The organism is Streptomyces sp. NRRL F-5650, from assembly GCF_000721365.1.
GTDB classification, from domain to species: Bacteria; Actinomycetota; Actinomycetes; order Streptomycetales; family Streptomycetaceae; genus Streptomyces; species Streptomyces ardesiacus.
Window position 1 is genome coordinate 1 of record NZ_JOGV01000053.1, and the last position, 54,308, is coordinate 54,308.

At 68.3% G+C, this 54,308-nt stretch carries 42 protein-coding genes, 13 pseudogenes and 1 riboswitch; of the genes and pseudogenes, 28 read left to right on the top strand and 27 right to left on the bottom strand.

Translation table 11 applies throughout. The annotated features are described in order from the left end of the window. Positions 1 to 120, bottom strand: a riboswitch (cobalamin riboswitch). This riboswitch is flagged as partial in the annotation. Between the two features lie 35 nt (positions 121 to 155). The 6 genes and pseudogenes from IG88_RS0132815 to IG88_RS39360 all read right to left on the bottom strand — a co-directional run. After that, positions 156 to 905 carry a class I SAM-dependent methyltransferase gene (locus tag IG88_RS0132815; protein WP_031049204.1) on the bottom strand — a complete coding sequence of 250 codons (750 nt, stop codon included), beginning with the start codon at positions 903 to 905 and terminating at the stop codon, positions 156 to 158. After that, positions 874 to 2,142: an MFS transporter gene (locus IG88_RS0132820; protein ID WP_037837220.1), complete on the bottom strand. Its 1,269-nt coding sequence runs from the start codon at positions 2,140 to 2,142 to the stop codon at positions 874 to 876. Before IG88_RS0132820 ends, IG88_RS0132815 begins: the two co-directional genes overlap by 32 nt. Then, complete coding sequence (locus IG88_RS0132825; RefSeq protein ID WP_031049208.1) at positions 2,135 to 3,376, bottom strand: ATP-grasp domain-containing protein; 1,242 nt, start codon at positions 3,374 to 3,376, stop codon at positions 2,135 to 2,137. The genes IG88_RS0132820 and IG88_RS0132825 overlap by 8 nt, the downstream gene beginning before the upstream one ends. Next, on the bottom strand, positions 3,373 to 4,395 hold the full coding sequence (locus tag IG88_RS0132830) for a cysteine synthase family protein (protein WP_031049209.1): 1,023 nt from the start codon (positions 4,393 to 4,395) through the stop codon (positions 3,373 to 3,375). Before IG88_RS0132830 ends, IG88_RS0132825 begins: the two co-directional genes overlap by 4 nt. Continuing rightward, complete coding sequence (locus IG88_RS0132835; protein WP_031049211.1) at positions 4,392 to 4,589, bottom strand: hypothetical protein; 198 nt, start codon at positions 4,587 to 4,589, stop codon at positions 4,392 to 4,394. Before IG88_RS0132835 ends, IG88_RS0132830 begins: the two co-directional genes overlap by 4 nt. Before the next feature lie 116 nt (positions 4,590 to 4,705). Further along, positions 4,706 to 4,927, bottom strand: a pseudogene (locus IG88_RS39360) (helix-turn-helix domain-containing protein); the annotation flags it as partial. A 719-nt stretch (positions 4,928 to 5,646) separates the two neighbouring features. Between IG88_RS39360 and IG88_RS0132845 the strand changes: the two are divergent. From IG88_RS0132845 to IG88_RS41965, 3 genes and pseudogenes are all read left to right on the top strand, one after another. Next, the gene (locus IG88_RS0132845; protein ID WP_031049216.1) at positions 5,647 to 5,970 is read left to right on the top strand and encodes a putative quinol monooxygenase; all 324 of its coding nucleotides are present in this window, start codon (positions 5,647 to 5,649) and stop codon (positions 5,968 to 5,970) included. 657 nt (positions 5,971 to 6,627) lie between these two features. Next, positions 6,628 to 6,825 (top strand): annotated as a pseudogene (locus tag IG88_RS44650) (ArsR family transcriptional regulator); the annotation flags it as partial. Then, positions 6,821 to 7,039: pseudogene (locus IG88_RS41965) on the top strand (M23 family metallopeptidase); the annotation flags it as partial. The pseudogenes IG88_RS44650 and IG88_RS41965, both read left to right, overlap by 5 nt. Before the next feature lie 388 nt (positions 7,040 to 7,427). On the opposite strand, the gene IG88_RS41975 reads toward IG88_RS41965, so the two are convergent. From IG88_RS41975 to IG88_RS0132880, 6 genes and pseudogenes are all read right to left on the bottom strand, one after another. Beyond that, positions 7,428 to 7,901: a GNAT family N-acetyltransferase gene (locus tag IG88_RS41975; protein ID WP_037837221.1), complete on the bottom strand. Its 474-nt coding sequence runs from the start codon at positions 7,899 to 7,901 to the stop codon at positions 7,428 to 7,430. Between the two features lie 386 nt (positions 7,902 to 8,287). Continuing rightward, entirely contained in the window at positions 8,288 to 8,944 is a 657-nt protein-coding gene (locus tag IG88_RS0132860; RefSeq protein WP_031049218.1) for a hypothetical protein, read from the bottom strand. Continuing rightward, positions 8,941 to 9,762, bottom strand: a complete 822-nt coding sequence (locus IG88_RS0132865; RefSeq protein ID WP_031049219.1) for an ABC transporter ATP-binding protein — start codon at positions 9,760 to 9,762, stop codon at positions 8,941 to 8,943. Before IG88_RS0132865 ends, IG88_RS0132860 begins: the two co-directional genes overlap by 4 nt. Positions 9,763 to 9,996: 234 nt before the next feature. After that, positions 9,997 to 10,357, bottom strand: a pseudogene (locus IG88_RS44660) (transposase); the annotation flags it as partial. A gap of 715 nt (positions 10,358 to 11,072) precedes the next feature. Continuing rightward, the gene (locus tag IG88_RS0132875) at positions 11,073 to 11,396 is read right to left on the bottom strand and encodes a winged helix-turn-helix domain-containing protein (RefSeq protein WP_031049223.1); all 324 of its coding nucleotides are present in this window, start codon (positions 11,394 to 11,396) and stop codon (positions 11,073 to 11,075) included. Then, positions 11,396 to 11,824, bottom strand: coding sequence for a hypothetical protein (locus IG88_RS0132880; protein ID WP_037837227.1), 429 nt, complete (start codon positions 11,822 to 11,824; stop codon positions 11,396 to 11,398). The genes IG88_RS0132875 and IG88_RS0132880 overlap by 1 nt, the downstream gene beginning before the upstream one ends. A gap of 191 nt (positions 11,825 to 12,015) precedes the next feature. On the opposite strand from IG88_RS0132880, the gene IG88_RS0132885 reads away from it, so the two are divergent. The 9 genes and pseudogenes from IG88_RS0132885 (at position 12,016) to IG88_RS0132930 (ending at position 18,636) form a co-directional block, all read left to right on the top strand. Continuing rightward, the gene (locus IG88_RS0132885) at positions 12,016 to 12,618 is read left to right on the top strand and encodes a signal peptidase II (RefSeq protein ID WP_078861684.1); all 603 of its coding nucleotides are present in this window, start codon (positions 12,016 to 12,018) and stop codon (positions 12,616 to 12,618) included. A gap of 75 nt (positions 12,619 to 12,693) precedes the next feature. Further along, positions 12,694 to 13,776 (top strand): annotated as a pseudogene (locus IG88_RS45370) (IS630 family transposase). Between the two features lie 61 nt (positions 13,777 to 13,837). After that, positions 13,838 to 14,654 (top strand): annotated as a pseudogene (locus tag IG88_RS41990) (IS5 family transposase). 167 nt (positions 14,655 to 14,821) lie between these two features. Next, entirely contained in the window at positions 14,822 to 15,571 is a 750-nt protein-coding gene (locus tag IG88_RS0132905) for an SDR family oxidoreductase (RefSeq protein WP_031049233.1), read from the top strand. A 90-nt stretch (positions 15,572 to 15,661) separates the two neighbouring features. Beyond that, entirely contained in the window at positions 15,662 to 15,976 is a 315-nt protein-coding gene (locus IG88_RS0132910) for a hypothetical protein (RefSeq protein ID WP_031049235.1), read from the top strand. Between the two features lie 340 nt (positions 15,977 to 16,316). Further along, a pseudogene (locus IG88_RS43925) lies at positions 16,317 to 16,406 on the top strand (hypothetical protein); the annotation flags it as partial. 37 nt (positions 16,407 to 16,443) lie between these two features. Next, complete coding sequence (locus IG88_RS43930) at positions 16,444 to 16,686, top strand: hypothetical protein (protein WP_031049237.1); 243 nt, start codon at positions 16,444 to 16,446, stop codon at positions 16,684 to 16,686. Position 16,687: 1 nt separating this feature from the next. Next, on the top strand, positions 16,688 to 17,563 hold the full coding sequence (locus IG88_RS0132925; protein ID WP_031049238.1) for a LysR substrate-binding domain-containing protein: 876 nt from the start codon (positions 16,688 to 16,690) through the stop codon (positions 17,561 to 17,563). Between the two features lie 383 nt (positions 17,564 to 17,946). Further along, complete coding sequence (locus tag IG88_RS0132930) at positions 17,947 to 18,636, top strand: sulfite exporter TauE/SafE family protein (protein WP_037837242.1); 690 nt, start codon at positions 17,947 to 17,949, stop codon at positions 18,634 to 18,636. A 376-nt stretch (positions 18,637 to 19,012) separates the two neighbouring features. Here the strand turns inward: IG88_RS0132930 and IG88_RS0132935 are convergent, their stop codons facing one another. Beyond that, on the bottom strand, positions 19,013 to 21,223 hold the full coding sequence (locus IG88_RS0132935; protein WP_234332413.1) for an MMPL family transporter: 2,211 nt from the start codon (positions 21,221 to 21,223) through the stop codon (positions 19,013 to 19,015). 107 nt (positions 21,224 to 21,330) lie between these two features. Between IG88_RS0132935 and IG88_RS0132940 the strand changes: the two genes are divergently transcribed. The 3 genes and pseudogenes from IG88_RS0132940 to IG88_RS44670 all read left to right on the top strand — a co-directional run. Continuing rightward, a complete protein-coding gene (locus tag IG88_RS0132940; protein ID WP_031049243.1) occupies positions 21,331 to 21,936 on the top strand; it encodes a TetR/AcrR family transcriptional regulator in 606 nt (201 codons plus the stop codon). A gap of 848 nt (positions 21,937 to 22,784) precedes the next feature. After that, a pseudogene (locus IG88_RS44665) lies at positions 22,785 to 23,399 on the top strand (ISL3 family transposase); the annotation flags it as partial. A gap of 249 nt (positions 23,400 to 23,648) precedes the next feature. Next, positions 23,649 to 23,810: pseudogene (locus tag IG88_RS44670) on the top strand (ISL3 family transposase); the annotation flags it as partial. 8 nt (positions 23,811 to 23,818) lie between these two features. Here the strand turns inward: IG88_RS44670 and IG88_RS44675 are convergent. Beyond that, a complete protein-coding gene (locus IG88_RS44675) occupies positions 23,819 to 24,064 on the bottom strand; it encodes a hypothetical protein (protein WP_234332414.1) in 246 nt (81 codons plus the stop codon). Between the two features lie 669 nt (positions 24,065 to 24,733). On the opposite strand from IG88_RS44675, the gene IG88_RS0132955 reads away from it, so the two are divergent. Continuing rightward, positions 24,734 to 25,507: an IclR family transcriptional regulator gene (locus tag IG88_RS0132955; RefSeq protein WP_031049245.1), complete on the top strand. Its 774-nt coding sequence runs from the start codon at positions 24,734 to 24,736 to the stop codon at positions 25,505 to 25,507. 18 nt (positions 25,508 to 25,525) lie between these two features. On the opposite strand, the gene IG88_RS0132960 is transcribed toward IG88_RS0132955, so the two are convergent. The 4 genes from IG88_RS0132960 to IG88_RS44685 are packed head-to-tail and all read right to left on the bottom strand — an operon-like array spanning position 25,526 to position 28,371. Further along, positions 25,526 to 26,401 carry a citryl-CoA lyase gene (locus tag IG88_RS0132960; RefSeq protein WP_031049247.1) on the bottom strand — a complete coding sequence of 292 codons (876 nt, stop codon included), beginning with the start codon at positions 26,399 to 26,401 and terminating at the stop codon, positions 25,526 to 25,528. After that, entirely contained in the window at positions 26,398 to 27,627 is a 1,230-nt protein-coding gene (locus IG88_RS0132965; RefSeq protein WP_031049249.1) for a CaiB/BaiF CoA transferase family protein, read from the bottom strand. The genes IG88_RS0132960 and IG88_RS0132965 overlap by 4 nt, the downstream gene beginning before the upstream one ends. Further along, complete coding sequence (locus tag IG88_RS44680; RefSeq protein WP_051852163.1) at positions 27,624 to 28,118, bottom strand: IclR family transcriptional regulator; 495 nt, start codon at positions 28,116 to 28,118, stop codon at positions 27,624 to 27,626. Before IG88_RS44680 ends, IG88_RS0132965 begins: the two co-directional genes overlap by 4 nt. After that, the gene (locus IG88_RS44685) at positions 28,078 to 28,371 is read right to left on the bottom strand and encodes a helix-turn-helix domain-containing protein (RefSeq protein WP_051852164.1); all 294 of its coding nucleotides are present in this window, start codon (positions 28,369 to 28,371) and stop codon (positions 28,078 to 28,080) included. The genes IG88_RS44680 and IG88_RS44685 overlap by 41 nt, the downstream gene beginning before the upstream one ends. Positions 28,372 to 28,645: 274 nt before the next feature. Between IG88_RS44685 and IG88_RS0132975 the strand changes: the two genes are divergently transcribed. Next, positions 28,646 to 30,022 carry an MFS transporter gene (locus IG88_RS0132975; RefSeq protein WP_063760664.1) on the top strand — a complete coding sequence of 459 codons (1,377 nt, stop codon included), beginning with the start codon at positions 28,646 to 28,648 and terminating at the stop codon, positions 30,020 to 30,022. Positions 30,023 to 31,426: 1,404 nt separating this feature from the next. Here IG88_RS0132975 and IG88_RS42010 read toward each other — a convergent pair. Next, positions 31,427 to 32,337: pseudogene (locus IG88_RS42010) on the bottom strand (IS5 family transposase). Between the two features lie 37 nt (positions 32,338 to 32,374). Here IG88_RS42010 and IG88_RS0132990 point away from each other — a divergent pair. Beyond that, complete coding sequence (locus IG88_RS0132990; protein ID WP_031049254.1) at positions 32,375 to 33,004, top strand: class I SAM-dependent methyltransferase; 630 nt, start codon at positions 32,375 to 32,377, stop codon at positions 33,002 to 33,004. A 212-nt stretch (positions 33,005 to 33,216) separates the two neighbouring features. Further along, positions 33,217 to 33,636 (top strand): hypothetical protein, encoded by a 420-nt coding sequence (locus tag IG88_RS0132995; protein ID WP_031049255.1) that lies wholly within the window; start codon positions 33,217 to 33,219, stop codon positions 33,634 to 33,636. Positions 33,637 to 33,745: 109 nt separating this feature from the next. Here IG88_RS0132995 and tpg read toward each other — a convergent pair whose 3' ends face one another. After that, positions 33,746 to 34,303, bottom strand: coding sequence for a telomere-protecting terminal protein Tpg (gene tpg, locus IG88_RS0133000; protein ID WP_031049256.1), 558 nt, complete (start codon positions 34,301 to 34,303; stop codon positions 33,746 to 33,748). 15 nt (positions 34,304 to 34,318) lie between these two features. Beyond that, complete coding sequence (gene tap, locus IG88_RS0133005) at positions 34,319 to 36,586, bottom strand: telomere-associated protein Tap (protein ID WP_031049258.1); 2,268 nt, start codon at positions 36,584 to 36,586, stop codon at positions 34,319 to 34,321. A gap of 208 nt (positions 36,587 to 36,794) precedes the next feature. On the opposite strand from tap, the gene IG88_RS0133010 reads away from it, so the two are divergent. The 5 genes and pseudogenes from IG88_RS0133010 (at position 36,795) to IG88_RS0133030 (ending at position 41,639) form a co-directional block, all read left to right on the top strand. Next, the gene (locus tag IG88_RS0133010) at positions 36,795 to 37,757 is read left to right on the top strand and encodes an ankyrin repeat domain-containing protein (protein ID WP_031049260.1); all 963 of its coding nucleotides are present in this window, start codon (positions 36,795 to 36,797) and stop codon (positions 37,755 to 37,757) included. An 18-nt stretch (positions 37,758 to 37,775) separates the two neighbouring features. Next, positions 37,776 to 40,217 (top strand): DEAD/DEAH box helicase, encoded by a 2,442-nt coding sequence (locus IG88_RS0133015; protein ID WP_031049263.1) that lies wholly within the window; start codon positions 37,776 to 37,778, stop codon positions 40,215 to 40,217. Between the two features lie 88 nt (positions 40,218 to 40,305). Beyond that, positions 40,306 to 40,491, top strand: coding sequence for a hypothetical protein (locus IG88_RS0133020; protein ID WP_031049265.1), 186 nt, complete (start codon positions 40,306 to 40,308; stop codon positions 40,489 to 40,491). A gap of 309 nt (positions 40,492 to 40,800) precedes the next feature. Beyond that, positions 40,801 to 41,241, top strand: a pseudogene (locus IG88_RS0133025) (primase-like DNA-binding domain-containing protein); the annotation flags it as partial. Beyond that, a complete protein-coding gene (locus tag IG88_RS0133030; protein WP_031049269.1) occupies positions 41,238 to 41,639 on the top strand; it encodes a DUF6009 family protein in 402 nt (133 codons plus the stop codon). The pseudogene IG88_RS0133025 and the gene IG88_RS0133030, both read left to right, overlap by 4 nt. Before the next feature lie 1,118 nt (positions 41,640 to 42,757). Here IG88_RS0133030 and IG88_RS0133040 read toward each other — a convergent pair. Together IG88_RS0133040 and IG88_RS0133045 are read right to left on the bottom strand one after the other, a co-directional pair. Further along, on the bottom strand, positions 42,758 to 44,275 hold the full coding sequence (locus IG88_RS0133040; protein WP_031049271.1) for a trypsin-like serine protease: 1,518 nt from the start codon (positions 44,273 to 44,275) through the stop codon (positions 42,758 to 42,760). A gap of 381 nt (positions 44,276 to 44,656) precedes the next feature. Next, on the bottom strand, positions 44,657 to 45,127 hold the full coding sequence (locus IG88_RS0133045; RefSeq protein ID WP_031049273.1) for a hypothetical protein: 471 nt from the start codon (positions 45,125 to 45,127) through the stop codon (positions 44,657 to 44,659). 638 nt (positions 45,128 to 45,765) lie between these two features. Between IG88_RS0133045 and IG88_RS0133050 the strand changes: the two genes are divergently transcribed. Then, positions 45,766 to 49,776, top strand: a complete 4,011-nt coding sequence (locus IG88_RS0133050; RefSeq protein WP_037837236.1) for a DddA-like double-stranded DNA deaminase toxin — start codon at positions 45,766 to 45,768, stop codon at positions 49,774 to 49,776. Positions 49,777 to 49,784: 8 nt separating this feature from the next. Then, positions 49,785 to 50,288 (top strand): Imm1 family immunity protein, encoded by a 504-nt coding sequence (locus IG88_RS39410; RefSeq protein WP_037837238.1) that lies wholly within the window; start codon positions 49,785 to 49,787, stop codon positions 50,286 to 50,288. A gap of 122 nt (positions 50,289 to 50,410) precedes the next feature. On the opposite strand, the gene IG88_RS43590 is transcribed toward IG88_RS39410, so the two are convergent. Continuing rightward, on the bottom strand, positions 50,411 to 50,839 hold the full coding sequence (locus IG88_RS43590; RefSeq protein ID WP_158854155.1) for a hypothetical protein: 429 nt from the start codon (positions 50,837 to 50,839) through the stop codon (positions 50,411 to 50,413). Positions 50,840 to 51,022: 183 nt separating this feature from the next. Here IG88_RS43590 and IG88_RS0133055 point away from each other — a divergent pair, with 183 nt between their 5' ends. Next, complete coding sequence (locus tag IG88_RS0133055; protein WP_031049277.1) at positions 51,023 to 51,394, top strand: hypothetical protein; 372 nt, start codon at positions 51,023 to 51,025, stop codon at positions 51,392 to 51,394. Between the two features lie 2 nt (positions 51,395 to 51,396). On the opposite strand, the pseudogene IG88_RS0133060 reads toward IG88_RS0133055, so the two are convergent. Next, positions 51,397 to 51,912: pseudogene (locus IG88_RS0133060) on the bottom strand (IS5/IS1182 family transposase); the annotation flags it as partial. A gap of 206 nt (positions 51,913 to 52,118) precedes the next feature. On the opposite strand from IG88_RS0133060, the gene IG88_RS44695 reads away from it, so the two are divergent. Beyond that, the gene (locus IG88_RS44695) at positions 52,119 to 52,295 is read left to right on the top strand and encodes a hypothetical protein (protein WP_234332417.1); all 177 of its coding nucleotides are present in this window, start codon (positions 52,119 to 52,121) and stop codon (positions 52,293 to 52,295) included. Between the two features lie 94 nt (positions 52,296 to 52,389). Here the strand turns inward: IG88_RS44695 and IG88_RS40455 are convergent, their stop codons facing one another. Then, the gene (locus IG88_RS40455) at positions 52,390 to 53,379 is read right to left on the bottom strand and encodes a hypothetical protein (RefSeq protein ID WP_158854158.1); all 990 of its coding nucleotides are present in this window, start codon (positions 53,377 to 53,379) and stop codon (positions 52,390 to 52,392) included. Positions 53,380 to 54,112: 733 nt separating this feature from the next. Beyond that, positions 54,113 to 54,308 (bottom strand): annotated as a pseudogene (locus tag IG88_RS0133075) (hypothetical protein); the annotation flags it as partial.

Here is a 54,308-nt window from a genome sequence, read left to right on the forward strand (position 1 = left end):
GCATGTCGGAGGGGCGCTCCCCGGTCACAGTGGCGGGACCGTGCCGGATTCGCACCGGCTTCCTGTCTCCCGTCGCGGCGATGACCAGATGATCCTACGACCCCTTGAGTCGGAGGTGAAAGGGCGTGCGGACCCGGCCGCACGCCCCGCCTTCCTCACGCTTCGCGGACCGCCCGGAGGACGAGCCGCTCGGCGTTCTCGTCGTAGGGGCGTCCGTCGAACCCGCCGAAGACCTCCACGCGGCCGAATCCGGCCTCCTCGGCCATCCGCCGCAGCTCCACCGCGCTGTACACGAACCACGTCAAGGTGGCCCGCGTCACCCGCTCGCCCCGGACCAGCACCCACTCGCTGCGCAGCCGCGCCCACTCGTCCAGCACGGTGTCGGTCTGCACCATCAGGTCGTCGCCCCGCCGCACGACCTTGGGCGGGGTGACCCTGCGGGCCAGAAGCTCCTTCCCGGCGAGGTCCAGGACGAGCGTGCCGCCGGGCGCCAGACAGGCGTACATGGTGCGCAGTACACGCGCGTTGTCTGCGGGATCCTCGAAGTACCCGAAGGAGGTGAACATGTTGAGGACGACGTCGAAGCCGCCCGGTGCCTCGTACTCGCGGGCGTCGGCCCGCACGTACGTCACCTCGGCACCGGCGTCGGCCGACCGCTTGCGTGCCCGGTCCAGCATGGCCGGGCTCAGGTCCACTCCGGTCACGCGGTGGCCGCGGCGGGCGAGCGGCACGGTGAACACTCCCGGCCCGCAGCACAGGTCCAGCACGCGCGACCCCTGCGGGAAGGCCAGTAGGGGAGAGGTGTCCAGCAGCTCCTCGGCCTGCTCGTGGCGCTGCTCGGAGAAGAGGAAGTCGTGGAACTCGGTCCAGAAGTCATCGTCCTGGAATCCGCCCGTCCGTGTCATCGCGCGTCAGTGCTCCTTCGTGGTCGCCGTCGGGGACAGGGCGCCGCGCCGTGCGACGGCGCAGCGTGAGCAGAAGCGGGGGAAGCAGCAGACACTGGGCGGCGGCCAGCAGCCAGAACCAGCCGGTGTGCCCGGCCCGTTCGCCGAGGCCGTACACCTGCCCGCCCAGCACGCCGCTCGCGCAGGCGCCCAGGCCCGCCGCCAGCCGCTGCTGGCCGAAGACCACGGCGTCGGAGCGGGGGCTGCGGCGCAGCGCCTCCAGGTCGTTCTTCAGGAACAGCACGATGTCGCCCAGGGTGATCAGCGCGCCGCCCGTCAGCAGTGCTGCCCGGGTACCGGCCGCCAGTACGGCCAGGCCCGCCGCCAGGCCCGCGAAGCCGACCGCGAGGCCGAGGGCGTACGGCATGCGCCGGATCAGGCCGGACGCCAGTGGCTGTACGACGATGACCAGCGTGAAGCAGAGCAGCAGCACCACGCTGTAGAACGCGCTGGAGGCGCGCTCGACGGCGTACACCGCCAGGAAGTGCTGGAAGTGGAAGTAGAGGTAGAAGGCCAGGGCGTTGGCGGCGAACGGCAGGAGTGCCACGCCGGCCAGGAGACCCGAGGAAACCGTCTCCTGTGATCCGGTGGGGAGTTCCGCGGGGGTCCCCGGCAGCCGTGCGTGTCCCGCCGTGACCGCGAGGAACAGCGCCGTGACGGCCGCGAACAGCCAGCCGGGCGACGACAGGACGAACGGTCCGGCGATCAACGGGCCCACGGCCATGCCCGCGTTGAGTGCCGCGTTGCCCGCCGACAAGAACGCCGGGCGGCGCTCGTCGTCGACGCCGTGCACCAGGTACGCCTTGTTCGCGGGCAGGTAGAGCGCGGCACCGCAGCACGTCAGGACCAGCGCCCAGATCGCGAGGGGCGGCCAGCGCAGGGCCAGCAGGAGCCCGGCGAAACCGGCGGTGCGTACGACCAGGGCCCACAGCATCGTGCGGCGCAGCCCGATCCGGTCCGCGAGGGCTCCGCCGACGATGCCGCCGGAGAACTGCACGAGCGACGCCACGGCCAGGACGACGCCGACCGTGCCGAGCCCCATCCCGAGCCGTTCGTGCAGGAACACCGACATGAACGGCAGGACCATGAAGCTGCCGAGCGGAATGAGGAACGAGCTGAGCAGGAGGAACCGCAGCGGGCCGGTGAGCGGGAGCAGCGAGGCCCGCAGACTCGCTCCTCGGGTGGTTCGCTCACCCACCGGGCGCCTCCCGGCCGGCCGGGTCGGTGAGTACCCGCAGGGCGCCCGCGGCGGCCACCGCGCGGTGGGTGGCGAGTTCGGCGGTCTCCGCCTCGGCGTACACGATGCCCGCGTAGCCGCGGCTGTCCTCCAGGTGCTCGATGAGGTCACCGGCCTGCTTGACCGGGTACCAGGCGGGCGTCCCCGGCATGTCGGTGAGCCGGTCGAGCCCGGCGACCCCGGAGAAGACGCCGGGCGCGGCCGGATAGCCCAGGACGAAGGCGACGGCCGGACCACCGGGCAGGTCCCCCTCCATGAGACGGGGGCGGCGGCCGAGCGCGGCCTCGATCATCGCCTCGTAGACGTTGACGCCAAGCGCCCGGCACATGCCCTCTCCGACCAGGGCGCCCCCGATCCGGGGGTTGGCCTCCACCACCTCCGGGCCGTCGGCGGTCAGCACGAACTCCACGTGGGCGAACCGGTCGGTGTAGCCGATGGCGGCGAGCACCCGGTCGAGCCGGCGCTCCAGCGACGTCCGCTGCGGGGCCGGGAAGGCGACGGGGAACGCGGTGATCTCCTCCCGGAAGTGCGGCTCCGGGGACATGAGCCGACTGGAGACGCCCAGCAGCCTGGTGCGACCGTCCCAGGTGAGCGTCTCGGCGCTGTACACCGGACCGCTGAAGTACGGCTCGGCGAACAACCGCCCCTTCAGGTCCCGACCGGACGCCTCCGCCAGCGCCGCGTCGAGTTCGCCCGTGTCACGGACCAGCCACACGTTCTGACTCCCGGTGCCCGCTGTGTCCTTGAGTACGAGCGGCAGTCCCGCCTCCTTGAGCAGCAGCCCGCGTGCCTCACGGTCCGGCTCGGCGACGTCGACGGCCCTTCCGCGGGTGAGGCCCGCGTCGTGCAGTCTGTTGCGGACGGCGGCCTTGTCCCGGGTCAGTCGCAGGACGGCCGGATCGAGACCGGGCAGGCCGAGGCGTTCGGTGAGGGCGGCGCCGGCCAGGGTCCAGGTGTCGGTGGAACTGATCAGACCGCGCAGCCCCGGGACGCGCCGGAGCAGATCGGCGGTTCGTTCCACGTCGAAGGTGTCGGTCACGACCACGTCGAGGGCGTCGTCGGGCAGCCGGTCCAGCTCGTAGGCGTAGTAGGCGGGGTCCCGGGTGAGGAGCAGCAGGCGCTCGCCGAGCCGGCCGGCGGCGCGGACCAGATGGCCGAGGCCGAAGGTCAGTGACTCCAGGCAGGCCACGGTCATGCCGCCCGCTCCTTCCAGGGGGCCGGACAGGGTGTGCGCTGCCACGTCATCCTCGACCAGGGCATGGTCATCTCCTCCGGAGTGCGGACCTCGAGGGGTTTCAGCGCGGCCGGGTCCAGGGCCTCGGCGTGCCGGGCGAACACGCGCTCCACGTAGCGGTGTCCGGTGTCGGCCCCTATCACCAGGTGCAGCCGGTCGGGGTGGCGACGGGCCTCGTACGTCGCCGTCAGGTAGCCGGCACCGGTGGACAGCCCGGCGAACACCGCGTGTTCGCGCAGCAGGCTGACCGCACCGGACATGGCGTGGGTGAAGTCCAGCCAGTGCACGGTGTCGTAGAGGTGGTGACGGACGTTGTCGAAGACGATCGATGAGCCGATGCCGGCGATGATCGCTTCGGGATCGTGATGGTCCTGGCTGCCGAAGGTGACGCTCCCGAAGGGCTGGACGCCGACCAGACGTACCGAGGGGTCGGTGACGCGCAGGCGTTCCACGATGCCTCCGGTCGAGGCTCCGGAACCCACCCCGCCGACGACGGTCAGCGGTACGGCCGGGAATTCCGCCGTGATCCGGTCGGCGACTTCCTGGTAGCCGAGGTAGTGGACGTCGTCGTGGTACTGGCGCATCCAGTGGTGCCCGGGATGCTCGGCGAGTATCTCGCGCACCCGCCGCACCCTCAGTTCCTGGTCGAGTTCGAGAGTGCGCGAGGGTCTCACCTGTTCCACCGTGGCGCCGAGGATCTCCAGTTGGGCGAGGGTGGTGGCATCGACGGTGGTGGACGCGACGATGTGGCACCGCATGCTGTACCGGTGGCAGGCCAGGGCGAGGGCGTAGGCGTAGATGCCGCTGGAGCTGTCGATCAGGGTCTGACCCGGACGGACCGTGCCCCGCTCCAGCAGATGACGGACGGCGGCAAGGGCCGAGTAGATCTTCATCGACTCGAACCGCAACAGGACCAGGCCGTCGGTGAGCCGGACGAGGTCCGGGACCTTCAGGGCGTCGGCGATGTGGGGGTGGATCACCCGTAGCCTCCTTGGGCGAAGGTGCACTGGTGGCCGAGCGAGTGGAAGAACGCGGAGAGCTCGGACTTGGCCCCGGCCCCTGGGCGCGAGGCGAAGAGATAGCCGGCCAGGCAGCCGGTGTGGGCGACGAAGACGCCGTCGGCGCCGAACCGCTCACGATGGGCGCGCAGGCTGGCGAAGGTCGCCTTGGGCAACACCTCCTGGGACAACGCGGCGCGGAGGCATCCTAGCCGTGTTTCCATCACCCGGTTGTACAGTTAAGTTGTACATATAGTTGTCAGTGAAGACGGAAGGACGTCGCGGTCGTGGACGGGTCGGTCTCACGTAAGACCTTCAGCAGTCCCGGGGCATGCTCGGCGAGCAGGCCGATGACCGCGGTGGTGCAGGCGTGTGCGGTACCGACGGAGATCCCGAAGGCGGCGGTGATCTGGGACAGGGGTTCGTTCTTACGCAGGTACACCAAGGGGACCGGGGCACGCTGGTGCGGAGGGAGCTTGCAGGGGCGGTCACCCTCACGGGTGACGATGAGCATGGTGACCCACTCGACCAGTGCATGCGGGAGGTCGAGTACGACAGGATGGCGAATCAACGAGGCACCCGCGCTGACTAGTTGAGACTTCGAACACCTCCCTCAACGGCGCGGGTGCCTCGTGCGTTGTGACCTCGACGCCGTCACTCCATCGGTGGCCACTCTGAAACAGCTCACTGACTAACCGACCCACGGCTCACGGCTGACAGTGAGGCCCCGGAGGAAGCCCTTCGGTTCGTAGAACCTGGAAGCGAGGAAGAGAGAAAGGCAGCCCCGCCCCTCGTGGGCGCGGGGCTGCCCCGGCACGCACCCGAACTCCCGGCTCACCCTGAGGACCCCGTCGGCCCGTCGCGTTGCGCACCGCACCGCACCGCTGCGCCGAGGCCGACATGTGACTCGTTGCAAGGTAGGGAAACCGCCCTTGAACTCCAAAATCGCAGGCAGGGAGCCGCCATACAGGACCTACATCGCAGCGTTGACCTGTTGGACTCGGCCACATCCAGTACCCAGCCACCTCATAGACGGCTGCTTCACCGAGACAGGACTGACCATCAGCCCCTGATCACCGAAGACGACATCACGAGTTGAAAGGTGCAGCCGCGACTCTGGCGGCGAAGTGGCTTTCATCGCTTGCCTACTGTAGGTACGATTTGCATCGTACCTTGGTCTACTAGCGTGCTGAAAGTACGATCTTCTTCATACCTAGCCGAGAGGCGAGCTCCATGCCCCAGCCGTTCACGCTCGTAGGTACTGCCCGACCCAAGCCGGAGCGCACCGAAGAGCTGAAACAGCTCCTGCTCTCATTCGTCGAGCCGACCCGGCAGGAACCCGGATGCCTGGAGTACCACTTCCACGAAGACCAGGGTGAACCCGGTGTCTTCGTCTTCTACGAGGCGTGGCGCTCCCAGGCCGATCTCGATGCTCACCTGGCCCTCCCTCACATGCGGGCCTTCTGGGAGTCGCGTATGGACTACCTCGAGACCGACCTCGACATCCATTTCCTCACCATGCACAGCTCCTACCCCTACGCCCGCAAGGCGGTCTGAGGGTCGTCTCTGAAGGCGCCGCGTCTCCGCCAGTCGGGCCCGGCAGGAGCGGAGGCGGGGCTGCACGCGGAACGCCGCAGTTCGGAGCATGGGGCAGGATGTGGGCAGGCCGCAGCTGCGGGACCTCTGCGATCCCGGTGAGTCGCTTGACCTCTTCGAGTTGGATGACTACCAGCTCGAGGCGCTTCATCGCCATCCGCCTTCCGTGTTCTGCTCGGTTACCGGCTGTAGACGGTCGTCCGTCAATGTCGCTCTCGGTGAGCAAGGACATGGCCGGCTTCGGGTGCCGTCACAGCGGTCGGACGGCCGGCCGGGTGATGAGGTTGAAGAACGCTGCGGTGAGCGCGCGTGGCGTCGTATGGAGTTCGGGGGTAGGCGACCACGGCCTTGGTCCCGGCGGTGGTGGCGTGTGTGCGGCGCCCGGGTGTCGATCTTTTCAATCTTCGCGTTCGGGAGGTTGTGTGCGGGGGTGCCCAAGAAGCCCGGAGGGTCACGAGGGGACGATCCCGGGGCTGCTCGGGTAGCAGCGGTACGACGTACGTGGGGGGGGGCGTCCGGAGCGTTCCGGACGGCCCTTTCGCGTGTCCGGCGGGAACGCGCTTGCGTGGAATTACGAACTTACGTAATCTCAAAGGCGTGGAGCACCTGGAACAACGCGTGGCCGACCTCGAACGGCGCCTCGCCGCCCTGGAGGCCGCCGACCGGCCCGCCCCCGGGCCCCAGGAGGGCGACTTCTGGGCCCTGGAAGGACTGAGGGAGCAGCTCACCGGGATGGGGGCGGCGACCGGAGGCGTCCTGTTCACCGGCGCGGTGCGGCTGCCGACCGGGGAGCGGTACGAGTGGCAGCACGGCGCTCACCGTCCGCGAGGGCGAGCGCGTCCGCGCCGGGCAGGTGGTCGCCCGGTGCGGGAACTCCGGCAACTCCACCGAGCCGCACGTGCACTTCCAGCTGATGGACGGCCCCGACCCGGACACGGCCCGGGGCGTCCCCTTCACCTGGCGCGGCATCGGCGTCCCGCGCAACGGCGAGATCGTCGAGACGCCCTCGCCGGCCACCTCGCCCGCATAGGCTCAACGCGGGACAAGCGCCTGGGCCAACTCGTCCGGTTCGACGTCCTCCTCTTCGACGAGTTCGCCATGGGGCAGCTGAACGCCGGCCAGGCCGACGGCCTCTACCCACTCGTCTCCGCGCGTCAGGGCCGATTCTGATCATCAGCAGCAACCGCGCGCCCAGCGACTGGTATCCCCTCTTCCCAAATCCCGTCGTCGCCGTGTCGCTTCTTGTCCGCGTCATCAACACCAGCAACAGCCACCATGAAGGGGCCGAGCTATCGGCCCAGCAAGCGGCTGTAGGCGACAGCTGGCAAGCCGACTGAGCCGGCACTCAAGTAGTCTCGCTGAGAGCCAGGCTGGGAAGTTACGTGACTCAGCCCCGGGCAGATCGTGGCATACCAAGGTCACGTTGTTCTGGAGACGGGCCGACGATAGATCTGCCGTGACCCGCCTTCCGGCCCTGGTTCTGCCGCCTCAGCGGGAGTGAAGCCCAGCGACTCATAGAAGACGCGAGCCCCGCTGGAAGCAGCACCTGGATGGTCGGCTCCGAAGGTGACCACTTCGATGGTGCCAGGCCCCCGCACGAACCTGCATGCCGCCTCATCCATCAGCGCGCGCCCGACGCCGCTGCCGCGGCCCTCTTCCGAAACCACCAACCAATTGACGTGAAAGACAGGCGCCTTCGCGCCGAACAACAACCCGCCGAGGACGCCTGATCCTGCAGAGACGGCAACGAGCGCCGTCGAGCGACGAATATGATCTTTCACGGCGTCATGGAAGCCAGGTTCCTCGACCATTGGGCCGAACCAGTGCTCGACCTGGGCAGCCAGGGCAAGAAAGCTCGGGAAGTCACGCTCCTGCGCGGGTCTGACGATCATCCAAGCAGTCTGACAGACGTGGCCAGGGCCGGGTCAACTCAGGGTCCCTGGGGTATTACGTGACGCCAACGAGCTCGTGAACCTTTCCCAACCTGACTCATGGGCAGTTCAGTAGGCCCCGCTTACGCGTGCGCTGACGGTCGATCGGAAGTCCGCTGGAGGCGCCTGAGAGCTGGCCGGCAACCCCTGCTCACCCTCCTCCACCCGTGCAATGGATTCGCGGCCGGGTTCGGCATCGGCCCATTGCCGACCGCTACCTCACCGAGGCGTCGAGCTCCTGGCAGCTTTCGCCCCCATGCTCACCGAAGCGGCCAGGACGGCGGGGCATGCGTTCTGCTGGACGGCGCTGCGTAGCCGGCGCTGGGGCGGGCGCCCCGCCGCAGAGTTCATGCCTTTCTTCGGGTGATCGCCTGTGTCATGGCAACTGCGGCCGCCAAGAAGCCCGCGGTGATGGCGAGCAGGGACCCCGTGGGCGCCAGGGCGTCCGCCGAGTCCGATGCGTTCTGCAGGTGGGTGAGCAGGATGTTGACCGGGGAAACGCCCTTGCCCAGCAGCACGGCCAGCAGGAGCGCCAAGGCGAGGACGAGCGCGTAGCCCTGGCGTCGGAACACCAGCCGCGAGCAGACCAGTCCGATGGCCATGCCGGTGAAGGCGCAGGTGAGTTGGGCCGCGGTCCCCAGCGCCAGATCCGCGAGGCCGGGGGTGTGGTTTCCGAACAGCAGCGGCAGCACCAGGCCGGCAGCCGTCAGCAGCAGGCACCACAGGGCGGCCGTCCCGGCCGTCGCGAGCAGGACGCGTAGAGGGCCGCCGGCAGTGACGACGACGATCGAGCGGTGCGCCTGGTCCTCGAGACCGGTCAGTGTCATGGTCAGCCAGACCGAGCACGGCAGCATGGCCCCGGCCACCGAGGCGTAGGTCGCGGTGAGCGGGCCGGTGTCGCTGCTGGTCAGCACGGCCACCAGGCCGAGGAACAGCAGCAGCGGCGCGAGGTAGCGCTGGGAGAGCAGCAGCACCGTGGACATGTAGCGGACCAGGGCGATCACAGGGTGGTCCCCCGCGCATCGGCCCGGGAACGGTGTTCGTCCGCGGCCTCCGTCAGGCTGGCCACCGACCATCGGTGCTGCAGTGCCGTCAGCAGTACGGCGTCCGAGTGCTCCCGCGCCACCCGCAGGACGACCTCCCCGCCGCGCCGGGCGGTGTCCGTCACCCCCGGCAGCACGGACCAGTTCACCTCGATCGGCATGACGCCGGTGGGCGGCACGGTCAGGACCAGCTCGGCCATCGAGGTGCGCCTCCTGGCGTGTCGGCCGCCGTGCAAGGTGACCCGGCCGTCGCTGATGGTGTACGCGCCGCGGGCGTGCGTCTCGGTGATCGCCTCGCGGTGGTCGGTGAAGACCACCGCCCCGCCCTGTACGGCCACTTCGTCGATGAACTCGGCGAGGACACCGTGGGCCGAGGCATCCAGACCCGACCAGGGTTCGTCGAGGACCAGCAGGTCGGGCGGGATGAGGAGGGCCTGGGCGAGCGCCACCTTCTGCGCGTTGCCCTTCGACAGCGTGCGCAGCGGTGCGTTCAGCCCGCCCATCAGGGACAGCCGCTCCAGCAGGTGATGGCCTCGAGCACGGGCGGCGGAGGCCGACAGGCCACGGATACGCCCCATGTGAGTGAGATAGGAGATCGCCGAGATGCGATCGTGGACGGTGAAGCGGTCCGGTACGTAACCGATATGCGGTGGTCGGCCCGACACGCTCCCGGTGGTGGGTTGCGACAGCCCGACGAGGATCCTCAGCAGGGTCGACTTCCCCGAACCATTGCCGCCGACCACCGCGAGGACGTCACCGGTCGCGACCTCCATGTCCACCTCACGGAGGATCCATCGTCCTCTGCCGCATTGTTTGCCGACCGCCTCACAACGTAACAACTCAACTCCCTGCTGTGGCCTACACGCTGGTCCTTCAGTCTGGCGGACGGGCTTGGTGGTTAAGCTGACAGGCAAGTAGAGCGCCTGGTAGATGGGTTCTCGACCAAGAGAACCGTCAGACAGGAGCATCTTCCACGTTCCATCCGCTGACCAGCGGCGATGCCGCTTATAGATTTCGAGGACCTCGTCGGCGGTCTTCGTCCGGGTGAAGAGTCTGGGGTGTTCGTTCCAGTCGGCGAGCCAGGACCTGATGTGGTGTTCGAGGGCCTGGACGGAGCGGTGGACACGGCGTTTGAGCCTCTTCTGTGTGAGTTCGGCGAACCGCCGCTCGACCAGGTTCAGCCAGGACGCGCTGGTCGGCGTGAAGTGCCGGTGGAACCGTGGATGCGCCCAGCAGCCACTTCTTGATGTCCGGCGTCTTGTGGGGCGCGTAGTTGTCGAGGATCAGTTGGACCTGGAGGTCGGCGGGGACCTGGTTGTCGAGTTCGGCGAGGAACTCCTCGAACTCCGCGGCCCGGTGGCGACGATGGAGGGAGCGATGACCTTGCGCCCTCTCAGGAGAACAGGCTACCCACCAACACCGCGCCGTAGTGGACGCATTGGTGCCATCGCTTGCAGTAGCGCTTCGCCCGCCACACCGAACGCCGCGCGAACTGCTTCTCGCACCAGACACACTTACGAGTCTTCCCGCCCTCCATGGCCACGACCTTACCGAGCGAGCCCGCAAAGCGCCTCTCTGGTATCCGGCAGGTGTCATGCCGCCACACAGTCTGGCGCACCCTCTGTACGGCGGGCTGCACGGGCCGGTGACAGGAGCGTCACGAGCGGGGAACCCCCTGGGTAGCGGATTTCGGCGGCCGGGACAGTCCTGGACAGTCCAGTCCTTCGAATCCCCTGGTCGACGGCCTGGGCCGGGGTAATCCTGCTCGGGTGCCAGAAAGGTACACCAGGCTGTCAGAGCCAGCGGCGGCCGAGGCGAGGAGCGCGAGAGCTGTGAGGGTGAAGTCGGCGCCAACGTCTCTCCCACACCACAACGACCGGACAGAAGGCGTCAACACCAGCAGCAAACGGATCATGAGGCAGATGCGCGGCCTCGCGGGCTTCGACCTCGTTCGGCACCCCGTTCTCCTGCACTGACCGTCACCCTATGTTGCCGCCGATTGCAGGACAGAGCCCCGGAGAGGACGTACGCCGTGCATTCAGTGTCTGTGTTTCAGTCTGCGGGGCTTTTGATCAAGGGCTCGCGGTGGTCAGTTTGGGGGGTGGGCGGTGTGCGGCTCGGGTGCGCGGGCCGCGGCGGCGATGCGTTCGAGTGCCAGGGCGTGCCTGCGGAACGCGTCGCGTCCCTCGGGGGTGAGACGGACCAGGGTGCGCTGGGCGCGGTGGGTCTTTTGTTTGCGGAGCTCGACGTAGCCCTTGGTGGCGAGCGTGGACAGCTGTTTGGAGAGCGCGGAGTCGCTGGTTCCGACCGAGTCCCGGACGAATGGGAAGTCGGCCCAGCTGATCGGCGCCAGCAGTGCGACGACAGCCAGCCGTGCCGGTACGTGCAGGAACTCGTCGAAGGAGGCGTCCATTATGGTCGGCCTCGGCGACCGGCCAGGATCAGGCAGGCGGCTCCGGCCGTGCAGAGCAGGGCTGCTGCGGCCGTGTGCGGGGCGGGGACACCGCCCACTCGCGCCGCGGTCGCCAGTCCTTTGAAGGCAGTCATGAGAGCGATGCCGGCCGCCGCACCGAGGGCTGCTTCGCGGGTGGTGATGGATCGGCGTACCGGCGCGTGACGCAGGTATGCCACCAGCATGATCAAGACGAGTGCCACCTCCGGGAGGACCACTGCCCCTCCCCAGGGGTTGGGCAGGTCGAAGGAGGCGAAGGGCAGGAAGACGGACAGAGCCAGCAGTTGCACAGTGGTGCGGGAGTGTCCGAACCGGAAGTACGCGTCACGGGACTGCTCACCGCGACGGTGGATGTCGTCCAGTGCGTTCTGTGCGTCGACGGGGTCCACGGAACTGTCTCGCTTTCGGGCGCGTGGCCGCTGATGGCCTGGTTCTCGTATGACTCAAGGGGATGGGCAGGGATCGCTCCAGGTGCTTTCCTCCAAGGAAAATACTAGGTACTTTCCTTGGAGGAAAGCACCGCCTGCGGTGCGGCTGGGCCAGGACGGCGAGGAGACCGAGCGTGACGACGAGCGACGTGATGAGGGGCACTGCGTTGCCTGCGTCCGGGCGCGTATGGGTGCTGTGGGTGGTCGCGGCCACTGTGTACGCTGTTGATCTGGCAAGCAAAGTCGCAGTGGTCATGAGGCTCGAGGGGCATACGCCCGTGCCGCTGATCGGGACCTGGTTGGTCCTGCGGGCGCAGCGCAACCCCGGCGCGGCTTTCGGCCTCGGCCCTGAGGCGACCATCGTCTTCACTCTGATCGCCGCGGCCGTCGTCTTCGCCGTCGCTCGGATGTCGCGCAGCCTGGCCAGCACGCCGTGGGCGATCTCCCTGGGACTGCTGTTGGGTGGAGCGCTCGGAAATCTGACGGACCGACTCTTCCGTTCCCCTGGCGGCATGCAGGGAGCAGTGGTCGACTTCATCGCGGTCCGTGGCTTCAGTGTCATGAACCTCGCCGACTGGGCGATCACCTGCGGATGCGCGCTCGCACTCCTGCTCTCCTTCCGCAGGACGCAGCCAGGCGTCGAGGGCGGCTCGTCCGGCGAGGCAGACGACAGTGGCCCGTCTCGGGGCCTGTATGCCTGCCGTGACGAACCTGGATCAAGGGCACCGGGTCCTGAGAAGCCACCCAACGGATGAGTAGGCTTATTACTGACCTGGAGGCGGGTTGTCGTAGGGGCTGACGATTGGTGATCGTCGCGGTGTGCCGGGTGTATGAGGAATCCGCAGGGTGGGGGTCTGACCGCGGAGGGGCGCGTTCCGCGAGCGGGTCCGGATGGAAGCAGCGGCGATGTTCACTGAGGGGCGGGGCAGCACGGACATCGCGGAGGAGTTACGGGTCAGTGTTCGGTCAGTCCAGCGGTGGCGGTAGGCCTGGAACGCGGCCAGCTGGGACGGGGTTCGCTTTTGTGGCCCGGCGCCCAGGCCCAAGCCGAGCGACGCACTGCTCGCCGCGCTCGAGGAGGAGCTGTCGAAGGGGCCGGTCGCGCATGGCTGGCCCGACCAGAGATGGACACTGGCCAGGATCAAGACCCTGATCGGTCGGCGGTTTCACAAGTCGATGACGCTGTCGGGGATGTCGCAGATGCTGCGGCGTCATGGGTGGAGTCATCAGGTTCCGGCCCGTCGTGCGGCCGAGCGCGACGAAGCCGCGGTGGCCGGCTGGGTGAAGGATGTATGGCCGCACGTGGAAACACCGCGGCGGCGCTCGGGGCCTGGATCGTCTTCGAGGACGAAGCCGGGTTCTCGATGACGCCGCCTACCTCACGCACCTGGAGCCGACGCGGGACCACACCGGTCATCCGGGTCCGCGGCCGTTCCCAGCGCCGCTTCTCCATTGCCGCCCTGTGCTGCTACAAACCCGGTGAGCGCTCCCGCCTCATCTACCGGCCCAGACGGCATGCAGATCACACGAGCGCAGGCCGCAAGAGCTTCGCGCGGACCGAATACCGCGACCTGCTCATCGCCGCCCACCAGCAACTCGACGCACCCATCGTCCTCATCTGGGACAACTTGAACGTCCACAAAGACCGCCGCATGCGGGCCTTCATCGACGCGCAGGACTGGCTCAACGTCTACCACCTGCCGTCTTGCGCACCCGACCTCAACCCTGTGGAAGGGATCTGGTCGGTCCTCCGCCGAACCACCCAGGCCAACACGGCCTTCACCGACCCGAGCCACCTCATACGCCGGCTCCGACACGGCCTCCGCCAGATCCAATACCGCAGCGACATCATCGACGGATGCCTCACCGGAACCGGACTCACACCAACGACACCACGACTACAACCTCAGTAACTGGCTCTAACAAAAGCTGCTGATCATGAGGCTGTCGGCCTCTCTGCTCGTAGGTCTGGGTATGGGAAACCGTCAGTCGCGGCCGTGGGTCGTGTCGGATGAACTGTGGTCGCTGATCGAGCCGTTGTTGCCGAAGCCGGGTCCGAAGAAGGTCGAGGGCAGACTGCGGGTGCCGGACCGCCAGGCCCTGTCGGGGATCCTCTTCGTCCTGCACACCGGCATCCAGTGGGAGTACCTGCCCCAGGAGCTCGGCTTCGGCTCGGGGATGACCTGCTGGCGGCGTCTTGCGGCCTGGAACGAGACCGCGTCTGGGACCAGCTCCACCGGCTGCTGCTGAACGAGCTGCGGTCGAAGAACCAGCTGGACTGGGAACGGGCGGTGATCGACTCCTCGCACGTGCGGGCCGCCCGACGGGGCCCAAAAGCGGGCCCAGCCCGGTCGACCGCGCACGTCCGGGCAGCGAGCACCGCCTCATCGTCGACGGACAGGGCGTCCCGCTCGCGGTGTCGCTGACCGGCGGAAACCGCAACGACGTCACCCAGCTCGAGCCGCTGCTCGACAAGATTCCCGCCGTCGCGGGCCGGGTCGGCAGACCCCGCCGTCGCCCCGACGCACTGCTGGCCGACCGCGGCTACGACCACGACAAGTACCGCCGTTTGCTCTGGCAGCGCGGGATCCGCCCCGTGATCGCGAGACGGGGCGAGCCGCACGGCACTGGCCTGGGCATCTTCCGCTACGTCGTCGAGCGCACCATCGCCTGGCTGCACGGCTTCCGCCGCCTGCGCATCCGCTGGGAAGGACGCGACGACATCCACGAAGCATTCCTCGGCCTCGCCGTCTGCCTGATCACCCACCGCCACGTTCGACGCCTTTGTTAGGACCTCTTAGCCGCTCTCCGGTGCACCGATCCGCTGACTGGGGGTACCGATGATGCTTGTGGAGCGACCCAGAACTTCTGTTACCCGATGCCCGGAATATCCGCCTAGGGTCGTCTGTGGAACGTGATCAAGACGATCGCCGACAAGGACGTGAGGGAGTGCGGAGCATGACCGAGAACACGCTGCGGGACAAGGTCGCCGTCGTCGGCGGTGGAGAGAAGAACCTGGGCGGGCTGATCAGCAGGACATTCACGGAGGCCGGGGCGAAGGTGGTCGTGCACTACCACAGCTCCGACAGCGATGCCCAGCAGACGGTCAAGGCGATCCAGCAGGCCGGAGGGCAGGCCGTCTCCGTCCAGGGGGACCTGACGAAGGTCGCCGACGTGAGGCGGCTCTTCGACACGGCCGTGGACACCTACGGCGGCGCCGACATCGCGGTCAACACCACCGGGATGGTACTGCGCAAGCCGATCCTGGACACCACCGAGGAAGAGTACGACCGCATGTTCGGCGTCAACGCCAAGGCGGCGTACTTCTTCATTCAGGAGGCCGGACGCCGGCTGAACGACCACGGCAAGATCATCAGTGTCGGCACGTCGCTGCTGGCTGCCTTCACCGACGGTTACTCCACCTACGCTGGCGGCAAGGCGCCGCTGGAGCACTTCACCCGGGCGGCGGCCAAGGAGTTCGCGGACCGCGGGATTTCGGTGAACATGGTGGCCCCGGGGCCGATGGACACGCCGTTCTTCTACGGTCAGGAGACCCCGGAGCGGGTGGAGTTCCACAAGTCGCAGGCGATGGGCAATCAACTCACCCACATTGAGGACATCGTCCCGATCATCCGGTTCCTGGCCACCGAAGGCTGGTGGTTCACCGGTCAGACGATGTTCCCCAACGGCGGCTACACCACCCGCTGAATGGCCTCCCGACGCGGGTGTCCCGGCCGGCCCCGGGCACGGCCGGGTTCGCCCGCGTCGGCGCCTCGCGCGAAACACTAGGAGGCCGTGATGACTGCACATCCGCGTGACCCCGCGGTGGCCGCCTTCGTCGCAGCCGTCAACGCCGGCAACAAGGACGCCTTCTTCGCCGCGCTGACCGACGACGCCACCATGTCCGACGACGGCACCGACCGTGACCTCACGGCGTGGGCGGAGCGTGAGATCTTCTCCTCCAGCGGCCGCATGGACATCGAGGACGTCTCCGCCCACGGCCGGACCCTGACGGCCACGTATACCAACGCCACCTGGGGCAGTATGCGCACGCGGTGGGCCTGCACCGTCACGGATGAACGGGTCAGCCGCTTCGAGACCGGCCAAGCCTGACGCGGTCTTCTTCTGCCATGGGGGTACGGGGCTCCCATGGGAGCCCCCGCCCGGGAGCATGGCTCGCTCACCGGCTCAGCTCGCGGCCGGCGGGTGGGCCGGCCGGCGGTACCCGGGGGGTACGTGCAGCACAACGTCAGTGCCATCCAGGCCGTCGATCCCGCGCTGGGCGCTGGGCGCTGGGCGCTGGGCGCTGGGCGCTGGGCGCTCGGCGCCTGTGCCTGTGGCGTCACGACCGGGCAGGAAGGAGGGGGCGATCAGTGACGTCGACCGACTGCGGAAGGAGGACGTGATGAGCGGTGAGGCTAATGCTGCCCCGACCGGACCGCTGCGGCGGGTGATGCGTGGACGGGATCCGAGAGAGGGGCACCGGGCGTCGACGCCGCTGGAGCTGTTGTTCGACCTGACCTTCGTGGTCGCCGTCTCCCAGGCCGCGGCCCAGCTTCATCACGCCCTCGCCGCAGACCATGTCGGTCGCCGTCCCCGTGGTGCTCGTGCTCCTGATGCTGGGGGCGCTGCACCGGGCCACCCGTACCGGAGCGGTGGGACACGCCCTGCTGGTCCTCGCCGGTGCACTCGTGGTGCTGGCTCTGGGCTTCAGCGCACCCGCCCTGGGAATCGGTGGCGCCGTTCTGGGCATGGGCCTGGCGGTGGCCGTCACGCTGGCAGCCAACCTCTTTACCGTCCGCCATCGAGCCGAAGGGCGTTGAGGTGCGCCTCGACCTGAACAAACTCGACCACCTGATCGCCGTCGCCGAGGAAGGCAGCCTCACCCGCGCTGCCGCTCGGCTTCACCTGTCCCAGCAGGCCCTGTCCACCTCCATCCGGGTCCTCGAACGCGAAGTCGGGGTTCCGCTGCTGGAGCGCGGCAGCGCGGGCGTCACCGTATTGCCCGCCGGAGCGGCCCTGATCGAGGACGCCCGGGTCCTCAACGGCGTGGCACGCGCGGCCCTGCACCGCGCCCGGCAGATCGGGCGCGGCGAGACCCAGGCCCTGCGTATCGGCTACACTCCCGCCGTCACCGGCGACGAACTCGTCACTCTGCTCGCACCGGTGACCGAAGCCCACCTCGACCTCGCCCCCGAGATCCACCAGCGCTACCCTTCCGAGCTGACCGACGCGCTGCTCGCCGGTGACCTCGACATCGGCCTGTGCCGCGCCATGAAGCCCACGCACGGTCTGACCCGCACCACCCTCGGCCACCATCGCCTGCACATCGCCGTCGCCTGCGACCACCCCCTGGCTGCCCGCACATCCGTAACCCTGCCCGAACTCGCCCACGAGACCTTCCTCATCTGGGGCGCTCCCGGCCGCTCCGGCTACACCGACCTCCTCATCGACCACTGCCGCAACGGCGGCTTCGAACCGAACACAGAACGCACCGCCCGCCAAGGCACACCCCCCATCACAGCCGTCATCGGCACCCGCCACCTCGCCTTCGTCACCACACCACCGGGCCCCGCAGCGGGCGGCAGAGCGCACGTCCTCATCCTCGAACCCCCCATCCACGCGCCCCTCCACGCGCTCTACCTCCCGCACACCACCTGCTCCAGCCGCACCACCTTCCTCACCCACGTGAAGCTCTGAGCGGGAAACTTCCGGCGCATGACGGCTGCGTCTCAGTTCTTGGCCTTCGCTAGCACTCTGTGGGGCTTTTGACGGTGCTGTTGTCGGTGGCGCTGGCCCATCCTGAATCCCTAGTCAGGGTGTGTGCCGAACGGCTCCTAGCAATCCTCTTCCGGGTGGGCCTGGTAGGGAGCATCCGGCGATCCGGGTGGCCGGATGCGCGGCACCTCCGATATGAGGTCTGCAGGTATAGACCGGGCTTCTGCCCGAGGGTGTCGTCCGGCCCGGCTGTCCCTTCCCCAGGGGAGGAAGAGAAGCATCTCAAGCCGTGGTGGTCGTAGATGTTTGGGTGACGGCCGGGAGTGCACCAGGCATGCCAGGGCGACATTTTCCTGGCAGGCGCCATGCTGCTCGGGGCCTGTGTGCAGTGGCTGACGGGGATGGGTTTCGCGCTGGTCGCCGTGCCCGCGCTCGTGCTGCTGCTCGGGCCGTCGGACGGCGTAGCTCTCGCCAATTGTGCCTCCGGGGTGATCTGCCTTATCGGGCTGGTGGAGGGGTGGCGGAGCGTGCGGGTGGCGGCAATGGTGCCGTTGTGTGCCGCTGCCGTGTGCACGGTGCCGGCAGGGACCTGGCTGACCCGGCACCTTGCGGAACCGGTGCTGCTCACCGTGATGGGGGCGCTGGTCGCACTTGCCGTGCTGCTCGTCATGTGCGGCGCGCGGATGCGAGCGTTGCGCGGTACGAAGGGTACGGTCGCGGCGGACGCGCTGGGAGGCATGATGAACTCCGCCGCCGGAGCCGGCGGCCCGCCGATGTCCCTCTATGCGGTCAACGCCGGCTGGTTGGTGCAGGAGTTCGTACCGAACGCCTTCTTCTACGGCGTCGTCGTCAACGTCTTCTCCGTCGCCACGCACGGAGCGCCCCAGCTCACCACCGCGCAATGGGGGTGGAGTGCGCTCGCCCTGATCGTCGGCATGCTGGTCGGCCGCGGCCTCACCGGGCGCCTTTCCGAACAGCGAGCGCGGTGGCTGGTACTCGGGCTGGCGATGGCCGGTGGATTGACAACCCTCGCGAAAGGAGCGGCGGGCCTGTAGAGCGATCGCATACGCACGCTCGCCTGTCAGACCAGAAGTGCCATGCCGCGATACACGGCCGCAGTGGGCTCCGGCGCTCGGGGCGGACCCTGCCGTCGCGGCATCTGCGACACGACCTGGGTGCTCACCGGCCCGATCAGAACGGCGAGTTCGCGCGCCTTCACCGTCCCGACGCGTGACAAGCACGCTCTGAGCCGCCGCACGGCATTCGGTAACGATCAGTCAGCATCGCGTCGAGCAGCGCGGTCGGCCTGGCGGCGAGGCGTTGTCGCTGAGGATGCCGAGGGCGAGGACGCGGAGCCAGGCCGAACGGGGGGCCCACCGAGAGCGTGGGCTCGACGGGGCCCCCGGGGCTTGTCGTGGTTGCGGCGTGGGGTCAGGCGTCGGCGGGGGCGGGTTGTTCGGGGCGGTGGGTGCTGGGGCGGCCGAGGCGCTCTTCGAGCTTTTCGCCTTCGATGTCGGGGTCGGGTACGAGGCGGCCGTACCACTCGGGGTGGTGCCAGATCCTGCTGCCCACGAGCGCCATGAAGGCGGGGACCAGGGCGAGGCGGACGACGAAGGCGTCGAGGAAGACGCCGATGGCGAAGCTGAAGCCGAGGGCCTTGACGACCGGGTCGGTCTCGGCCATGACGGCGACGAAGATGGACACCATGATCAGGGCGGCGGCGGTGACCACGCGGGTGGACAGTCCGGTGCCGGTCACGGCGGCGGCGCGGGCGTCGCCGTGCCGGGTGTAGTGCTCCTTGACGCGGGAGACCACGAAGATCTCGTAGTCACTGGACAGGCCGAACATGATGGCCAGCAGGATGATCGGCAGGAAGCACAGGGTCTGGGAAGGGGTGATGCCGAGCGCGTCCTGGAACCATCCCCACTGGAAGACGGCGACCTGGGCGCCGAAGGCGGCGCCGGTGGAGAGCAGGAAACCCACGATCGACTTCAGCGGCACGAGGATGGTGCGGAAGGCGAACGTCAGCAGGACGAAGGCGAATCCGACGACGACGAGCAGGAAGACCGGAAGGGCGTCGCCCAGCTTGGTCGCGATGTCGATGTGGCTGGCGGTGGCGCCGCCGACCAGGAGGTGGGCGCCGGTTCCCGCGGCCAGCTCGGTGCGGCGGTCGCGGATGTCGTGGACCAGGTCGGAGGTGGCGGAGTCGCTGGGGCCGGTGGTGGGCACGACGTTGATCACCGCGATGCCGTTGACGACAGCGGCCGGGTCGGCCGATGCGACGCCGTCGAGCTTCTTCAGGGCGGAGCTGATGGCCTGCGCCTGGGCGGGCTGACCGACGTTCTCGGCAACGATGGTCAGGGTGCCGTTGTAGCCGGGGCCGAAGTGCTCCGTCGTCAGGTCGTACGCCTGGCGGGAGGTGTCGGAGGTGGGGCGGGCGTCCGCGCCGGGCAGCCCGAGGTCCATGCTCGCGGCCGGGACGGCCATCAGTCCCAGGCCCAGAACGCCGACGACCAGGACGGGGCCGCGACGGCGTACGACCCACTTCGCCCAGCGGGTACCGGTCAGTTTCTCGGGCGCGTGGACAGCGGTCTCGGTCGCCGGGCGGGCACGGCGCAGGCCGGGGAGGCGGGAGAAGCGGCCCATCCGCTCACCGGCGAAGCCGAGGAAGGCGGGCAGCAGGGTCAGCGCGATCAGCAGGCCGATGGCGACCGTGCCGGCGGCAGCCAGGCCCATCACGTTCAGGAACGGGATACCGACGACCGTCAGGCCGCACAGGGCGATGATGACGCTCAGGCCCGCGAACAGCACCGAGCTTCCGGCGGTGCCCGCGGCTCGGCCGGCCGCCTCTTCAGGACTGTGGCCCGCCTGCAGGTTGGCACGGTGGCGCGAGACGATGAACAGGGCGTAGTCGATGCCACAGGACAGGCCGAGCATGGTGGCCACCGAGGTGGCGGCCGAGGCGATGTCGAAGACGGCGGCGAGCATGGTGAGGCTCATCATCGAGATGACCACGGCGAACAGGGCGGTGACGAGGGGCATACCGCCCGCCACGAGCGAGCCGAAGGTGACCAGCAGGACGAGGAGGGCGACGACCATGCCGACCGCCTCGGAGTTCACGCCCGGCTCGTCGTGGGGGTAGACGTCGCCGGAGAACGCCACCTTCACGTCGGCGTCTTCGGCCGCGGCGGTGGCCGGCTCCAGCTTGTCGACGGTGGCCTCCTCGACGTCCCCGGCGGATGTGTCGTAGGTGACGGTGGCCAGTGCGATCCGCTTGTCCGGTGAGACGAGGTTCGTCTCGAACGGGTTGCCGACCCGCGTCACCTGGGGCAGGGCGCCCAGGTCCCTGACGGCCTGGGTGATCGCCTTCTGACGGGTCGCGTCGGTGATGTCCTGCCCGTCGGGGGCGGCGAAGACGACCTGGGTGGAGGCGCCGGAGGCGGCCGGGAGCTTGTCCTTCAGCACGCTCACGGCCTGCTGGGACTCGGTGCCGGGGATGGAGAAATTGTCGTCGGTCCTGCCGCCGGCGGCCTGAGCGCCCAGGACGGCCACGGTGACGATCAGGATCCAGGACGCCAGGGTCGCCCAGCGGTGCCGGAAGCACCATCGGGACAGTCGGTACAGGTAGGTGGACACAGCCACGAACTCCTTGGAACAGGTCGGATCGGCGAGCGGATCCCCGAGATTCCTGCTAACCGTAGCATTTTTGCGCCTGAGCGCAGTTTCGCGCCCCATGTTACTGTTCCGGTATGACCGCACCTGGGCCGACATCGGGGTCGCACCGTGAACGCGTCAAGGCGAAGCGCCGTGAAGCGATCCGCCGCTCCGGCATGCGCCTGTTCGCCGAGCACGGCTACGACGGCACGACCATCGCCGACATCGCACGTGCCGCCGACGTCGCACCGCGCACTGTGCAGCAGTACTTCCCGTCCAAGCACGACATCGCGCTGAGCGTGGCCAACGAGGTCGCCTCCCGGCTCACCGACGCCGTCGAACAGCACCCCGAGGCCGGCTTCCTCGACGTGGTGGACATCTGGCTCGCAGCGGAAGCGGAGTTCAACGACGCGGAACTCATGGCACTCACCAAGGCCATGAACGAAGCCAACCCCGGCCTTCAGGCACTCAGCAGCAGCCAGCTGACCGACGTCGTCCAAGTCGCCTCGACCCGACTCAGCGCGGAAACCGGCCTGGCAGTCGACGAACCCCTCAGCGCCGTCCTCGCCGCCGCCGTCGGCGCCGCACTCGCCCAGTACATCGGCATCGCCCACCAGTTCCGCGACACACCAGAGCTGCACCACCACGTGATTGCCTGCCTGCGCGCCCTCATCGACGCGGCCAGAGCCACCCACGACTGAGGCCGACGGCCGAGCCCACCACCGCCCGGCGGACCATGTCCACCGCCGTGGTGTCCGCGCTGGTCAACAATGCCCCGGCCGCGCGAGGTCGGGCGGCCGGAGGCGAGTCGTTCACAGCGGCGGAGCCCGGACTGCTCGTCGAGGTGCCGGCGGGGACGACGAGGCATGCCATGGTCACCGTGACGCGCGTGCGGGGAGCTGCCGCGGACCGGTCAGGAGGAACAACTGGCCTTCAGCTCGGCGAGGGACCGTGGGTCCCAGCGGGGTTTCTGCGCACGAACTCCTCGCTTCGGCGTAGGCGCGGCATGCCAGCCCTGAGCTGGGGCTCCGCTATTCACGAACACACCTCGTTACGCTGCGGCCGTGATCGAGCCCTCCCCGCTGCCAGGCGACCCCTCCGAGCTACGGGTCGTATCGCACGGATGGTGCGGAAGACCGTCGCCGTCGAGTGGCTTTGCTGTTGAAGGGTCTCGTGACTTGTGACCGCAGCCACACTGAACCTTTTCCAAACTGAACCATGGGCAGTCCAATAGGACCCGTTTGCGCGCGCACTGTCGGTCGATTGGCAGTTGCTGGAGGCGCCTGTGTGCTGGCTGGCAGGACCTCATCACCCTCGGGTACCTGCGCAATGGTTGCTCCCACGCGAAGTTCTCGGCCGGGTTCTGGGCCAACTTCTGTGGAGCTCTCACACGCTGTGACCGTGGGTCTTGCCGGCAGGTCTCGCGAGATCGTCTAGAAACCGCCGGTGCCAACCGCGGTCGGCCTGATGGTGTTGGGCTGTGGGCGAGGTACTGCTCCGGCTGGAAGAGCTGCTCTTCCTCGCGGATCCGGGGATCAGGGTGGAGTCGGTGCAGGATGATGGTGAGGTAATCCGTGTCGGTGTCAGATGCCGGACGGCCGGGGCTCGGTGTCCAGGCTGCGCAAGCTGGTCGGGGCGGGTGCACGGCTCTTACCTGCGGTTTCCTGCTGACCTCCCCGTATCGGGACGGCGGGTGGTGCTGCGGCTTCGTGTCCGGCGCTTCACGTGCGAAGACATCTCCTGCGGGCGGCGGACGTTCGTCGAGCAGGTCGCGGGCCTGACCCGGCGACACAGCCAGCGGACCGAACGAATGCGGGCAGTCTTGGCCGAGGTCGGCCTCGCCCTGGCCGGTCGCGCCGGTGCCCGGCTGGCCGATGTCTTCGGGGCGCAGGCCAGCCGGGACACGATCCTGCGGCTGGTCGACGCTCTCCCGGAGCCCCAGTCTCAGTCCCCGCGTGTGGTCGGCATCGACGAGTACGCCATGCGCAAGGGCCGCGTCTACGGGACTGTGCTGGTCGACGTCGATACCCGCAGGCCGGTGGATCTGCTGCCGGATCGCGAGGTGGGCACTGTCGCGGCCTGGCTGACCGAGCACCCGGGGATCGAGGTCGTCTGCAGCGATCGCGCCCCGTTCTTCGCCGAGGGCGCCAGCATCGGGGCGCCCACCGCGGCTCAGTCGCCGACCGGTTCCATCTCTGGCGCAACCTCGGCGAAGCAGCCGAGCGGTGCGTCTCCCGCCACCGCCCGTGCCTCCGTGCGACCTTCGCCGGGTCGGCGCCGGAGAAGGCTCCGGTACTGGAACCGGCCGAGAGCGGGTCGCCATGGCCCACCGGGCTCCGGTTCGCCGACCGCACCCGTGCAGATCAAGGCGGTCCGCGCTGACGACCTGCCCAGCCTCCATACCTTCGTCAACGGCCTCGAACGCGATCTCGCCGCCGTCACCGCCGGCCTCACACTGCCGTGGAGCTCCGGCATCGTCGAAGGCCACGTCAACCGGATCAAAATGATCAAACGCCAGATGTACGGCCGGGCCGGCCTTGGTCTCCTGCGGAAACGAGTCCTGCTGGCATCCTGACGGGACAGTCACGAGCTCTGCTGGAGTCGCTCCGCAGCCTGAGCAGGGATGTCGTAGTAGCCAGCCCGTGCCAGCAGGACCGAGCTGAAGTAGTAGCCCTGTTCTTCTTCCGGCTCATCGTCGGCTGCGAACGGACGCCAGAAGCTCAGCAGCAAGTCCGGGGCAATGAATGAAGCATCGTCGTCAGGATCTTCCTCGATCGAGGTGAGCTCACCGACGCGCAGGACAACCTCGCGGGCCGGAAGCGCGAACACGTCCACACCCTGGAACAACACTCGATCCGCTTGGGACGAGGGCCTTCCCAGCTCGAGCTTCGAGCATGTCGCGCATACAGTGGATGCTGATCATCAACCCGGTGGGGCGGAAGATGTGCTGCCCCTGCCGGTCGGACTCCGAGATCGCAGAAGGATCGCGGAGCGAGTCCAACGCGGTATTGGCCGCGTGTCGAGTCATACCGATCCGCAACGGGCCAACGCCGGTTGGTGGGGCGAGGTCGAAGTCCATGCGGGCATGATCCCAAACAGGTCTGTCAACGAGTCAAGAAGGGCCATCCAGTCCCGGCAGGTTACAGAGCGTGAGAGCTCCACAGAAGTTGGACCAGAACTGCTACCCCCGTGAACAAAGCCACGCGTGCGCCCACCGGGTCCTGTGCTGGCCGGCTCTGCTGCTCACCCGGCTCGTCGACGCCTGAGACCGCCGTCTCCTCCGTCCGCCGCACAGGCATCACCGGCGGGGAAACCGCCGGTAGTCTCCGGGGCTTGCGCTGTGGGGCGACATGATCGGATGTGGGCCCGTACCCTGGCGGACGCGAACGTGGGCGCGGACGGAAGACCGTGGTCGGATGATGCCTACCGGCGGCTTGTACTGTTGTTCCGCCCGTCGGGCGGTGGAGAAGGCGATGCGATGTACGAGGTGCCCCGTTGATGCAGAAGGCGGCCGGTGACGGCACGGACGGTGTGCGCAGTGTGCTGCGTGCGCTGGATCTCCTAGCTCTGTTCGACGAGTCCCATCGCTCGTGGACGGTTCGGGAGTTGGTCGACGCGTCGGGGCTGGCGAAGACGACGGTGGTCCGGCTCGTGGCCACGTTGGAGCAGCGGGGGCTGCTGTGGAACCGTGGCGACGGCCGGCTGGTGCCTGGTGCGGGGCTGCTGCGCTGGTCCGCGCTGGCGCAGGATGCCTGGCGTCTGCCGCCGGAGGCGGTGGAGTGTCTGCGCGAGGTGTCCGTGCGGTCGGCGGGTGAGTCGGCGCGGATTTACGTACGTCAAGGGCTCACCCGGGTGTGCGTGGCGCAGCACGAGGGGACGCAGCAGTTGCGGCACGTGGTGCGTGTCGGCGAGGCGATGCCGTTGGGGGTCGGGGCCTCCGGGCACGTGCTCCTGATCGGCAGCGCGCCGGATTTCCTGCGGTCCGTGGCTGAGGCGGCAAGGAAGGGAGCGGACTTCGTCGAAGTCCTGGCCACGCGGGTGCGCAAGGCGCAGGAACGCGGCTGGGCGTCGAGTGACGGTGAGCGCGAGGACGGGGTCGCCGCCGTGGCGGCGCCCGTCATCGATGAGCAGGGGAGGGTCGTGGCGGCCCTGGGCCTGGGGGGTCCCAGTACCCGGTTCACCGAGAACCGGGTGTCCGTGTTCGCCGACGTGCTGACAGAGGCCGCCGAGCGTTTGTCGGCGCTGCGTTTTCCGGGCGCCGACGAGGGCTGAATTCGTGTCGTTCGGCGTTCACGCGGATTCCTGCTGCGGCAGGTCGCGCGGCTCGGGCCCGTGGTACGACGGCAACAGGCGGCGTGGGATGGGGCCCTTGATCCGGATGCCGGAGGACTTCTCCTCCCAGCCGTGGGCGAGGATGCCGACGCTGCGCGAGAGGACGAACAGGCCACGGCCGAGCTCCGGAGGGAATCCCAGCTCGCTGTAGATGATGGCGGTGGCTCCGTCGATGTTCATGGGCACAGGGCGGCTGCGACCCTTGGCCAGGGCGTGTTCCAGCGCGAGCCCCGCTGCTAGGGCGCGTCCGGGCACGGCTCCGTTCGCTGCCGCCTCGGCGACCAGTTCCAGGAGCGGGTCGCGCCGGGGGTCGTGCGGGTGGAAGCGGTGCCCGAAGCCCGGGACGTGGCGCCGCTCGGTGCGGTACGCGGCCACCAGCCGGTCGGCCGCCTCGTCGAGGCCTGCTCCTGAGCCGTCCGCGGAAGCGCCTGCCTTCTGGTCGAGTTCGGCCAGCACTTCCATGCACTGCTGTCCGGCTCCGCCGTGCACGTCGCCGAGCAGGTTGACTCCGCTGGCGATGACATTGTTGAGGCCGAGGCCACAGGTGGCGGCCATGCGGGCGGCGGCGATCGACGGAGCTTGCGGGCCGTGGTCCACGCCGGCGACGAGGGCGGCGTCGAGCAGCCGCGCCTGGGCAGAGGTGGGCAGTTCTCCGCGGATCATGAGCCAGACCGACTCGGCGAAGCCGACGTGCCCGATCAGCTGCTCCACTGGGTAGCCGCGAAGCAGGATCTCACCGGGGCGTATGCGGCTGACGGCGGTGGTCCACCAGTCGCTGACCTCGGGCAGCGGGCCGGGGTGCGGAGTGCTGGGTGCGGGGGAGGGGGTGTTCATACGGTTCCTCGTTCCTTCATGGCGTCGATCTCGTCGCGGCTGTAGCCGAGTTCGGTCAGCACCTGTGTGGTGTGCTCGCCGAGCAGAGGGGGCGGTGTGGAGTCCTCGACGGCCCGGCCGTCGATCCGGAACGGGCTGCCGAGGACGTGCAGGGGCCGCGGACGACCGTCGGGGAAGGGCAACGTGCGCACGAACTGTCGTTCGGCCAGGTGCTCGAGGCCGAGCGCGTCGGGCACGGACAGCACACGTGCGGCGGGCACCCCGGCGTCGGAGAGAATCTCCTCCCATTCCTTCGCGGTGCGCAGGCTCAGCCCCTTCTCGATCTCGTGACGCAGCGCCTCCCGGTGGGTCTTGCGGTCGGCGGGGTGCGCGAAGCGTTCGTCCTCGACGAGTTCCTCGCGGCCGATGAGCCGGCAGAGCGTCGTGAACTGCTGTTGCCGGTTGGCGGCGATGTTGAGGTGCCCGTCGGCGGTGGTGAAGGTGCCCGAGGGCGCGGCGGTGAAGTTCTCGTTGCCCATGGGCTGCGGCGGCTGCCCGGTGATCAGGTAGTTGGACGTCACCCAGCCCATGGCTGTCAGTGCGGACTCCAGCATCGACACGTCGAGGCAGGTGCCGGAGCCGGTACGGGCGCGGCGCACCAGGGCCGCGGCGACTGCGTACGCGGCGGCCATTCCGCCGAGGGTGTCGGCGACCGGGAAACCGGCGCGCAGCGGGCTGACGTCGGGGGTGCCGGTGACGCTCATCATGCCGGACAGCCCCTGCACGATCTGGTCGTACGCTGGCCGGGCGCGCAGCGGGCCGGTCTGCCCGAAGCCGGAGATCGCGCAGTAGACGAGGCCCGGGTTCTCCCGCTTCAGGACCTCCCAGCCGAGGCCCAGGCGGTCCATGACACCGGGTCGGAAGTTCTCGATCAGCACGTCGTACTCGCGTACGGCGCGCAGCAGTGCCTCCCGGCCCCGCGGGTCTTTGAGGTTGAGGGTGAGGGAGCGCTTTCCGGCGTTCTGGGCGAGGAACGACGCGCCAAGCAGGTCCTCGCTCAGCCCGCGGTCGGCACCCAGCTGCCGGGCCAGATCCCCGGAGTCGGGCATCTCCACCTTGAGTACGTCCGCGCCGTGGAGGGCGAGCTGGTAGCTGGCGAAGGGCCCGGCCAGGACGTTGGTGAGGTCGAGGACGCGCACGCCGTCCAGGAGCGCGGGCGGTGTCGGTGTGTCGTCGTCGGGGGTCAACGGAGTGCGCCTCCAATGCAGTTCTGGGTGGTCAGGGTCCGTGCCGCGGCAAGCAGGGCGGGTACGAAACTGTCGATGGCTTCGTCGGTGAAGCGGACGGTCGGCCCGCCGAGGGCGAGCGCGGCCACCAGTCGCTGGGAGGTGTCGAAGACGGGAGCGGCGACACCGCACACCCCGGCCTCTCGTTCCCCGCGGCTGACCGACCAGCCTCGGGAGGCGGCCTCCCGGGCGCGGGTGCGCAGGACCGATGACCAATCGGGATGCGGGGCCTGCGCTGCCACGGCCTCGATGTCGTCCGGATCGGCCCGTGAGAGCAGCACATGACTGGCGGCTCCGGACCACAGCGGCATCGCTTCGCCCAACCGCACCACGTGTCGCAGACTGCGCGTCCCTTCGTGTCGGGCGACGCACATGCGGGCCTGCTGCTGTCGTACATAGAGGTGGACGGCCTCACCGCCGCTGGCCGCGGACAACTCCTCGACGGCGGCCACGGCCTCCTTCGGCAGTTCCGGCCCCGGCCATGCCCGCCCAGCGCAGCAGCGCGGGCCCCGGCACGGTACGGCCGTCGCCGCGTTGCCACAGCAGTCCGCACTCCTCCAGCGTTCGCACGAGGCGCACGACGGTCGTCTTGGCCAGACCCGAGCCGTCGATGAGGTCGCGCACGGTGCGGCTGTCCCGCTCGTAGCCCTCCTGCGCGGCGGCGTGGAGGTTGAGCAGTTCCACGGCACGCAAGACGCTGCGCACGCTCGTCTCTTCCGTTTCCGGCACGGCCCCTCCAAGCACGCGTAAGCACTTGCGCCTCGTCGGCGGAGGCAGCTCCCCCATCAGAACATCGAACCGTTCTGCGGCACAAGTGTTCCATCTGGCGGTACGGAGCGCGTGTCATCCTGGCGCGGCGACCCGTATGCACGTCGTCGTATCCGGTCTATTGCCACGAGGTGAAGCCCTCCGTACGCCGCACCATCCAGCGGAACGCCCGTACCGCCTAGCGGTACGCAGTCCTGGCAAAGGAGCCGCAGTGACGACACCCAAGCAACCCCGAGCCGGCCGGCCACTCGTCCAACCGCGCGTCGCCGTAGCCGCGATCTTCGGGACCACCGTCGAGTGGTACGACTTCGCGCTCTACGGGATCGCCGCCGGCCTCGTCTTCAACAAGCTCTACTTCCCCGGCAGCAGTCCGCTGGTCGGCACGATCCTGGCCTTCGGCACCTTCGCCATCGGCTTCCTCGCCCGCCCTCTCGGCGGCGCGTACTTCGGCGAGCGCGGGGACACCAAGGGGCGCAAGGGAGTGCTCGTCACGACACTTCTGCTCATGGGTGCGGCCACGACATGTATCGGACTACTGCCCACGTACAGCACGATCGGCATCGCCGCGCCGATCCTGCTCACCCTGCTCCGCTTCGTACAGGGCTTCGCGGCAGGCGGTGAGAAGACCGGGGCGTTGATCATTCTCTTCGAGAACGCGCCGCCGAAGTGGCGCGGTCTGCTCACTTCGCTGCCCGCGATCGGAACGGGAACCGGCACCCTGCTGTCCACCGGCGCCTTCGCTCTCATCACCGGGGTTCTGTCTGAGGAGGCGTTCCTCTCCTGGGGCTGGCGTATCCCGTTCCTGCTCAGCGCCGTACTGACCTTCTTCGGCCTGTGGATACGCCGCGCCCTTCCCGAGACCGCAGACTTCCAGCGCGAGGGAACGCCTGAGGTTCCCGAGCCACAGGCGCGCCCGTTGGGCAAGAGGATCGCTGAGAGCCGATGCGTGTCGGCATGGCGCCGCTACCCCAAGGAGATGCTCATCGTCATCGGCGCGGGTGCCGCCGAGAACGCCGGTTACTACGTCTACGGCACCTTCTCCGTGACCTACGCCGACGACCGCGGCCTCGCGACAGCCGGCCTGCTCGGCGGCATCACCGCCATCGCCGCGGTCAAACTCCTCACCGTCCCGCTCTTCGGAGCGCTGTCGGACCGGATCGGGCGCCGCCCTGTCTCGATCATGGGAGCCGCGCTGCTCCTGGCTTCCGCGTGGCCGTTCTTCCAGATCGTCGACACAGGTGAGACGTGGGCCATCTGGGCCGCCCTGTTCGTCACCCTCGGAGCCGGCCAGTCCGCCATCCTCGGCTCACAGCCGGCCTTCTTCGCCGAACTCTTCGACATCAGCGTCCGGTTCAGCGCGGTCGGCATCGCCAACAACATCGGCACCGTACTCACCGGCGGCCTCGCCCCCATGCTGTGCTCGGCACTCCTGCTCTGGTTCGACCACAGCATCACCGGCGTGGTCATCTTCATCGCTCTGATGAGTGTGGTGACCATCGTCACCGTCGGTCTCGCCCGCGAGACCCGGCACACCGGGGCCGACGACGAGCCCGCCGCTGCTCCGCGCGATCTCCAGCAGGCTCTCTGATCGTCAGGGCGGCTGCCGGGGCCGGCAGCCGCCGACAGGAAACATGAATGAGGCGCACGACTTTCGCGCCGCCTGACCCGGCCACCGCGTACCAGCCACCAGCCGTGCAATTGCACGGCTGACCCTACGCATCGGCGTAGCGTTCTCCGTGGGGATCAACTGGCGCGGGGAGCGTGGGCATGGACATCGACTTCGGCGCCTACCGGTACGGCGCCCCCTACAACGCCTATCTGGAGCACCTCCTTCGGCACCGAGTGCGGCCCCACACGCTGCCCCACGGGCGCGGATCTGTGCGCCCGCTACCTCGCCGCCGCCCGCGCCAGCGCCGCGGCGAGCGCTGCGCTGACCGGGCAGACAGGCACACACCCGCTGCTCGGGGTGGAAGGCCTCAGACATGACGTGGATGCTGCCCGCTCCGATGCTTACCGCCCCCGTGCCCGGCTCCGACCTTCCGCCCGGTTCCGCTGCGGAGCCGAAGTGGGACGGTCTCCAGACACGCAGGTGTGTCTCAGGGGAGCGAGTGGATTTGCCATCCCGCTTGTCCTGTTCTGCGAGAGCTCATCCGTGGTCTTCCCATTCTGCTTGGCAGAACCGGGCCTCACTGACCACGCTGTCTCCCGCCCTGACGGCCCGTACGTACATTTGAGGCCGTCCGGCCCGAGATCGAAGTTGCAGCCGACGAGTAACTGATCGTTTCAGAATGCCGTCCTGCGGAGACGCTGGCGGTCCGTGGAACAATCCCTTCAGCCACGGGCTCAGGGGGTGACGCCGTATGGAACGGGTTGGGGCTGCGCGAGACTCTTACTCGGTTACGTCCGTGCTCTGAACGCGATTGATGAGGCCATGCGGGTGGCCATCCCCTCGCTTGAGCGACTGGCAGATGTCCTTGGCCTGGCGCGCTCGCGCCGGATCTGGCCGGCTGCGAGGTTGCCGCGGTTGGGTGCCAGGTGGTCGGTGGTCAGGGTCTGGTCGGTGCGGGCGTCCGGCTTGTGGGGGAGTTCGACAGAGGTGGACCGGAGCGGTTCCAGCGTGACGTTCAGCGGGACAGGGGTGCCCTCGGTACCGGGCTTGCCCGCCGTCAGGCCGTGGCCGCGTGCCCGGTGGACGATCCACCAGGTCCGTGCCCTGCTACCGCGGGCCGCTTCCGACCCTGCCGCCGCCGGTCCCGCTCCAGCCGGTCAACGCCCGTGCAGCAGGACATAGAGACCGAAAGGAGGGTGCCGTTCCTCGCGGGCCGGGACATCCTCGTGACCGGGCAGGGACATTGATCGAGTCGGGCAGACCACTCAGCGCCAGGCCTCATACGAGCCCGTCGCCCCCGACGCGGCTCGTGGGTCTCGATGACCGACACGGCGGCCGCGTCCGCCGCCGCGACAGCCGCGTACCGCCACTGGGCAGCGGCGACTAGGGCCTGTCTGACAAATGATCACCTGGCCGCTTCGCGGAGCCAGAGGATCCGGGAGGCCAGGATGACTCCTGCGCGGTAGCGGTCGCCGAGTTTGTCGAACCGGGTGGCGATTGCGCGGAACTGCTTGAGGCGGGCGAAGCATCGTTCGACCACGTTGCGGTCGCGGTAGGTGACCTTGTCGAAGGTCGGCGGCCGGCCGCCGAGGGTTCCGCGTCGGTGGCGGTTCGCCGCCTGGTCGCGGCGCTCGGGGATCGTGGCAGCGATGCCCCGGCGCCTCAGCAGATGGCGGATGGTCCTGCTGGAATACGCCTTGTCACCCAGCACACGGTCCGGTGTCGTGCGCGGGCGGCCCGTGCCGAGGCGCGGGGTGCGGATGCCGTCGAGGACCTGGCCGAACGCCGTCGTGTCGTTGACGTTGCCGGGCGTGAGCACAATCGACAGGGGCAGGCCCCGGCCGTCGACGGCGAGGTGGATCTTGCTGGATAGCCCGCCGCGGGACCGGCCGAGGGCCTGACGCGCCTGCGAGTGGCCCGGATCATCCAGTTCGTCCCCGGCCGCGTCCCCCTTTACGGGCGCCCGCGGCGTGCTGGTGGGCCCGGTTGACCGTGGAGTCAACGGCGACGGTCCACTCCACCCGGCCCACCGCGTCGTCACGGACCTGGACGTACTCCAGCAACTTCGCCCACGTGCCGTCGGCCTCTCAGCGGGCGAACCGCTCGTAGACGGTCTGCCACGGCCCGAACCGCTCCGGCAGGTCGCGCCAAGGAGCCCCGGTCCGCAGTCGCCACAGCACCCCGTTGACCACCTGCCGGTGATCACGCCACGGACGGCCGCGCCCGTCCAACTGCGGCAACAGGGGCTCTATCCGCCTCCATGCCGCATCCGTCAACTCACCTCGACCTGCCACAAGATCAATTATCAGACCGCCATATAGAGTCCTGCCCGTGGCGAATCATCAGGACGAGACCAGGGCGGCCTACGACGGAGTCGTCGAGCTGTACGCATCGCTGTTCGCAAACCGGCTGGAGGAACAGCCATTCTCCCGGACCATGATCGGCACCTGCACCGAGCTGGTGCGCGCTACGGGCAACCCGCGGGCAGCCGACGTCGGGTGTGGACCGGGACATCTGACAGCCATGCTGCACGAACTGGGCCTGGACGCCTTCGGGCTAGACCTCGCCCCCGGCATGATCGACCACGCCCGGCAGGCCCATCCGACGCTGCGCTTCCAGGAGGCGCGGATGGAATCCCTGCCGATCGAGGACGCCTCGCTCGGCGGCGTGCTGGCCCATTACTCGATGATCCACACCCCTCCGGGAGAACTGCCGGAGCTGCTCGCCGAGCAGGCACGCGTCCTGGCGCCAGATGGTCTGCTCCTGGTCTCCTTCTTCGGGACCGACGGACAGGAACCGGTCCAGTTCGACCACAAGGTGGCGTCTGCCTACAGCTGGCCGACGGATCGCCTCGCTGAACTACTGGCCGATGCCGGGCTCGTTCCCTTCGCCCGGCTGCTCCATGATCCGGCCTCCGAGCGGGGCTTCCTCGACGCTCATCTGTTGGCCCGCCGCGCGTAGGTCCTGCCCGGAAATACCTGCCGGACTGCCAGCGCAACTCGGGACTGCCAACTCGGCAGAGGTTGGCTGATCTAACGCGAATTGTCAGACAGGCTCTAGACCGGGCATCGGATCTGCACACCGGCCTCGGCAACTAGAGCTCTTCAAGGGCAGGGGCGTTGGGGACTTGCGGTGGGTCCTTCGCGGGCGCGGGGTTCGCGGAGAATAGGTGCATGCATGAGCAGTCGGAAGTCTTCGCTGGTCGCGGCATGGACCACCCCGTGTGGTGCTCTCCCGCGTACTGCACCGCGCCAGCCCGCTACGCCGTCGATGAGTGGGCGTACGAGGAGTTCGTGGGATCGGATGCGTATCGCGGCAGTGGATACGAGCATGCCTCCGAGCCGTGGCAGATCCCTGCCTATGCCGGCTTCCATCCGCTCCTCGAGCAGCTCGTTCACGAGACCATGCTGACTGCGCAGCTCACCCAGTTCGCAGCGACGCCCTGGCTCAACGACGCCTACGTCAGCCTGTATGCAGGCGAGGAGCGGCTCTTGTTCATCAGCGAAGTATGGGTGCAGAGAATTTTGGGAGGGGTCACGTCACGGCTGCAGAGCCTTGAAGGGAACAGCGCCATCAACAACAAGAGCGTCTAGCTCGGCGTGCTACGGTCCGCCTGCTCTGGTGACAGCACGCCTGCCTCGGTGACATCTATCGTGCTTCGGCTCACGCTCTTTCTGCTTGCTGCCCCGGCGCATTGACCGCCTACAGCTCGAACTGCAGGTCGACGATGTCCTTGAGCTCGACTTCGAGGCCGTGGGCGCGGCGCCCGTTGTCGCGGAAGTAGACCTCGCCCAGGGCCTCGGCCGCGACCTGACGCAGATGGTCTTCGTCGACGCCGGCTTCCTGGGCCTGGAGGAGGCTGGCGGCGTGGTGGGGCGGCAGGGCGAGGGTGAGGTGGCGTACGCGGGCCTGGTCGGTGCTGCCGGCGGCGGCGGTGTAGCCGAATCTCGCCTGTACATCGATCATGATGCCGCTCGTGGTGGCCGCAGCCTGCTTCGCCCGGGCGCGGATCTGCGGCTGCCAGCGTGACCGGACCTCACGCTCCAGCCGTTCGGCGAGCTGTGGCCGGGGCCTTTTGATCTGGTTGTTCACATAGCGCTCCACCGTGCGCTGACTGATGCCGAGCAGCTCGGCGACGCGCCGGGTGCTGCGCTGGTGCTGCCGGACCAGATAACGCATCTGTGCCCCCGCCGACTTGGGGACCGGACGCGTGAACGCGCCCTGCACCGCCCTGTCGAGTTCTTCCCCGACCGTGACCATCGTGTGCAACGCTCCCTATTCTCCGGTGTCCTTGGCGGTGACCTCGCCGGTCTTGATGTAGCGGGCGAGGTTGGCGACATGGCCGTCGGCGCCGAGCCGCTCGAGCACGTCCGCGCCCCACAGCACGCTCTGGGTGCCCTCGTGCTTGACCATCCCCGGCGAGACCCCCAGCCGGAACGAGCCGGGCACGGTCTTGCCGTCGGCGCCGTAGGGCAGCACGTCCAGGGGGCTGGGGCCGTCGGCCGCGTACACGGCGCAGTCGGACAGGACCGCCACCGGGTAGCGGCCGGTGGCCGCTGCCAGGGCGAGCATCTTGCGGTGCATGTTCACCCGCGCGCGGGAGATGACGGTCGCGCGGATGTCCGGCCGCCACGTCGGCCGCGCGAGGGCGGGCCAGGCCTGCCCCGGCTTCCAGCCGCCCCCGCGTGCCTTCTCCTGCAGCTTGCCGATGCCGCCCTTGACGGTCATCTTGACTGCGTCCACCACGATCCCCAGCTCCGGATCGCGGCTCTTGTAGCCGTCCATCGCCTGAAGGAACTCGGCCGGGGACAGCTTCTCGGCGACGCCGAGGTCGGCCATGGTGGCGACGTAGGCATCGCGCAGCCGCTTGTACCAGCCGTCCAGGAACCGGCCGCTCTCCCGGCGCACCCACGCCTCCAGCGGGGCGACGTCGTAGCCGAGCTCGACGGCGTAGGCCACGGTGGGCGTGGCGTACCAGGCCGGGCCCTCGGGTTGCTTGCCGGTCGGCGTGAACGGGCTGGGCAGCAGGTGGCCCTCCAGTCGGCGCCACTGCTTGGCGACCTTCACCCGGGACAGGTCGACGTGGGAGAGGTCGACCAGCCAGGAACCGGGCACCGCTGGGTCGAAGACCGGATCGGTGACGTGCTCGGGCGGCGAGGCCAGGCCGACGACGGCGCCGTTGGCGGCGGCCCCGAAGGCGAGGTTCACGTCCAGGCCGACCAGGTAGCGCTGCATGCACTCGGTATCGGTCAGGTCCCGTGCCCAGTCGTAGGCCTCCTCGAACAGCCTTTCGTCGGGGCCGCGCACGTGGAAGCGGGGCAGATGGGCCAGGACGGGGTGTCCGTCGGTCGCCTCGCACGGCGCCGGGTCCACCGGCTGCGTGCCCAGTGACCCGGGCCGGTGCTCGCGGTGCCGCTTGCCGGAGGCGTCCGGCTCGCTCGCGCGGGTCGGGGGGTTGAGCGCGGTCATCAGATGCAGCCCCGTCACGGCGGTGGAGCCGACAGGCGTCATCACCCGGGCCGCGTACACGCCCAGCACGCGAGCCAGCTCTGCCGGCTCCAGCCGGGCGGCATGGCCCCAGGCGCGGTCGTCGAGGGCGCGCCAGGAGGGGATGCACAGCTGTACGCACTGGCGGCGGTTGCCGTGGGTGGGCCGGTAGATCCGCGCCCACGGCCCCAGCCCGCGCTTGGTGAGCTGCCAGTCGGCGCGCTCAAGCTGCTTGATGACCTTGTGTCCTTCCGGCAGCCGCCCGGCAAGCTGCTCGGCCTCGGACAAGACGGCGGGCAGGCCGTAGCGCGCGCACGCTGCCTCGGTGAGCACCAGCAGCGGGTCGCCGTCCTTGCCCGAGCCGTGCAGCTTCTCCGACCCGAGCCGGGCTTCGGTCAGTGTCCATTCCACCAGCGCGGGCAGGGACGTGGCGGGCACGTCCAGGATCAGACCGCCGACGCCGTAGCCGGTCACCTGCCGCTCGGTGTCGGCGTCGAGGATGAGCAGCGGACCGTGCGCGTACACGCCGCCGGGCGCGGGGATGTCCGCCGGGGCGTCCTTCCTCGCAGTGGGGCGCCGCGAGCTCTGCGGCGCCCGCTCGGCACGCGGAGCCGGCCGCCGTGTCGCTGCCGCGTGCGGAACGGGCGCTGGAGGAGCGGTCGCTGGGGGAGCGGCCGACGGCTCCTCGGCCTCCGCCGTGGCGGCAGCTTCAGCCGCTCCGCCCGTGGGCCCAGCCTGCGCTGCCGGTGCTGCGGCGGTGGATGTCTGCGGCGCCGCGGTGCCCGTGTCCTCCTGCGGGGCGCCGGTGTTTTCGGGGGCGGGGTAGAGCGCGGCAAGCTGCTTCAGCAGGCGCGCGTACGCCTCCCGCTCCGGCGGCCGGGGCTCGGCCTTGCCCGACTCCCAGCCGCCGACGGTCGCCCGCCGCACGCCCAGAGCGGCGGCCACTTCGTCCAGGGTGAGCGCGTGCGCCTGGCGCAGCCGCCTGCGCTCGGCCGGAGGCGGCAGCGGGGAGCGGGACGCGACCAGCGCGTCGACCGCGTCGAACAACTCGGACATGGGACACCTCCGTCCCTGACCCTACCCCTGAAACGCACGTATCACGTACTAACGACGTATGGATCGCGTACACGGAGCGTACGCGCGGTGTTCGGGGTGATAGCGTCCGGTCAATGGACCGGGATGGAGCTGGCGGCCCGTAGCGCACGTGTACTAGGGGGCTGGGTCGAAGTGGCACGAGTGCATGCGACGTGTGCGAGGGGGAGCGGTGGCGGCAGCAAGTGACGGCTGGGCGGGCATGGGCTGGGACTGGACGGATGCCGACGACATCCGCCGGCGCGTGGACCAAGGAGCCGATCCGGAGAGCTGGAACCGGAGGATGAGGCCCCTGCATCGGGCAGCGGTGTTCGGCTCCCCGGAGGCTGTTACGGAACTGGCCCGCCGGGTTGCTGACGTGGACGCGCTGGAGAACGGGGTGACGGCACTGTGGGAAGCCGTCCTGTCCCGCAAGCCGGCCAACGCACGGGCGCTCGCCGCCGCCGGGGCCGATCCCTGGCGGCCGTCACTCGGCGGCTGGTCGCCGGGGCGGCTGAGCCTGGCCGGACCGACGCCCGAGCTGTTCCCGGTACCGGAAGGGGTGTCCTTGAGCGACACCGAGCGTGCGGCAGCGCAGGAGGCCCATCGGCTCACCACGGCATTGGGCGAGTTCTACTACGACGGCACGGGCCTGGCCTGCGTGGCGGGCATCGACGCGGCCGCGGCGGTGCGCCGTCTGCAGGCGACGCCGGTGGTGGACGGCGAACTCCTCGGCGAGCTGCTGGAGGCTCCCTACGCGTACGACATGGACGAGAGCCTGCACATCGTCGGCGTGACGTCCGTGCCGGGCGGCTGCGTCGTCACCCAGCCCTGGGGATACGCGCCGCAGATGCCGGGCGTGCTGGCCCAGTTGTCCGCCGGTACCCTCTGCTACGGCCTCTATGCCAATCCCAAGAGCGGCAACCAGGGCAGTATCGCCCGGCATGGAACGATCGAGGGCTGGGACCTGCACCCCGGCGGAGGACCGGGCGAGAACGACACCTCCGAGCAGGTGCTGGCCTCCTACCTGTACCACCTCAACGCCGTCGCCTACGCCTGCGCCTTCGCAGGCCTGCGCCTGACCGACAGGCGCGCCGTGACCGGACCGCCCGATGTGTGGGTCGAACTGCCCCGCCGCGACTACTGGAGTCTCTGAGATCAGAGAGGAGCTGTCATGACGGTGGTGGAATGGCCGCGCCCGGGCCGCCCTGAGCGCGCGCGGCTCTTTCCTGACCAGGCCGAGGCGGTCACGCGGCTGGCACGGCACCTGCGGCGTGCCGGGACGCGGGCGCTGTTCGTGTCGGCGACGGGCACCGGCAAAACATTGGTGTCGATCCGGGTGGCGGACGAACTCCTCGCGCGGCTGGTGCTGTTCGTGGTCCCTACCCTGGACCTGGCCGCGCAGACGGCGCTGGCCTGGCGCCGCGATCACCACCTGGAGCACATGGTGATCGTCTCCTCCCTGGACACCAGCGGCCGCGACGACCTGGTCGCCGCCCGCGTCATGTCGACCACGAACCCGCACGCGCTGGGCGGACTGATGTCGGTCGTGGGGGAGGGGGAGGACCAGATCCGTGCGCTCACGGTGATCTGCACCTACGACTCCCTGGACAAGATCGAGCAGACCCAGCGCACGGGGTACGCGGTGCCGCCGTTCGACCTCGCCGTCATGGACGAAGCCCACCGGATCGCCGGCCGCGCCGACAAGAAATGGGCGATCGCCAACGACGCGCAACGCATTCGCGCGGACCGCCGCCTCTACATGACAGCCACCCCGCGGATCTTCGCCGCCCCCGAGCTGGCCGAGTCCGCCGACCTGACCCGCCCGCGCCGCCGCGCCGCCGCCGCTGCCGGGCCGGACGCGGGCGCGTTCGCCAACTCCATGGACAACCAGGCCGTCTACGGCAAAAGGATCTTCGAATACCCCCTCGCGCAGGCGGTGGCCGACGGCCGCGCAGCCGACTACCGCATCGTGGTGCCCACCCTCACCGACACCGACCTGCGCCGCCGCCTGAACCTCCCCACCCCCACCTCCGACGGCAACGGCGACAGTGAGGGCGACGGGCCGGACAGCGCGCTGCGCACCACCGCACTGCACCTGTCCGTCCTGCGTGCGATGACCGAGCACGGCCTGAAGAAGGTGCTGGTCTACTTCAATCTCGTCTCCGACGCCCGCCGCTTCGCCCGCGAACTCCCGCACACCTTGCGCCTGCTGGCCCGTACCGACCCCGGCCTCCTCCCGGACATCACACCGCAGCTGTTCTTCGCCCACGGCGAGCACACCCCCGCCCAGCGCGCCGACACCTTCACCGGCTTCGCCGCCGCCGACTGCGCGATCCTCGCCAACTCCCGGCTGATCGCCGAAGGCGTCGACATCCCCAGCGTCGACGCCGTCGTCTTCGCCGATCCCACCCGCAGCGTCATCCGCTGTGTCCAGGCCCTCGGCCGCGCCCTGCGCCTGGACGTGAGCGGCAAGACCGCCTCCCTGGTCGTCCCCGTCTACATCCCGCCCGGCGCCGACAGCGAGAACATCCTCGGCACTCCCTACGAACCCGTCTGGGCGATCGCCTGCGCGCTGGCCAGCCACGACCACCGCATCCTCGAACGCCTCCCGGACAAGGCCAACCGTCTGCCCAAGGAGACCAGCGACGTCATCGCGCGTCGCTGGCATTTCGACTTCACCGTCCACCCCGAACGCATTGCCCAGGCGATGGACCTGGTCTCCTTCGACCCCCGCGACCCCGGCGTCTCCCGCTCCCGCCGCCTCGGCATCGCCGCCGCCCGCTCCTACCGCGACCAGTACGGCCACCTCGACGTCCCCGCCGACCACACCGACCCCACCGGCTACAAACTCGGCACCTTCATCACCACCATGCGCGACGCCGCCAAAGCCGGCCGCCTCGAAGCCGACTGGAGAGCCGAACTCGACGCGCTGGGCATGATCTGGGACAAGCACGAAGCCGCCTGGCGCTCCCGCCTCACCGCAGCCGCCGACTACCTGCACACCCACGGCCACCTCGCCGCCCCCGCCACCACCCCCGTCGGCGCCTGGCTCGCCGAACAACGCCACCACGCCACCAAGAACACCCTCGAGGCCGCCCGCGCCGACGCCCTCACCGCCCTCGCCCCCGACTGGCGCCTCCCGCACGGCCCGGACTGGCACCGCAAATACCACCTGCTGCGCACCCACCTCGCCACCGGCGCCGACCCCGCCACCCTCACCCGCGACACTCAACTCGCTGGGGTGAAGATCGGCTCCTGGCTCCACCGCCAGCTCACCACCTGGCAGACCCTCGCGTCCGGCCAGCAGCAGATGATGACCGCCCTCGGCCTCACCCCCGAAACCAGCCCCCTCACCCCGGCCCGCCGCACGCGCCGCACCTTCGAACAGACCCTCCAGCTCCTGGAACTCTTCCTCCACCGCGAAGGCCGCGCCCCCACCGCCCGCGAACCCATCCGCGTCGACGGCGACACCGTCAACCTCGGCGCCTGGCTCGCCAAAACCCGCACCAAGCACCGCTGCGGCCAGCTCCCCGACAACCACGCCCGCCTGATCGCCGCGCTCTTCGACGGCGACTGGACCACCGAGGACGCCGTCCCCGCCGCACTGGCCTAATGCCCCGCCCGGCCACCGGGGCGTGATCTACAGGCCCGTATGCTGCGCCGGTCCGGCACACCGCTCGCCGAAGGGAAACCGCCCGACCATGTCCTCGCAGACTCCCGTCTACGACCGACTCGTCGCCGAACGCGGCGACATCCCCGTACAGGTACGCGGCGAAGCCGACCGGATCAACCGCGACCTGGCCCGAGTACTGCCCCAGACATCCCCCTCCCGGCCGAGCGCACCCCCCAGCGTCTTCGAGCCGAAAGCGCCCACCAGCTCCCTCTAGCCTGGAGCAGGCCGCAACAGCTCTCGCCCACCCCTCGTCGGGCTCGGCAGCATCCCGTGACGGCCCGGCCGAGCGGACCCGGGCCCACCCCGGGCCCCCATCTCGCAGCGCGTCAGCGAACGCAGGCCCCTTGCGAAGATGCTCAGCTGGTTCATCCACCACTTCCCCGCCCCGGCCCAGTGGTACGTCGGCGAGATCATGAGCGAGGCGGACCAACAGCTCGGCATCCCCGCCCAGGTGACGGCTGAAGGACTGCGACGTTCGGCGACCACGAACGGCAACCTCAACGCGAGGGACGCGGAAGAGTTCTTCCCCCGTGTCGTCCCCGACGACCGCAAGATCGACAACCTGGCCGACCTCCTCGTCATGGAAGAGGGTCCCGGGATTCTCGCTTGGCTCATCGACGGCGCCCGCCGGTACCTCGGCGGCGACCGCAACCTCACCGGCCCCGAACGCGTCCGCATCGCCACGACCGCCTACGCCGAGACCGAGGACCACACCGGCCGTTTCTACGAGGAGTGCTGCCGCCTGAGCCCCGATCTGCGCGCCGAGCAGACGGCGCTCTACGCCGCCTACACCGCCTGGTGCCACAATGAAGGCGCGCAGATCATCTCCTCCCGCGCGTTCGCCTCCCGCACCAGGGAACTGGTCGGACTGGCCTCGTCCAAGGAGATGAAAGTGTCCAACCAGCGCAAGTACTACCCGGGCATTGGCCTGCTCACCGACGAGGAAAGGGAAACCAACGCATGAGTTCCCTGATCAGCGCGGACGAGATCAGCCACGAAGCCGAACTTGTGTGGCTCGAGGACGTCGACCAGCTCGACTACGTACGCCAGAGCCTGGACCGGCTGCCCACCCGCAAGGGCAAACCCCCCTACCACCGCGACGGGCGCATGGTCGGCTACGCCATCCTCGGCCCCGAGGCCAAGGCCTCCCGGGCTTCCGGCACCTTCCGCCGCCGCGTCTTCTGGGTCCTGCCCCACGACCGCGACAGCGAGCCCGCCGGCCTGTACGCCAAGAGCGCACCCGCCGAGGCCGTCGACCCGCGCACCCTCCAGCCCCGCGTCAAGGGCTACAAGACCGAACGCTCCGAAGGCGGCCCGCCCTCCCGCGCCATGCAGGAACTCGGCATACAACTCCCGTTGTAACCACGTCCTCGCGGGTGAGCAGGCCACGGTCTCGCAGGGTGACGCTACTGTCCTCGCCCGCCCCCATAGGCCGAAAGCGTGGACCGGAGGACGCGATCGGCTCACGATTGGCTCGTGCCGTCGTTAGAGGCGGTGTGACAAGTGAGAACGCTTCTGCCGTTTCCTGCTCGTGTACCCGTCCCCGGCCCAGAGTGACCGTGAAGGGCTTCGTGTACGAACTCGTGCCCATCACGCCGGACAACGTTCCCTCATGCTCAGGGTGCGGTGATCCCTACCACGGGCCCTGGCGGCTGGGCCAGGCCCTCGACCTGTACGCCCCTTACCTCTGCGGCCAGCCCAAGAAGAACGGCGAACCGTGCCGGTGGGACACCAGAAGCGAACCCTGCATGGCCCACCCGACCCCAGAACAACTGGAACGCCAGCGCGCCGAAGAACGAGCGGAGCAGGAACGGAGGCGACAAGCAGAAGAAGACCGCCAGCACGAAACTGAACAGCGACGCCTGGGCCTCATTCAGATCCTGTCCGTGTGCTGCCCCCAGTGCTCGGCGCCGGCCGCATCACTGTGCCGAGCCCCAAAATCCGGCACAGTCCGCACCCTCCACCACGCGCGCCGCAGGCTCGCTAGTACGAATGACCCCAAGACGTTCGTCATTGAAGCCACGAATTACTACACCCCCAGGGTCGCGGAGCCCCCGCTGGACATGGACCCCCGCACCCTCCTGGACCACCCTCTCGAGGACCGGACTGCAGAAGCCACCCGCCGGTACCACGAAGAGGAACAGCAGGCAGCTGACCGGAAGATGGCGGCTGCGCGCCGGGCCGTCTGGCTCGCCGCCGAAGACCGCACTCGTCTCATCAGGTCGCAAGCCTGTCCCACCTGCTGCGCTGTGCCAGATGCTCCTTGCGACCGGCAAGGCCGGTTCCGAAACAGGTTCCACGACGAACGCACCGATGCTGCGATGAGGAATTCCCTGGCAGGTCCTGCCCACTCACCAGCGGGTCCCCTGTCTGTGTGAAGTCGAGCGCGTCGCCCCCACACCATGAGCATGTGGGGGCTTCCCGACCATCCCTTCTCGGGGTACTTCAGTGGGATGCGTGCGAGGTGTGTGTAGGGCCGCCTATGACGCGGGGCGCATGGCGACGCCCTTGTTGAGGGTGCCGGTGCCGGTGCCGGTGTACAGGAGCAGCGTGCTCTGACCGCCGACAGCGGCGATGTCGCCCTTGTTGTCGCCGTTGAAGTCGCCGCCGATGATGCGCTTCATGGGAGTCCAGGTGTTGTCCGGCCACAGCTTGCGCGCGGCATCCAGGCCGCCCTTGGTGTTGCCGGCGTACCAGTTCAGGCTGCCGTCGTCGCGGACCGCGGTGAGGTCGTCCCGGCCGTCGGCGTTGATGTCGGCGGTGCCGGTGAGGCGGGTCTTGCCCCAGGTGGCGTCCGGCCACATCTTGACCTTCGTGCCCGTCAGTGTGCCGTCGGTGCCGGTGTAGTAGCCGTAGAGGTTGCCGTCGCCCCACTGGGCGACGAGGCCGTCACGGCCGTTGAATTTGAACCTGGTGACCTGCTCGATGCTCTTCCAGGATGTGTCGTGCCACATGGGCTTGCTCTTGTTGAGGATGCCGGTGGCGGTACCCGTGTAGAGGTTGAGGGTGCCGTCGCTGCGCACCGCTGCGATGTCACCGTTTCCGTCGCTGTTGAAGTCGCCGCCGACGATCTGCACCATCGGGCTCCAGGTGTTGTCGTTCCACAGTTCGCGCCCGTACTCCAGCGTCCCGTCGGGCTTGGCGTAGAAGGCGTGAAGGGATCCGTCTTCCAGGACAGCCGCGACGTCGGTACGGCCGTCGCTGTTGAAGTCGGCGGAGGCCACCAGGTCGCTCAGGTTGCCAGTGCCGAGATCACGGTTGACGGTCTGTGTGACGAAGTCTGCGTCGCTCATTGCTGCGATGGCGTCAGTGCTGGTCGTCTCCGAGCCGTAGCAGCCGCCCTGCATGGAGCGGTTGTTCACACCCACCAGGTGCAGGGTGCCGTTCTTGTCCTGCAGCAGGGGCCCGCCGGTGTCACCGGCACAGATAGCGTCGCCGCCCTGGCCGGTGACGTTGACCGCGCCGGCGGTGACCGACGTGACGTTGAACGCGCCCTGGTGGCGCTGGATGGGCACCCATTCATCCTTGGTTCGTCCGAAGCCCACTGCCGTGAGCGGCGTGCCGGCAGCCGGCGCGTCGGATGCCAGGCGCACCGGCGCGATGTCGGGAATGGCCTTGTCCAGCCGCGCAAGGACCATGTCACGCTCTGGGTGCGGGACGAGTTCGACGACCTCACGCACGTAGCCGTTGGCTATGTTGGAGTCGGCCCGGCCCACGGTGGCCCGGGTGAGCTGCGTGGGCTTGCCGGCAGCGACCGTGTCGGCCTGATCCGGGTCGTCCGCGAAGCAACTTGCCGCGGTGAGTACCCACTGGGTGTCCACCAGCGCGCCCGAGCATGACCGGTAGTCGGTGCCGATCGTCAGACGGGCGGTGAAGTCCAGCTTCGCGTCAGTGGTTGGGTCGCCGACGGTGGCGTGCGCTGGGGTGGACGCCAAGGCGCCAGCGAGTACGGCGGCGGACAAGGCAGTGGCCCGGATGGGACGCGGCATACGAAACATGTGAGTCTTCAATCGTAAGTGTTGTTGCAGTGACAGTGCTGGAGGAGCCGGCGCGGAACGGGCGGGCGCGGCAGACCTCGACGGCGGTGCGCTTGAGTACTCCTGCCGTGAGGACGGTCCCAAGCGACGGTGGGAGCGGGTGACGCCTGCCTGTATCGAGGGTTAGGCGTGTCTCAACGGTTGGGCTGGAGAGACCAGGGGGCTGCGTAGCCGGACCTCAAGTGCGGCAGGAGCGGCGACCCGCGTTCACAGGCACCGCCGCCTCATGGCGCGGCGTGAGGTGACTGGACGTCTGGTCTTCGTTGCGGCACAGGCCCGCGACGATCAGCAGCTGTACGAGCCGAGGCCGGTGTACAGGTGTGGAGCGCGTAGCCGTTTGGTCTAGCCAGCGACGCGGAGTTCGATGAGCGTGGTGGGCTCCCCTGTGGAGCCGGCCTCTCCGTAGCCCGTGAAGTCGTTGGCTGGCGCGTTGATCACAGTGGCCGTGCCGTCCGTGTCCTTGATCGTCGTCTTCACCGGATCGGCTGAAGTCCAGATGCCGTACGCCTGAGGCACTTCCAGCGTGAGGTATGCCGGCTTGGCCATGACGTTGAAGCAGAAGTCCTTCTGTCCCGTGCGGCTCATCACCTGAATGTCCTCGCTGCCGTCGCAGGACGTCATCAGCAGGTGTCCGTTGCCACGCTTCAGGATCGCACCGGTTTCCGCCTGGATCTTGGTGGCACCCGGGTAGCTGAAGTCCTCGACGGCTTGGGGCATTTCAGCCGCAGCCGGAGCCGCGGCGTCACCGTTGTCGGCGTGGGCCACACCGAGCGTCGTCGCGCCTGCCGCAAGGACAGAAACCGCAATAGCCATTAGTGCTTGTCGTGTGCGGGATGTAGTCGCCACAACGGGCCTTTCTGAGTAGTTGCGGAAATCAAAATCCGCGCGTCCCGGCAAATTGAATCATGGCCAAGATCGCCTCGGCAGGGCCTGTGGCGTGACTCATGTTACACCGGCCGTTCAGAGTACCTGCACAGACCATTCACTGAACACTCAGGCCTCCCGCACCGACTCACCGCAGCACGGCTAGAAGAGGCGAGCATTGACACGCTAATCGGTTATAGCGCGCATTATTAGCTGGTTGTGACTTAGAGGATGATCTTGGGTCAACTTGTGGCAACAGCACGTCCGAGCTGCGGATCAGCGGGGCATGAGCTTCAGAACGCGCCCTGCCGACCGCTGCCGTTCGCCAAGTGGGACGCGGTGTACGATCATGCGGATCCAGCCGGCGGGGGCACCGAAAAAGCGCCCATCCGGTTATCGGAAAGGGATTTACCTTCACCATTTGAAGCCTTATTCGTAACGCCCGTCTGTTTATCCGGCTGGACTCTTCTTCTGATGAGAGGACTCGCCGGATGAGACGGCGCATACCCTCCCGTACCCCTGGTTCGGGAGCGAAACAAAAATCGTGGTTTCCACGACGGTCTCTACAGGTCCTGCTGTCTGCGGGCATGCTGTCAGGACTGCTGGGCACCCCGGCCGCCCTAGCAGCCGAGCCGGCACCGCTACCCGCGAACGTGCGGGCCGACATCGTGGGCTACTGGGAGACCGGCGGAGCCGGCCTCAAGACAGCAGCCGAGCAGGCCCTGCTCGGCGGTGACGAGGCAATCCGGAAGTTCCTGGCCGACGCCCCGTCCATCCAGCACGATGACAACCGCATCGATGCCGCCCGGATGGCAATGACCGGTGGCTCCGGCCTCCGCCAGGCCGCCAAGGACGCAATACGGCTGTCACCGGCCGAGCTTGAGAAGTTTCTCCTCTACGGCTACGAGGAGCCACTGGACGACGACCACAAGGTCGAGATCGCTCGCCTCATCAACCTGGGCGGCCCCGGCGTACGCGAAGCAGGTAAGGCCGCTCTCCAAGGCACCGCCGAGGAACGCGAACTCTTCCTCAACAGCGGCCAGTACACGGCACAGCAGGATGACAACCGGGTCGACGTCGCCCGCCTGGCCACCACCGGTGGCCCGAACGTGCAGGCGGCCGCCAAGGTCGCCCTGCGCGGCACACCCGAGGACATGGTCGAGTTCCTGGAGGTCGGGCAGTTCACCGCCCGCAACCGGGACCAGGAACACGCGACGATCGCTGAACTGATCAAACAGGCCGAACTGGCCGGCAAGCAGGCTGACGACGCCAGGAAGACGGCGGAGGAGTCGTCCAAGAAGGCGGTCGACGCCTCCCAGCTGGCCAAGGAAGCAGCGCAGAAGGCCGCGGAAGAGACCGAAGCCGCAAAGGACGACTCACAGAAAGCCGCGGTCAAGGCCAAGCAGGCCGCCGACGCCGCACGGGCTGCAGCCGATGCGGCACAAGAAGCCATCGGTTCCGCAAACGCCGCCAACCGTGCCGCGCGCCGCGCCGCACTCGCTGCCGCGCAGACCGCATCAGCAGCGACGGCCGCAGCAGAGGCGGCGAACAAGGCCTACAAGGCGGCCATCGCAGCAGCGGGCGACGAAGGGAAGGCCGACGAGGCAAAGGAAGCCGCGAAGCAGGCACGCGCCGCAGCCGACGCCGCCACCAAGTCGGGACTAGCAGCTGAGAACGCAGGACTGGCCTCCGCAGCGGCTGCGACTGCCTCAACAGCCGCCAAGAGCGCTTCCAGCAACGCACGAGCAGCAGCCGGAGCCGCTGAAGAGGCCAACCAACACGCGGACGCCGCCGGCGTGCACTCGAACGAAGCCGCCCTGGCCGCTGCAGAGGCCCGCCGCCACGCCGATGCCGCCGACCGAGCCGCCGACCGATCCTCGGCCCTGGCCCAGCGCGCGGCTACCGCTGCCTACGGAGCCCGTGACGCCGCCAACTCGGCAGCCGAGCATGCGAACAAAGCTGCGGACTACGCAGACGAATCCGCAGCACACGCCGGAGACTCAGCAGCCTACGCCGCCACCGCGAAGAAGAACGCCCAAGCCGCGCAGGAAGCAGCCAAGACCGCAACCGCAGCCGTCACCAAGGCCAACGAGATCTTCAAACTGGCCCGGGAGACGGAGACTGCCGACCTCGAGACCCGCACCGACGCGGCCATTGAGCGCGCCCGCTCGATGAAGTCCGCTTCGGAAATCTCGATCACGGCCTCTGCCACCACCCAGGTCGAGGCGCTCGCACTGAACGACACCGCGACCGAACTGGCCAAGGAAGCCAGCCGGCCCGACATCGACGTCCAGGCCACCGCGGCCAAGGGCCGCCAGCTCGCCATGCAGGCCATGAAACTGCTCGGACCCTGGCACCAGGAAGCCGCCGCTCGCGCGCTCTCCGGAACCGACCAGGACGTCCTGGACTACCTGCGCACACGCTGGAAGGAGGCCAATCACAACGACATCCGCCAGCAAATCGTCGACCTCAGCACACAGAGCCCCTACGCCTCTGTCCGCACCGCGGCCGCCGAGGCTCTGAACGGCACACCGGAACAGATCGAGGCCTTCCACACCACCGGCCAGTACACGGCTGGCAGCGACGACATGAAGGTCGACGTCGCCCGACTGGCCAACACCGGCGGACCAGGCGTCAGCCAAGCAGCCAAAACCGCTCTCGCCGACGGCACCGGCAAGACCCTCGCAACATTCCTGCAGATCGGCCAGTACGGCGAGCGCCTCTCCGACGAGAAGGTCGTCACAGCACGCCTCGCCGAGACCGGCAGCCCCGAGGTGCAGGCAGCGGCAAAGATCGCTCTCGCCGGCCCGCCCGAGCTTCTGCACGAGTTCGTGACCACCGGCCAGTACATGGCCCAGCGCAAGGACGACCTCGCCGACGTCCACGTCAACCAAGTCGAACGCCTCCTGGCGGAAGGCTCCCTCATCGCGGCAGAGGCCAACGAGGACGCGTGGCGCGCCACCGAAGCCGCCGCGACTGCCGAGGGCGCCGCCGCTGACGCCGCAACAGCAGCCGAAAAGGCAGAAGCCTCCGCGGCCCAGGCGAAGCAGCATGCCGCTGACGCAGACGCGTCCGCAGACGCCGCAACCCGAAGCGCCGCAGACGCCGCAGCATCGGCGGCCACCGCCCGCGACGCCGCCGACCGGGCCGCCCAGGACGCAACCGCTGCCGAAAACTCAGCCGCCGAAGCCGCATTCTCCGCCGCCTACGCCCGTGACTCGGCGAGCAAGGCAGACGACGCCGCCGACCGGGCCCGGGCTTCCGCCCTTGCTGCGGGAAAGAGCGCCGACGAGGCAGAAGCCGAAGCCAAGGAAGCCTGGAAAACCACGCGGGCACTCGCTGAGAAGGAGGCAGAAGAGGCACGCCGAAAGGCTGCCGAAGAACGTAAGCGACAGCAGGAACAGGCGGGCGAGCCGAAGAGGGTCTGCATCCCGCACCCCACCCGCGAAACCATGATCCCGATCATGCCCTGTGCGGCTTCGCCCGACGACAGCATGATCATGCCGGGGCCAGTCGACCCTACGATCCGCGCGGTGGTCTGGGAACTCGCGGGCCTCAACGACATCAAGGCCTGCATCGACAAGCCCCTCTCCGGCAACTGCGTCATGGCCGTTGTAGGAGTCACTCCGTGGGGCAAGTTCAAGCTCGTCAGCAAACTCGGTAACGGCCTTGACGCGGTCAAGGACGCCCGCGGAGCCCGCCGTACCGTCGCCTGCCTGACCGGGGCAGCACACAGCTTCCCCGCAGGCACTCGCGTCCTCATGGCCGACGGCACCCGCCGTTCGATCGAGCAGATCGAAGCCGGCGACCTTGTCACGGCCACCGACCCCACCACCGGCGAAACCGGCGCCCGGACCGTCACCCGAACCATCCACACCCCCGACGACCGGAACTTCACCGACGTCGCCCTCGCCGACGGCTCCACACTCACCTCGACCACCCACCACCCCTACTGGTCCCAGAACGACCAGACCTGGAAGAACGCCGGCGACCTCGAAGCCGGCGACACTCTGCGCACCCCGCAGAACACCGCAGTCGTAATCGCCGCGACGCATGACTGGCCAGGTCTGCAGGACGCCTACGACCTCACCGTCGATGGCTTCCACTCGTACTACGTCTCCACTGGTACCACTGACGTTCTCGTCCACAACAATGACAATCCATGTCCCGACTGGGTAAGCAAGGCATGGAAAAAGCTCCCTAAGCGCAAGAGTGGGGACCCCACTTCTGGTTACGTATTCGAAGCAGATGGGACCCTGGTATGGGATTCAGTCTTGACGAGCGGCCGGAGTCCCCTGTCTGAGGACATCAGTGCGTTCCTCAAGGGTTCTCCTGATTTCCCGAACTTCCCCGGGTACGCAGATGTCGCCCATCATGCTGAAGCCAAGATCGCTTGGGAGATGCGTACCAAAATGGGGAAGGGTAAAAAGCTGCACATCGTGATCAACACGAACTACGTCTGCCCCAAGGTGTCCAGCCCGAACTCCATGGGATGCAAGCAGGCGGTCCCTGCTATCCTCTACGAGGATCAGACGCTTTACGTACACTATCCCGGGGCGAGCGAGGCCTTGGAGTTGAAGGGTACGGCTAAGAGGTGAGAGACGGAATGACCGTTCTGGGCAGCACGCACGCTGGCGCAATATACGCCCGCACCAAAGAAGAGGTCGACAGCCTCATCGACCACATCATGAGTGATCTGATTCAAGCGGGCGAGACGCCAGACGGATTCGAGATCATTCCTGAAAGGGCTGTGCTCAGTGTCGTCGAGGGAAAGTATCCCGAAGAGACTGATGAAAGATGGCCGAGTAACTACCTGTACGTCTCTCTCAATACGACAGAGGGGTACGGGGCGTTGAAATGGTGGACGAGTGTGGTTTCCGATGGGGCCAGAGAAGACGATGTCTCGCGCTTCGTCTGGACCTCGGGAAATCAAAACCCGCCCTCGTCAGACCCTAGGCTCATCGCAGACCCGGGAACGCCCAGCTATTACCCGCGGCAGGCGGCAATCCCTTCGCACCAAGTGCGTGAGGCCCTAGAAGAGTTCTGCCGGGCGGGAACAGGAGCGAGGCCAGGGTGTATTCCGTGGCTATTGCTTGATCAATCGGTCTAGAACAGTGCGTGCGACGTTGCTCCCGCCCCAGCGCGGGGGCAACGTCGCACGCTGTAGCTCGCCGACGCCCTCAGGTCGGATCAACGGCAAGTATTTCATCTGCTCAGATGTGACCTGGGTGATCAGATATCCAGTCCAGCACTCAAAAGCCAGTATTCTCCGCTGCCCATCCTCGTTCGCAATGCCACGGCGGCCGCTGTCGGCGCGTCCATCTCGGGTAGGATCATTATTCCTACAGTCCCGCCTCTTGCAATGGCAAAAGCCGCCCAAGCTTGAATCTCTGGCTCGTTTGGCATTTGAAACCGGGCCCTCCTTTCTTCAGTATTGAACGTGACGGTCAACCGGCCGTCGGGTTCGAGCGCCCATCGGGTACGAGACGCATGTGCTTGAGCCGTCTGTTGTCGAGGGACAAATCCATGACGCGCAATGAATTCATCCAACTCGCTGCGCTGGACAGTAGAAGGAATCGCCAGAGCGAGCACAGGAGTCAAGCCGCCAGAAAGATCGAGAGCAATCGGCAGGCCGATCGCCGCAGGAATATTTTCGGTCACCGTGGCGACCCTTCGTCCACTCATTAGGACGTCCCCTCTTAGACACATATTTCCGCGGTGCATGCATCCCGCAAGGAAAGATCCTAGCCGTCGCGTCCGGGTGAAGCGCATGCAGTGAGCCCTTTCCAAGCTCAGGCGACGGCCGATCGATGCTGTGCCACAGACGTCTGGTAGACCCAGGCTATGACGTTCATGGCGGTGGTCGAGGGTGATGTGGGCGCATGGCGCATCGATCGAGATGTGCTGACAGCCGCGATTGGTGCCCGGTGGTCTGCGGTTGAGATCGAGTCGATGCACCGCAGTGAAGTGCGCAGCCTTATATGGCAGTTCGAGACGGAGAACGGCCCAGGTGAGGCATATCTGCACGAGGACGGCACATGCCTGTACATGGACGTCTGGGAGGAAGACGCGATCTGGTTGGCGATCGTCTTCCGCGAGCTGACGCCCATGGATCTTGACCTGGTGTTCTGCGATGAGGGCTACACCTTCGACGTTCGTCTGCGGGCGGGCACGACCGAGGCCGAATTGACGGACTTGGTGAACGCTGCGGGTTGATCTCAGTCCGAGGTGGCGAGCTGGAGGACCAGGACGGCTTGGACGAGGCTCGTGATCCGGGTCGTCGAGCGGCGGAGCTTGCGGATGAGTCGCCAGGACTTGAGGGTGGCAATGGCCCGCTCGACCAGTGCACGGACCTTTGCGTGGGCTCGATTGACGGCCTGCTGGCCGGTGGAGAGGCTGTCCCATCGGCCGCGGTAAGGGAGACCGACCGTGCTGCCTGCACCCCGGTAGCCCTTGTCTGCCCAGCAGGTGATGTCAACCTCGGCGAGTGCCCCGATGACGCCGTGCTCGCGCGTAGCACGGACGTCGTGGACGGCGCCGGCCAAGGCTGGTGAAACCCACAGCAGACGCCCCAGCGGATCGGCTATGACCTGCACGTTCATGCCGTGCTTCTTGTGGTTGCCCGAGTAGAACGGGCGGTCGGCAGCGATTCGGTCGATCGGCAGGAGCGTCCCGTCCAGGATCACGTACGCCTTCGTCGACGCCGCTCGTACGGCTTCGGCGAGGGCGGGGGCGCCAACAGGTTAACAGGGCCCATCTCTGCTTTGAGATCCGGCGAGATGCGGAAGGGCGGGGCCTGACCATTCGCACACTGGCCCAACGGCACAACGTTTCACGGCGGACCGTTCGACGCGCGCTCAACGCTGCCGATCCGCCCGCCCACGCGTTGACTCACCGGCGAACGACCGCTGTCGGCCCGTTGCAAGCGCTCATCGATCCCATGCTGGAAGAGGGCATGATCGCTAAGGAGATCTGGATCAGCCTCGTCGATGAGTACGACGTCGCCGTCTCCATGAGCACGCTCGTTCGCTATGCCGCGAACTGGCGTCTCGATCGGGACCGGCACGGGCAAGCGCGGCCGGTCTACTTCCCTCGCGACCCCCGACGCGAACCTTGAGCTCGATCAATCTGGGTTCAGCGCACTTGGCCCGTCTGCCCATTTACGTGCACACCGCGGGAAGCCGCGTGGGGCGTCCGGCCTGACGTTTCGGTCAGAGTTCCCAGTCCGCCGAGACGAAGGTGACCTCGCTGATCGCGGCGTCCCCGGCCCGGGTGGCGTTCACGTCTATCCGGAGCCCGGCGGGAACGGGGCTACCGCTGGGAGTGAAGTGCAGCCCCAGGTCGTGATTCTCGATATGCTGGAGCATGGCCGCGTCGAGGCGGGAGGGTGTTGCCCCGATCAGCGGGATTCCGGCATAGGTAATCTGCGGTCCGGTCCGGCCGTGGACTGTCACAGCTCCCAGCACTGGGTGGCCCTCCGGATACGAGTAGTGCGCGCTCACCCCGGTCTTTTCGAACCGGTCGTCGGTCAGCGTCCACTGCCCGGCCGCTCCGCTGCGCCACCACCAGTACGGATAGTGCCCCTGCCTGCCGGCCGGGACCTCGCCGCCCAGTGCGTCTGCTACCTGTTGCGGGGTCATCCCGAACCTCAGCGGGCCAACAGCCTTCTGCGGAGACCAGTCCCAGTGCGAGCGCTCCTGATTGGTCTTCACCGGCCAGGAGCCGCTGCTTTTCTCCCGTTCCCGGACGTCGCACCAGTGCATGACCGGCCCGGCTTCGTAGGGTGCTTCGGCAAGCTCGGCACTGACGAACAGGGCAGAGGTGATTACCCTGTCCTTCGGCTCTGGGTATCCCTCGGCGGTGAGCCCGTACTCCAGCGCGGTGCCCATGGATACCCCCCATGCCGCGATCTCCGGATCACCACTCCAGTTCACCCGCACTGCGGCACCCTCCTGACGGGCAAGGTCCTCGATCTCTGCGCGAGCCTGGGACGGCACCCTGGCGATCAGCTCGACCTGTCCGAGCCGGACCAGCGGGCCTTCCATGGCATCGATTGCGACGCCGACCAGAAGCATCCCCGGGCCATAGATACCGGTCACCCCGATGTCCTGATAGCGCATCCAGTGGCCCCCGTCTGCCGCGACCTGCGAGTTGCCTGCTCGCGGCCCGCCCAGAGCCGCGACCACCTCGTCAGAGTCCATCCCGAACCGCAACGGCCCCAGCCCTACCAAAGGATCAAGCACCCACCGCTCTCGATCCTCCAACTTTCTGCCCCACCAGCTCATCCAGTCCCCATGGTTGTGTCTTCCGACGATCTTGCTAGGAGCCTATGGGCACCCTGTGGCAGTCCCGCTCTGCGGCCAATTTCAAGGCTCACCGGTCAGCTAGACCGCCAATCAGGCAAACCGGGTGCTAGTCGCGCAAACTTCCCTACGTTGTCTGCGGGACAGGGCGAGCCCTTCGTATGGTCCTCCCACCCAGGGGCGGCGCGTGAGGCATTCAAACTTCTGCCGCTTGTGGCTTCCATCGATTGGCCGCCCGACGCCCCACGAGGACTCGGCTGCCAATTAGGAATTGCGAATGATCGCTCCGTAGGGAATTGACAGCGAGGTCGTCCGTCGGAAGGCACCCAGCACACCCACCGCACGGAGGCACCATGGCCGCGATCTGGGCCGGCATCGCGCAGGCAAGACCCACCACCACTGCGTCGCGATCGACGAGAGCGCCCCTCGGGCGCTGTTCGCCGTCGACCGGTGGCCAGACCGGGGCCCGGTGCCTTCGGCCTGCCCGAACACGGGAAACGGCCTCGGTCGCCGTTCGCCACCACATGCCAGCAGTCCAAGATTTCTTCCCGTCCCCTGCCTCATGATCCGGCGCTCTGGGGCCGGTACCCTCGCTTGCCGCCCGGCGGAGGGGAGGGCACCGATCCCGTGTTCAGCTGAGCACGTTGTACACGTTGTACATGTTCCAGCCGCCGCCGATCCTTGTGCGGGCCGTGTAGGGGGCGGACGTACTGCCGGTTCCCTGGTACAGCCACAGGACGCCTGCGCTGTCGCGGGCGATCAGGTCCGGCTTGCCGTCGCCCGTCAGGTCACCGGCGGATGTCAACGAGTTGTAGGTGTTCCAGCCG

What these genes read in the sequence shown, in the direction of transcription:
- IG88_RS0132815 (WP_031049204.1), bottom strand. Translation starts at nt 905, where the DNA reads ATGACACGGACGGGCGGATTCCAGGACGATGACTTCTGGACCGAGTTC.
- IG88_RS0132825 (WP_031049208.1), bottom strand. Translation starts at nt 3,376, where the DNA reads ATGACCGTGGCCTGCCTGGAGTCACTGACCTTCGGCCTCGGCCATCTG.
- IG88_RS0132845 (WP_031049216.1), top strand. Translation starts at nt 5,647, where the DNA reads ATGCCCCAGCCGTTCACGCTCGTAGGTACTGCCCGACCCAAGCCGGAG.
- IG88_RS41975 (WP_037837221.1), bottom strand. Translation starts at nt 7,901, where the DNA reads ATGATCGTCAGACCCGCGCAGGAGCGTGACTTCCCGAGCTTTCTTGCC.
- IG88_RS0132875 (WP_031049223.1), bottom strand. Translation starts at nt 11,396, where the DNA reads ATGGACGCCTCCTTCGACGAGTTCCTGCACGTACCGGCACGGCTGGCT.
- IG88_RS0132885 (WP_078861684.1), top strand. Translation starts at nt 12,016, where the DNA reads ATGAGGGGCACTGCGTTGCCTGCGTCCGGGCGCGTATGGGTGCTGTGG.
- IG88_RS0132905 (WP_031049233.1), top strand. Translation starts at nt 14,822, where the DNA reads ATGACCGAGAACACGCTGCGGGACAAGGTCGCCGTCGTCGGCGGTGGA.
- IG88_RS0132910 (WP_031049235.1), top strand. Translation starts at nt 15,662, where the DNA reads ATGACTGCACATCCGCGTGACCCCGCGGTGGCCGCCTTCGTCGCAGCC.
- IG88_RS43930 (WP_031049237.1), top strand. Translation starts at nt 16,444, where the DNA reads ATGTCGGTCGCCGTCCCCGTGGTGCTCGTGCTCCTGATGCTGGGGGCG.
- IG88_RS0132930 (WP_037837242.1), top strand. Translation starts at nt 17,947, where the DNA reads ATGCTGCTCGGGGCCTGTGTGCAGTGGCTGACGGGGATGGGTTTCGCG.
- IG88_RS0132940 (WP_031049243.1), top strand. Translation starts at nt 21,331, where the DNA reads ATGACCGCACCTGGGCCGACATCGGGGTCGCACCGTGAACGCGTCAAG.
- IG88_RS0132955 (WP_031049245.1), top strand. Translation starts at nt 24,734, where the DNA reads ATGCAGAAGGCGGCCGGTGACGGCACGGACGGTGTGCGCAGTGTGCTG.
- IG88_RS0132960 (WP_031049247.1), bottom strand. Translation starts at nt 26,401, where the DNA reads ATGAACACCCCCTCCCCCGCACCCAGCACTCCGCACCCCGGCCCGCTG.
- IG88_RS0132995 (WP_031049255.1), top strand. Translation starts at nt 33,217, where the DNA reads ATGCATGAGCAGTCGGAAGTCTTCGCTGGTCGCGGCATGGACCACCCC.
- tpg (WP_031049256.1), bottom strand. Translation starts at nt 34,303, where the DNA reads ATGGTCACGGTCGGGGAAGAACTCGACAGGGCGGTGCAGGGCGCGTTC.
- tap (WP_031049258.1), bottom strand. Translation starts at nt 36,586, where the DNA reads ATGTCCGAGTTGTTCGACGCGGTCGACGCGCTGGTCGCGTCCCGCTCC.
- IG88_RS0133015 (WP_031049263.1), top strand. Translation starts at nt 37,776, where the DNA reads ATGACGGTGGTGGAATGGCCGCGCCCGGGCCGCCCTGAGCGCGCGCGG.
- IG88_RS0133020 (WP_031049265.1), top strand. Translation starts at nt 40,306, where the DNA reads ATGTCCTCGCAGACTCCCGTCTACGACCGACTCGTCGCCGAACGCGGC.
- IG88_RS0133030 (WP_031049269.1), top strand. Translation starts at nt 41,238, where the DNA reads ATGAGTTCCCTGATCAGCGCGGACGAGATCAGCCACGAAGCCGAACTT.
- IG88_RS0133040 (WP_031049271.1), bottom strand. Translation starts at nt 44,275, where the DNA reads ATGTTTCGTATGCCGCGTCCCATCCGGGCCACTGCCTTGTCCGCCGCC.
- IG88_RS0133045 (WP_031049273.1), bottom strand. Translation starts at nt 45,127, where the DNA reads ATGGCTATTGCGGTTTCTGTCCTTGCGGCAGGCGCGACGACGCTCGGT.
- IG88_RS0133050 (WP_037837236.1), top strand. Translation starts at nt 45,766, where the DNA reads ATGCTGTCAGGACTGCTGGGCACCCCGGCCGCCCTAGCAGCCGAGCCG.
- IG88_RS39410 (WP_037837238.1), top strand. Translation starts at nt 49,785, where the DNA reads ATGACCGTTCTGGGCAGCACGCACGCTGGCGCAATATACGCCCGCACC.
- IG88_RS0133055 (WP_031049277.1), top strand. Translation starts at nt 51,023, where the DNA reads ATGACGTTCATGGCGGTGGTCGAGGGTGATGTGGGCGCATGGCGCATC.
- IG88_RS44695 (WP_234332417.1), top strand. Translation starts at nt 52,119, where the DNA reads ATGCTGGAAGAGGGCATGATCGCTAAGGAGATCTGGATCAGCCTCGTC.
- IG88_RS40455 (WP_158854158.1), bottom strand. Translation starts at nt 53,379, where the DNA reads ATGGACTCTGACGAGGTGGTCGCGGCTCTGGGCGGGCCGCGAGCAGGC.